General features: G+C 70.6%; 57 protein-coding genes. 33 read left to right on the top strand and 24 right to left on the bottom strand.

Annotation, left to right across the window (positions count from 1 at the left end; genetic code table 11):
• The first annotated feature begins 19 nt into the window (after nt 1-19).
• Both AB0D18_RS20655 and AB0D18_RS20650 read left to right on the top strand, forming a co-directional pair.
• Nucleotides 20-307, top strand: coding sequence for an HNH endonuclease signature motif containing protein (locus tag AB0D18_RS20655; protein WP_362420300.1), 288 nt, complete (start codon nt 20-22; stop codon nt 305-307).
• A 251-nt stretch (nt 308-558) separates the two neighbouring features.
• Nucleotides 559-1137 (top strand): recombinase family protein, encoded by a 579-nt coding sequence (locus AB0D18_RS20650; RefSeq protein ID WP_362420297.1) that lies wholly within the window; start codon nt 559-561, stop codon nt 1135-1137.
• Between the two features lie 353 nt (nt 1138-1490).
• Here AB0D18_RS20650 and AB0D18_RS20645 read toward each other — a convergent pair whose 3' ends face one another.
• Together AB0D18_RS20645 and AB0D18_RS20640 are read right to left on the bottom strand one after the other, a co-directional pair.
• Complete coding sequence (locus AB0D18_RS20645; protein WP_362420294.1) at nt 1491-1703, bottom strand: DUF397 domain-containing protein; 213 nt, start codon at nt 1701-1703, stop codon at nt 1491-1493.
• Nucleotides 1700-2533: a helix-turn-helix transcriptional regulator gene (locus tag AB0D18_RS20640; RefSeq protein ID WP_362420291.1), complete on the bottom strand. Its 834-nt coding sequence runs from the start codon at nt 2531-2533 to the stop codon at nt 1700-1702. The genes AB0D18_RS20645 and AB0D18_RS20640 overlap by 4 nt, the downstream gene beginning before the upstream one ends.
• Nucleotides 2534-3562: 1029 nt before the next feature.
• On the opposite strand from AB0D18_RS20640, the gene AB0D18_RS20635 reads away from it, so the two are divergent.
• Entirely contained in the window at nt 3563-3805 is a 243-nt protein-coding gene (locus AB0D18_RS20635; protein ID WP_362420288.1) for a hypothetical protein, read from the top strand.
• Between the two features lie 129 nt (nt 3806-3934).
• Nucleotides 3935-4600: a response regulator transcription factor gene (locus tag AB0D18_RS20630; RefSeq protein WP_362420284.1), complete on the top strand. Its 666-nt coding sequence runs from the start codon at nt 3935-3937 to the stop codon at nt 4598-4600.
• Between the two features lie 39 nt (nt 4601-4639).
• On the opposite strand, the gene AB0D18_RS20625 is transcribed toward AB0D18_RS20630, so the two are convergent.
• Nucleotides 4640-5758, bottom strand: a complete 1119-nt coding sequence (locus AB0D18_RS20625; RefSeq protein WP_362420281.1) for a DUF5937 family protein — start codon at nt 5756-5758, stop codon at nt 4640-4642.
• A gap of 132 nt (nt 5759-5890) precedes the next feature.
• Here AB0D18_RS20625 and AB0D18_RS20620 point away from each other — a divergent pair, with 132 nt between their 5' ends.
• Complete coding sequence (locus AB0D18_RS20620; protein ID WP_362420278.1) at nt 5891-6229, top strand: hypothetical protein; 339 nt, start codon at nt 5891-5893, stop codon at nt 6227-6229.
• Here the strand turns inward: AB0D18_RS20620 and AB0D18_RS20615 are convergent.
• Nucleotides 6226-7434, bottom strand: coding sequence for a beta-eliminating lyase-related protein (locus tag AB0D18_RS20615; protein WP_362420275.1), 1209 nt, complete (start codon nt 7432-7434; stop codon nt 6226-6228). The genes AB0D18_RS20620 and AB0D18_RS20615 overlap by 4 nt on opposite strands.
• A gap of 157 nt (nt 7435-7591) precedes the next feature.
• Here AB0D18_RS20615 and AB0D18_RS20610 point away from each other — a divergent pair, with 157 nt between their 5' ends.
• From AB0D18_RS20610 to AB0D18_RS20560, 11 genes are all read left to right on the top strand, one after another.
• Nucleotides 7592-8503 (top strand): DUF2520 domain-containing protein, encoded by a 912-nt coding sequence (locus tag AB0D18_RS20610; protein WP_362420272.1) that lies wholly within the window; start codon nt 7592-7594, stop codon nt 8501-8503.
• Nucleotides 8500-9486 (top strand): pantoate--beta-alanine ligase, encoded by a 987-nt coding sequence (panC, locus tag AB0D18_RS20605; RefSeq protein WP_362420269.1) that lies wholly within the window; start codon nt 8500-8502, stop codon nt 9484-9486. Before AB0D18_RS20610 ends, panC begins: the two co-directional genes overlap by 4 nt.
• Nucleotides 9483-11183, top strand: a complete 1701-nt coding sequence (locus AB0D18_RS20600; RefSeq protein WP_362420266.1) for an L-aspartate oxidase — start codon at nt 9483-9485, stop codon at nt 11181-11183. The genes panC and AB0D18_RS20600 overlap by 4 nt, the downstream gene beginning before the upstream one ends.
• A complete protein-coding gene (gene nadC / locus AB0D18_RS20595; RefSeq protein WP_362420263.1) occupies nt 11180-12241 on the top strand; it encodes a carboxylating nicotinate-nucleotide diphosphorylase in 1062 nt (353 codons plus the stop codon). The genes AB0D18_RS20600 and nadC overlap by 4 nt, the downstream gene beginning before the upstream one ends.
• 3 nt (nt 12242-12244) lie before the next feature.
• Nucleotides 12245-13045 carry a type III pantothenate kinase gene (locus AB0D18_RS20590; RefSeq protein WP_362420260.1) on the top strand — a complete coding sequence of 267 codons (801 nt, stop codon included), beginning with the start codon at nt 12245-12247 and terminating at the stop codon, nt 13043-13045.
• 95 nt (nt 13046-13140) lie between these two features.
• The gene (locus tag AB0D18_RS20585) at nt 13141-14679 is read left to right on the top strand and encodes a hypothetical protein (protein ID WP_362420257.1); all 1539 of its coding nucleotides are present in this window, start codon (nt 13141-13143) and stop codon (nt 14677-14679) included.
• Nucleotides 14680-14805: 126 nt separating this feature from the next.
• Entirely contained in the window at nt 14806-15405 is a 600-nt protein-coding gene (locus AB0D18_RS20580) for a hypothetical protein (protein WP_362420698.1), read from the top strand.
• A gap of 14 nt (nt 15406-15419) precedes the next feature.
• Nucleotides 15420-15584: a hypothetical protein gene (locus AB0D18_RS20575; protein ID WP_362420255.1), complete on the top strand. Its 165-nt coding sequence runs from the start codon at nt 15420-15422 to the stop codon at nt 15582-15584.
• Nucleotides 15585-15700: 116 nt separating this feature from the next.
• A complete protein-coding gene (locus tag AB0D18_RS20570) occupies nt 15701-16090 on the top strand; it encodes a BlaI/MecI/CopY family transcriptional regulator (RefSeq protein ID WP_362420252.1) in 390 nt (129 codons plus the stop codon).
• Nucleotides 16091-16099: 9 nt separating this feature from the next.
• Complete coding sequence (locus tag AB0D18_RS20565) at nt 16100-16630, top strand: amino-acid N-acetyltransferase (protein WP_362420249.1); 531 nt, start codon at nt 16100-16102, stop codon at nt 16628-16630.
• A gap of 158 nt (nt 16631-16788) precedes the next feature.
• Nucleotides 16789-17121 carry an Lsr2 family protein gene (locus tag AB0D18_RS20560; protein WP_362420246.1) on the top strand — a complete coding sequence of 111 codons (333 nt, stop codon included), beginning with the start codon at nt 16789-16791 and terminating at the stop codon, nt 17119-17121.
• Here AB0D18_RS20560 and AB0D18_RS20555 read toward each other — a convergent pair.
• The gene (locus AB0D18_RS20555; RefSeq protein WP_362420243.1) at nt 17100-17696 is read right to left on the bottom strand and encodes an SCO3374 family protein; all 597 of its coding nucleotides are present in this window, start codon (nt 17694-17696) and stop codon (nt 17100-17102) included. The two genes, AB0D18_RS20560 and AB0D18_RS20555, sit on opposite strands and share 22 nt — an antisense overlap.
• A 430-nt stretch (nt 17697-18126) precedes the next feature.
• Between AB0D18_RS20555 and AB0D18_RS20550 the strand changes: the two genes are divergently transcribed.
• Entirely contained in the window at nt 18127-20652 is a 2526-nt protein-coding gene (locus AB0D18_RS20550) for an ATP-dependent Clp protease ATP-binding subunit (protein WP_362420240.1), read from the top strand.
• 83 nt (nt 20653-20735) lie between these two features.
• Here the strand turns inward: AB0D18_RS20550 and AB0D18_RS20545 are convergent, their stop codons facing one another.
• From AB0D18_RS20545 to AB0D18_RS20525, 5 genes are all read right to left on the bottom strand, one after another.
• Nucleotides 20736-21962, bottom strand: a complete 1227-nt coding sequence (locus AB0D18_RS20545) for an NACHT domain-containing protein (protein ID WP_362420237.1) — start codon at nt 21960-21962, stop codon at nt 20736-20738.
• Nucleotides 21959-22303 carry a hypothetical protein gene (locus AB0D18_RS20540; RefSeq protein ID WP_362420234.1) on the bottom strand — a complete coding sequence of 115 codons (345 nt, stop codon included), beginning with the start codon at nt 22301-22303 and terminating at the stop codon, nt 21959-21961. The genes AB0D18_RS20545 and AB0D18_RS20540 overlap by 4 nt, the downstream gene beginning before the upstream one ends.
• Before the next feature lie 12 nt (nt 22304-22315).
• A complete protein-coding gene (locus AB0D18_RS20535) occupies nt 22316-22660 on the bottom strand; it encodes a trypco2 family protein (RefSeq protein WP_362420231.1) in 345 nt (114 codons plus the stop codon).
• Nucleotides 22661-22743: 83 nt separating this feature from the next.
• Entirely contained in the window at nt 22744-22989 is a 246-nt protein-coding gene (locus AB0D18_RS20530) for a hypothetical protein (RefSeq protein ID WP_362420228.1), read from the bottom strand.
• The gene (locus tag AB0D18_RS20525; protein ID WP_362420225.1) at nt 22986-23417 is read right to left on the bottom strand and encodes a hypothetical protein; all 432 of its coding nucleotides are present in this window, start codon (nt 23415-23417) and stop codon (nt 22986-22988) included. Before AB0D18_RS20525 ends, AB0D18_RS20530 begins: the two co-directional genes overlap by 4 nt.
• Before the next feature lie 501 nt (nt 23418-23918).
• Between AB0D18_RS20525 and AB0D18_RS20520 the strand changes: the two genes are divergently transcribed.
• Nucleotides 23919-24539, top strand: a complete 621-nt coding sequence (locus AB0D18_RS20520) for a M23 family metallopeptidase (RefSeq protein WP_362420222.1) — start codon at nt 23919-23921, stop codon at nt 24537-24539.
• A gap of 22 nt (nt 24540-24561) precedes the next feature.
• On the opposite strand, the gene AB0D18_RS20515 is transcribed toward AB0D18_RS20520, so the two are convergent.
• Nucleotides 24562-25146 carry a helix-turn-helix domain-containing protein gene (locus tag AB0D18_RS20515; RefSeq protein ID WP_362420219.1) on the bottom strand — a complete coding sequence of 195 codons (585 nt, stop codon included), beginning with the start codon at nt 25144-25146 and terminating at the stop codon, nt 24562-24564.
• A gap of 125 nt (nt 25147-25271) precedes the next feature.
• Here AB0D18_RS20515 and AB0D18_RS20510 point away from each other — a divergent pair, with 125 nt between their 5' ends.
• Entirely contained in the window at nt 25272-26834 is a 1563-nt protein-coding gene (locus tag AB0D18_RS20510; RefSeq protein ID WP_362420216.1) for an MDR family MFS transporter, read from the top strand.
• A gap of 168 nt (nt 26835-27002) precedes the next feature.
• Here the strand turns inward: AB0D18_RS20510 and cseC are convergent, their stop codons facing one another.
• From cseC to AB0D18_RS20480, 6 genes are all read right to left on the bottom strand, one after another.
• Nucleotides 27003-28307, bottom strand: coding sequence for a two-component system sensor histidine kinase CseC (gene cseC / locus AB0D18_RS20505; protein WP_362420213.1), 1305 nt, complete (start codon nt 28305-28307; stop codon nt 27003-27005).
• A 97-nt stretch (nt 28308-28404) separates the two neighbouring features.
• On the bottom strand, nt 28405-29106 hold the full coding sequence (gene cseB, locus AB0D18_RS20500) for a two-component system response regulator CseB (protein WP_362420211.1): 702 nt from the start codon (nt 29104-29106) through the stop codon (nt 28405-28407).
• A 22-nt stretch (nt 29107-29128) separates the two neighbouring features.
• Complete coding sequence (locus tag AB0D18_RS20495; RefSeq protein ID WP_362420208.1) at nt 29129-29974, bottom strand: hypothetical protein; 846 nt, start codon at nt 29972-29974, stop codon at nt 29129-29131.
• A complete protein-coding gene (locus AB0D18_RS20490) occupies nt 29962-30528 on the bottom strand; it encodes a SigE family RNA polymerase sigma factor (RefSeq protein ID WP_362420206.1) in 567 nt (188 codons plus the stop codon). The genes AB0D18_RS20495 and AB0D18_RS20490 overlap by 13 nt, the downstream gene beginning before the upstream one ends.
• Before the next feature lie 157 nt (nt 30529-30685).
• Nucleotides 30686-31666 carry an A/G-specific adenine glycosylase gene (locus tag AB0D18_RS20485; protein WP_362420203.1) on the bottom strand — a complete coding sequence of 327 codons (981 nt, stop codon included), beginning with the start codon at nt 31664-31666 and terminating at the stop codon, nt 30686-30688.
• A 117-nt stretch (nt 31667-31783) separates the two neighbouring features.
• Nucleotides 31784-32422 carry a phosphatase PAP2 family protein gene (locus tag AB0D18_RS20480; protein ID WP_362420201.1) on the bottom strand — a complete coding sequence of 213 codons (639 nt, stop codon included), beginning with the start codon at nt 32420-32422 and terminating at the stop codon, nt 31784-31786.
• Between the two features lie 194 nt (nt 32423-32616).
• Between AB0D18_RS20480 and AB0D18_RS20475 the strand changes: the two genes are divergently transcribed.
• Nucleotides 32617-33471 carry a hypothetical protein gene (locus AB0D18_RS20475; RefSeq protein ID WP_362420695.1) on the top strand — a complete coding sequence of 285 codons (855 nt, stop codon included), beginning with the start codon at nt 32617-32619 and terminating at the stop codon, nt 33469-33471.
• A 212-nt stretch (nt 33472-33683) separates the two neighbouring features.
• Here the strand turns inward: AB0D18_RS20475 and disA are convergent, their stop codons facing one another.
• Together disA and radA are read right to left on the bottom strand one after the other, a co-directional pair.
• Nucleotides 33684-34820, bottom strand: a complete 1137-nt coding sequence (disA, locus tag AB0D18_RS20470) for a DNA integrity scanning diadenylate cyclase DisA (protein WP_362420198.1) — start codon at nt 34818-34820, stop codon at nt 33684-33686.
• A gap of 98 nt (nt 34821-34918) precedes the next feature.
• Nucleotides 34919-36328, bottom strand: coding sequence for a DNA repair protein RadA (radA, locus tag AB0D18_RS20465; protein ID WP_362420195.1), 1410 nt, complete (start codon nt 36326-36328; stop codon nt 34919-34921).
• Between the two features lie 93 nt (nt 36329-36421).
• On the opposite strand from radA, the gene AB0D18_RS20460 reads away from it, so the two are divergent.
• Both AB0D18_RS20460 and AB0D18_RS20455 read left to right on the top strand, forming a co-directional pair.
• Complete coding sequence (locus AB0D18_RS20460) at nt 36422-36793, top strand: DUF1304 domain-containing protein (RefSeq protein WP_362420192.1); 372 nt, start codon at nt 36422-36424, stop codon at nt 36791-36793.
• Nucleotides 36794-36933: 140 nt separating this feature from the next.
• The gene (locus AB0D18_RS20455; protein ID WP_362420189.1) at nt 36934-38709 is read left to right on the top strand and encodes a hypothetical protein; all 1776 of its coding nucleotides are present in this window, start codon (nt 36934-36936) and stop codon (nt 38707-38709) included.
• Nucleotides 38710-38905: 196 nt separating this feature from the next.
• On the opposite strand, the gene AB0D18_RS20450 is transcribed toward AB0D18_RS20455, so the two are convergent.
• Nucleotides 38906-39730 carry a hypothetical protein gene (locus AB0D18_RS20450; protein WP_362420187.1) on the bottom strand — a complete coding sequence of 275 codons (825 nt, stop codon included), beginning with the start codon at nt 39728-39730 and terminating at the stop codon, nt 38906-38908.
• A gap of 54 nt (nt 39731-39784) precedes the next feature.
• On the opposite strand from AB0D18_RS20450, the gene AB0D18_RS20445 reads away from it, so the two are divergent.
• From AB0D18_RS20445 to ilvD, 4 genes are all read left to right on the top strand, one after another.
• On the top strand, nt 39785-40717 hold the full coding sequence (locus AB0D18_RS20445) for a Ppx/GppA phosphatase family protein (protein WP_362420184.1): 933 nt from the start codon (nt 39785-39787) through the stop codon (nt 40715-40717).
• A 107-nt stretch (nt 40718-40824) separates the two neighbouring features.
• Entirely contained in the window at nt 40825-41682 is an 858-nt protein-coding gene (locus AB0D18_RS20440) for a sugar phosphate isomerase/epimerase (RefSeq protein ID WP_362420692.1), read from the top strand.
• The gene (locus AB0D18_RS20435) at nt 41679-42305 is read left to right on the top strand and encodes a TetR family transcriptional regulator (protein ID WP_362420181.1); all 627 of its coding nucleotides are present in this window, start codon (nt 41679-41681) and stop codon (nt 42303-42305) included. Before AB0D18_RS20440 ends, AB0D18_RS20435 begins: the two co-directional genes overlap by 4 nt.
• 229 nt (nt 42306-42534) lie before the next feature.
• Nucleotides 42535-44385, top strand: coding sequence for a dihydroxy-acid dehydratase (gene ilvD, locus AB0D18_RS20430; protein WP_362420178.1), 1851 nt, complete (start codon nt 42535-42537; stop codon nt 44383-44385).
• A 151-nt stretch (nt 44386-44536) separates the two neighbouring features.
• On the opposite strand, the gene AB0D18_RS20425 is transcribed toward ilvD, so the two are convergent.
• The gene (locus AB0D18_RS20425) at nt 44537-44980 is read right to left on the bottom strand and encodes a DUF1772 domain-containing protein (RefSeq protein WP_362420175.1); all 444 of its coding nucleotides are present in this window, start codon (nt 44978-44980) and stop codon (nt 44537-44539) included.
• A gap of 91 nt (nt 44981-45071) precedes the next feature.
• On the opposite strand from AB0D18_RS20425, the gene AB0D18_RS20420 reads away from it, so the two are divergent.
• Nucleotides 45072-45728, top strand: coding sequence for a TetR/AcrR family transcriptional regulator (locus AB0D18_RS20420; RefSeq protein WP_362420172.1), 657 nt, complete (start codon nt 45072-45074; stop codon nt 45726-45728).
• A gap of 10 nt (nt 45729-45738) precedes the next feature.
• Here AB0D18_RS20420 and AB0D18_RS20415 read toward each other — a convergent pair whose 3' ends face one another.
• On the bottom strand, nt 45739-48105 hold the full coding sequence (locus tag AB0D18_RS20415) for a PQQ-binding-like beta-propeller repeat protein (protein WP_362420169.1): 2367 nt from the start codon (nt 48103-48105) through the stop codon (nt 45739-45741).
• A gap of 446 nt (nt 48106-48551) precedes the next feature.
• On the opposite strand from AB0D18_RS20415, the gene AB0D18_RS20410 reads away from it, so the two are divergent.
• Nucleotides 48552-49091: a hypothetical protein gene (locus AB0D18_RS20410; protein WP_362420166.1), complete on the top strand. Its 540-nt coding sequence runs from the start codon at nt 48552-48554 to the stop codon at nt 49089-49091.
• 38 nt (nt 49092-49129) lie between these two features.
• Entirely contained in the window at nt 49130-50122 is a 993-nt protein-coding gene (locus tag AB0D18_RS20405; protein WP_362420163.1) for a class I SAM-dependent methyltransferase, read from the top strand.
• A 95-nt stretch (nt 50123-50217) separates the two neighbouring features.
• On the opposite strand, the gene AB0D18_RS20400 is transcribed toward AB0D18_RS20405, so the two are convergent.
• Nucleotides 50218-50469 (bottom strand): hypothetical protein, encoded by a 252-nt coding sequence (locus AB0D18_RS20400; protein WP_362420160.1) that lies wholly within the window; start codon nt 50467-50469, stop codon nt 50218-50220.
• Nucleotides 50470-50586: 117 nt separating this feature from the next.
• Between AB0D18_RS20400 and AB0D18_RS20395 the strand changes: the two genes are divergently transcribed.
• From AB0D18_RS20395 to proC, 4 genes are all read left to right on the top strand, one after another.
• Complete coding sequence (locus AB0D18_RS20395) at nt 50587-51186, top strand: TetR/AcrR family transcriptional regulator (protein WP_362420157.1); 600 nt, start codon at nt 50587-50589, stop codon at nt 51184-51186.
• 518 nt (nt 51187-51704) lie between these two features.
• Nucleotides 51705-52520, top strand: a complete 816-nt coding sequence (locus AB0D18_RS20390; RefSeq protein WP_362420154.1) for an ABC transporter ATP-binding protein — start codon at nt 51705-51707, stop codon at nt 52518-52520.
• Nucleotides 52521-52558: 38 nt separating this feature from the next.
• The gene (locus AB0D18_RS20385) at nt 52559-53344 is read left to right on the top strand and encodes an ABC transporter permease (protein WP_362420151.1); all 786 of its coding nucleotides are present in this window, start codon (nt 52559-52561) and stop codon (nt 53342-53344) included.
• 96 nt (nt 53345-53440) lie between these two features.
• Complete coding sequence (proC, locus tag AB0D18_RS20380) at nt 53441-54334, top strand: pyrroline-5-carboxylate reductase (protein ID WP_362420148.1); 894 nt, start codon at nt 53441-53443, stop codon at nt 54332-54334.
• 103 nt (nt 54335-54437) lie between these two features.
• Here proC and trpS read toward each other — a convergent pair whose 3' ends face one another.
• Nucleotides 54438-55442 carry a tryptophan--tRNA ligase gene (gene trpS / locus AB0D18_RS20375; RefSeq protein ID WP_362420145.1) on the bottom strand — a complete coding sequence of 335 codons (1005 nt, stop codon included), beginning with the start codon at nt 55440-55442 and terminating at the stop codon, nt 54438-54440.
• Nucleotides 55443-56012: the final 570 nt, after the last annotated feature.

Genomic DNA, 56012 nt, shown 5'->3' with positions numbered 1-56012 from the left:
TCGGCGTTGTGGTACGCCCGTGATCCTCAAGTTCCGTGATGGGGTGTGCCGTTCGTGTCAGCAGAAGCAGCGGACGGCAGCGCGCCGGGTGACACTTCAGCGCAAGGTGCGTGCTGCTCACGGGGATGCGGGGTGTTTCCACTGTTCGGCTCTGCTGCCCGAGGGTGGGGTGGTTGATCATCTGCGACCGATATCGCGGGGCGGGCTGTCGACGGTGGCGAACATGCGCGTGGTGTGTGTGCTCTGCAACAGCTCGAAGAAGGATCAGTTGCTGGACGAGTGGAAGCCGCTGCTCCTCCCCGCGTGACCCCACCCCAGGGGGTGACCCCCGGCGCACCCAAATCCTGCACGGCAGGGAGGGAAAACCTTCGCGTGGCTACTGGGGCCGTTTGTGCGGGGAGTTGCTGAGCGTGACGGGCGGTCGGGTGTCTATCAAACGATGGTTTATGAGACGTCGCCGCCGACTGCTCCAGACCCCTGAAACCTTGTAGCAAAACCCGTCTCAGAACCTATCCGGAACCCCTGGTGTTCTGAGATGAGTTCTGAGACGATCCATGCATGACGACGAACACGGGAACCCTGGTCGGTTACAAGCGAGTGAGTACCAACGCGCAGGATGCGCAGCTTCAGACTGACGCGCTGTCAGAGGCGGGTTGCTCCCGGGTCTTTGAGGACAAGGCGTCCGGCAAGAACGCCGAGCGTGCGGGGCTGATAGCAGCGCTGGATTACATGCGCGAGGGAGACACCTTGTGCGTGTGGAAGCTGGACCGGCTGGGGCGCTCCACCAAGGATGTGCTGACGATCGCTGAGGATCTGCACGCCCGGGGGATCAGCCTGCGCATCCTGACGGGCACGCTGGCGGGCAGCTACTCGCCCAAGGGGGAAGGCAAGTTCTTCTTCACGATGATGGTGGCGTTCGCCGAGCTGGAGCGGGACATGATCGTGGAGCGCACACGGGCCGGTCTGGACGCTGCCAAGGCTCAGGGGCGTACCGGTGGGCGTCCGGCCGTGATGGACGCTGACAAGCTCGCTGCGGCCCGTTCGCGTCGGGCCAAGGGTGAGAGCGTCACGGCGATTGCTCGGGCGCTGAAGGTGTCTCGGGCGACGCTGTACCGGGCGCTTGCCGACACGGAGTGATCCGACCGAATCGGAGAGGCCGTCTGCCCGTTGGGGTGGGCGGTCTTTCTGCTGTCCGGGGTGCGGGGCGTTGCGAAAGTTCGGTGGACGTGACCTCTGTCGATCCCGGCTCTAGCTCGGGGTGCGCGCGCTAGGTGTGACGCTGTTTCCCGCCCCCCATTCGGCGCTGAACTGCGGTGATGCCTTTAACGGGGCTGATTTATGGCCCTGTTAAGGGGTGGGGAGGGGGTCCTTAGTGGCGCGTTGTGCCACCGGAGGGGTATAGCAAGCCGGATTCCGTACGGGTTTCGGGGGTGCCGAAAACCCCGCCATGGGCGTTGTGGCGGGGCTGGAGCGGCGTGGTGGGTTCGTGGTCAGGCGTCGCCCCGCGCGAGCGTGACAAGCCCGCTGAAGGCTTCGGGGGTGAGCATGAGCGTCGGGCCCTGGGGGCGCTTGCTGTCTCGTACGGGGACGACACCGTGACGGGCCGCGTGTTCCGGGGACCATTCAAGGCACTGCCCGCCGTCGCCCCCGCTGTACGTGCTCTTGACCCACTGGATATCCGTCCGGGCGGGGGCATTGCTCATCGGTCGTGTTCCTCCGTGATCTTGCGAATCATGGCCAGCGATTCACCCTCTGACAGGGCCGCCATGCGTAGATGATCGAACGTGGCGCGCGCGGTAGCAACAACCTTCGGGGCGTCTTCTACCTGGCCACCCTGGGTGGGCGTCTCCGTATAGACCGAACAGCCGTTCCCTGGCGTCTCAACTAGCGTAAACGGCAAGTGAGATGGTGCGGCACCTTCCTTGAACGGGAAGACTTGCAGGGTGACGTTTGGTAGCTCTGCCTGCCGCGCGAGGAACCGGAGTTGGTCCGCCATGACGTCCCGTCCGCCGACCAGGGCGCGCAAGACGCCTTCGTGGATGATCACCCATAGAAGTGGGGGTTCCTCGCGTGCCAGGACCTCACGGCGCAGCATGCGGGTTTCCACGCTGGCTTTGATCTCTGACGCGTCCCATCGTGGATGCGCTGCACGGAAGACGGCTTCGGCGTACTCGGGTGTCTGCAACAGACCCATCAAGAACGTGCACGAGTAGTCCGTGACGGCGTTAGCCGCTCGCTCCAGCTCGATGTACGGGACGAACCAAGTCGGGTGCCCACGTTTCGACAGGCGGTCCCGTAGGCGCGCGTACACGCCCGGGGTCCCTGCCGCCCGGTCCAGTGCGAACGCGAACGCCTCAGAGGCGAGAACGCTCCCGCTCTCTACCTTGCTGATGTACGGCTGTTGGTAGTTGACCCTCGGTGCGAACTCCTCTTGGGAAAGTCCCATGGACTTGCGTAGTTCCTCCACCTCAAGCCCGAAGAACTCCGCTGGGGTTGAAGGGTCGCGCGTTGTGGTGCCGATGTCGTCGGCCATGTGGTCAACACCCCCGTATTCCAAGCCGGTTGGAATGGATTTTGGTCTTCCGAGCGTACGGCGCAGCGTCCAGCCTGGTCACAGACACCGACCGATTGCCGGACGCGATGTGAAGGGTGCGCACGATGACTGACCAGCCCCGCCGGTTCGTCTCCTCCGTGAATGCTGTCCCGGACGTCCCGGGGATAGTCGCGATGGAGTGGTGCCGCAGCGAGACGGACGAAGCGGTACCCGACTTCCCGATGGTGTCGGCACTGGCGTGGCCCCCGTGTAGGTGCGGAAGCCCCCGTTGCCCGGACTACAAGCCCCCGGCGGAACCCCTCTCGCTGTCGGCCCGCGTGGCTGAGGTCAACAAGCGCCGAGGGTTGTGATGCCGTCCGCGCGCTGGGAATCCAGCCCGTTCGCGTCGACCCCCAAGCGGCCGGTCCCGGGCTGCAAGCGGTGCGCGCAGATCGTCGATGGCCTGAGGGCTGCGCACGACGAGCACACGCCCGCCGGGTACGCCCGGGAAGACGACTTGCACGTGAAGTTGACCAGTCACTTGCTCACGGACCACTGACCCGCGAAGGAAGATCCAATGCGCTACTACGCCCACCGATTAGCACGCACGATCACTGACCCCGGGTTCGTCTTGGTGGTGGTCATCGCTGCCTCATGCGGGTTCGTCGTCGGCGCTGCGACGCTCGGGCCCCTCTGACTTCCGCCCCTGTCGAGATGCTGCGGAATCTCTCGGCAGGGGCGGGCAAGACTCCCGCCCGTTGATGTTCAGGGGTGCCCGGAAGCACTCCCGGAAAGACGCCCGGCGGGCGGGTATGGCTCCGTCCCGATCGTGTTCCTGAGGTGGGATTCACGCGGTCGGGGCGGGGCGTCATGAACGATTCGCGAGCATCGAGAGAGGAAGCGACGATATGCAATGTCCCAGTTGTGGCGCGGGCGCTATACAGGGCCCCGACGGCTCTTGGACGTGTGGGAATCAGTGCGGTTGGTCTTCCGGGGTCGCTCCGGCCCCTGCCGGGTACGCTCCGGGGCATGGACAGATGGTCACCGGAACTGGACCCGGAACCCGAACCTGAGGCCGTAGTGATACCGGAGATCACGGAGGCGGAATGCCGGAAGTGCGGTACGCGCGTGGCCGGGCTCGATGGTCGGTACGCGTGTGGCGTCTGCGGATGGACCAATGAGTGGACGGAAGGGCATCGACCGTTGCCCCGCGCTGAAGACGACCCGGACTACCCCGGCTCTGATGCGCCCGGAAACCGGCTGACCCAGTAGTCACGATGGTGCCCGCTGCAAGGGCCCGTACTGCCCCGTTCGTGGACTCCGCGAGCGGGGTTTCCGGCTGCGTACCCTGGCCGTATGACTGCCTCTGAGACCCCCGCCCCGGTACCATCCGTAAGAGTCATGCTCGTCGACGACCAGATGCTGCTGCGCACCGGTTTCCGGATGGTCCTGGCCGCCCAGCCGGACATGGAGGTCGTCGCCGAGGCGGGCGACGGGCAGGAGGCGATCGACATCCTGCGCACCACCGCGGTCGACGTCGTGCTGATGGACGTACGCATGCCGCGGCTGGACGGTGTGGAGGCGACCCGGCGGATCTGCGCACAGCAGGACCCGCCGCGGGTGCTCATCCTGACCACCTTCGACCTCGACGAGTACGCCTTCTCCGGGCTCCAGGCGGGCGCCAGCGGCTTCATGCTGAAGGATGTGCCGCCGGCCGAGCTGCTGGCCGCGATCCGCTCCGTGCACAGCGGGGACGCGGTCGTCGCCCCGTCCACCACCCGCCGCCTGCTCGACCGCTTCTCGCCGATGCTGCCGAGCACCGGCAAGGAGCCGGGGCACAAGGCGGTCGAGAAGCTCACCGACCGCGAGCGCGAGGTCATGCTGCTGGTCGCACAGGGCCTGTCGAACGGTGAGATCGCCGCCCGTCTCGTCCTCTCCGAGGCCACCGTCAAGACCCACGTCGGCCGCATCCTGACCAAGCTCGGCCTGCGCGACCGCGTGCAGGTCGTCGTCCTCGCGTACGAGACGGGTCTGGTACGGGCCGGGGGCTCACCGGGCGGGATGTAGAAGCCGCCGGGCGGGACGCAGAGCGCCGCAGGGGCGCGCTCAGCGCAGCACACCCTCCAGGAAGTCGCTGCCCAGCCGGGCCACCACGGTCGTGTCCAGCTGGTGCAGTACGTACCGGCCGCGGCGGCGGGTGGTGATCAGGCCGGCCTTCTTCAGCACACCCAGGTGCCGGGACACCTCGGGAGCGGTGATGGCGAGGGTGTCGGCCAGCTCGCCCGTCGTGTACGGGGTACGCGCCAGGAACCGGCACAGCCGCATCCGCATCGGGTGGGCCAGCGCCTCCAGCCGCTGCTGCAGCAGTTGCACGGAAGCGGGCGAGGGCAGCTCGGGGGCGCCCACCGGGTAGTGGATCACCGGCCGCCAGCCCGGGGCGTGCAGCACCAGCAGGTGCGGCCAGCCGAAGGTGGACGGCACGGCGGTCAGGCCCGCGCCGACCTCCGGGTCCACCGCGGTGGTGTGGCCCTCGGCGAGCTTGTCCGCCCGTATTCGCTGGGACTTCTCGTCCAGGGTGAGCGCGGGGGACACCGCGTGCAGCGCCTCGGCCAGGCCCCGGCGCTGCAGCAGGTCGTGCTTGTGGCGGGCGTCCGAGGCGAGCTGGACCCGGACCCGGTTCCAGGTGTCCGCGAAGAACGCTTCGTTGCAGTCCTCGAAGAGCCGCCGCAGCCAGAGCCGGACCGAGCCGGGGTCACTGAGCAGCCGGTGGGTGAAGTCGAGCTGCTTGGGGCCGCGGGCCGCCGCCAGGTCCAGCGCACGGGTCCGCAGCGCGTCGTCCACCAGCGGCGAGGGGCCGTCCACCGCGTACATGCTGGAGCAGGTGAACTCCAGGGCCGCCGACACGAACTGCTCGTCGGTGAGCCGGTCCAGCAGGTCCAGGTCCTCGTCGAGCGTCGCGCCGGGCCTGCCGGGTCCGTCCTTGACGCCCGCGAACGGCAGGAACACGTCGGAGAACGTCGTCCGCCACAGGAAGTCCGCCTCGGTCAGCCGGTCCGCGAGGTCGGGCTTGAGGCCGGAAGAGGTCGCGGTCGCCCAGCCGTGCAGCCCGGGGTGGTGACCGGGCTCGGACAGGGCGTGCAGCGCCATGCCCAGCTCGCCCAGGGGCGTGATCGCGAAGTCGATCCGCTCGGGCGGCAGGCCGGTGATGTCCACAGAGACGCTCATGGCCCCATGGTGCCTGCTCACACTGACAATCGAGCCGCCGATTGACGGGGGCCGTCAATCGGCGGGGGCTGGATTGACGACGTCCGTCAATCGGTTGGCGGCCCCCGGTCGTTGGGCCGCAGCGTGAGGGCCATGAACGCAACCCAGCAGCACATGTTCGACGCCTACCGCGCCGCCCAGCACGGCACCCCCACCCCGCCGGCCCCCGGCCGCCACGACTGGGAGACCGTGCGCGAACTCCGCGACACGGTCCGCGAGGACCTCCGCTTCCGTGCCGTGGTCGGGGAACGGCCCGGCCGGACCTACCTGCGGGCCGCCGCCGCCCGGCTGATCGCCCGGCTGCGCCCGTCCCGTACGGCCGGTGTCCGTACCGCCGCGGCTCCGGCCCGTACCGCCACCTCGGCTGTAGGGACCACCTCCGCCCCGGCCGTACGGACCACCTCCGCGCCCCGTACCGCAGGTTGCAGCTAGGGCAGCCGGCCAGTGAACTCGGCCACCGCGGCGATCACGTCCTCCGCAGTCCACTCCAGCCCCTCGGCCGCCACCGTCACCTCGGTGACCGAGATGCCGGGGGTGTCACCGGGGAACCACCGGTGGAACAGGGCCACGCCCGTCTCCTCCGCCTGCCGTACCGCCGCCTCCGTCAGAACGTCGGCGGCGTACGGCAGCCACACCTGGAACTGATGCGTGTGCGGGACCTCCGGGTTCACCCGGAACCACGGCACCCCCGCCGCCTCAAGACCCTTGCCCAGCGCCTGCGCGACGACCTTCGCGTGCGCCACGTAGTTCGGCAGCCGGGGCAGTTCCCGCTCAAGACCGAGCAGCGCGCTCAGCACCGCCGGATACTGCTGGAAGAGCTGGCCCCCATAGCGGTGGCGCCACGCCTTCGCCTCGTCGATCAGCGTCTGCGGGCCCGCCAGCGCCGCCCCCGACATCCCGCCCAGCGACTTGTAGTACGACACGTACACGCTGTCCGCGAGCGCCGCGATCTCCTCAAGAGGACGCCCGAAGTGCGGGGTGCACTCCCACAACCGCGCCCCGTCGAAATGGACGACCGCGTCCCGCTCCCGGGCGGCCGCCACGACCTCCGTCAGCTCGTCCCACGCCGGCAGTACGAAACCGGGCTCGCGCAGCGGCAGTTCCAGCATCAGCGTCCCGAAGGGCTCGTCGAAGTCGCGCACCTCGTCGGCGGTGGGAAGGCGGGGCTCGTCCGTCGGGTGCACGGTGCGCAGCCCGCTCACCTCATAGAGGGCGTTGCGCTCGTGCAGTTCCGGGTGGGCGCGGGGGTGCAGGGCGACCGTGCGGTTGCCGGTGCGGCCCGCCCAGCAGCGCAGCGCGATCTGCTGCGCCATGGTGCCGGTGGGGAAGAACGCGGCGGCCTCCGTGCCGAGGGCGCGGGCGGTGCGCCGCTCCAGCTCCTCCACGACGCCGTCGCCGTACAGGTCGGTCCAGCCGTCCAGGTCGTACACGGTGCCCGCGTCGGCGGCGAGGGCGGCCAGCCGGTCGCCGATCCGCTGCTCGGCGGCGATGCGGGAGAGCACCCGGCGGGCCCCGCTCCAGGCGGCCAGCCTGCGCTGTCTCACGTCGGTGCCAGTGCCAGTGCCAGTACCGGTGCCGGTGCCGGTGCTGCCGCTGTCGGTGCCCGTGCTGCCGTCGTTGATGTCGCTGTCGGTCATCCGGTGATGATCGCGTACGGAGCGGAGGGAGTCACCGGGTTTCCCCACAGCCTGTGGACAGCGGGCCCGCGCCCCAGGAAGCCCCGGAAGCGCTGGCGTAGCATGACGAGCAATCGTCCGGTACCCCCTGCGGACTGGAACGGAAGGCCGTTTCCGCGTGAACTCATCCCAGCAGTCCGACCCCTCCGACCGCCCCGCCCGCCTCACCGTCGGTGTCGTCGGAGCGGGCCGCGTCGGCGCCGCCCTGGCAGCCGCCCTGCGCAGGGCCGGGCACCGCCCGGTCGCCGCCTCCGGCGTCTCCGACGCCTCCGTACGCCGTGCCGCGACCCTGCTGCCGGATGTCCCGCTGGTCACCCCCGCCGAGGTGCTGGCCCGCGCCGACCTCGTCCTGCTGACCGTCCCGGACGACGCCCTCCCAGGGCTCGTCGAGGGCCTCGCCGAGACCGGTGCGATCCGGCCGGGACAGCTCATCGTGCACACCTCAGGACGGTACGGGACGGGCGTCCTCGCCCCCGCCCTGCGCGCCGGGGCGCTCCCGCTGGCCCTGCACCCCGTGATGACCTTCACCGGCACCGCCGTGGACGTCGAGCGCCTGGCCGGCTGCTCCTTCGGGATCACCGCCCCCGAGGAGCTGCGGCTGGCCGCCGAGGCCCTGGTCATCGAGATGGGCGGCGAGCCCGAGTGGATCGAGGAGGAGGCCCGCCCGCTGTACCATGCGGCCCTGGCCCTCGGCGCGAACCACCTGGTCACCCTGGTCGCCCAGTCGATGGAGCTGCTCCGCACCGCGGGCGTCGAGGCCCCCGACCGGATGCTCGGCCCGCTCCTGGGCGCCGCCCTCGACAATGCCCTGCGCTCCGGCGACGGCGCCCTCACGGGACCTGTCGCACGCGGCGACGCGGGCACCGTCGCCGCCCATGTCTCGGAGCTGCGCAAGCACGCCCCGCAGACCGTCGCCGGATACCTCGCCATGGCCCGTACGACCGCCGACCGCGCCCTCGCGCACGGCCTGCTCAAGCCCGAACTCGCCGAAGACCTGCTGGACGTACTGGCAGAGGGGGACCTGCGATGAGCGTGCTGCTGCTGCGTACGGCTGCGGAACTCGACGCGTTCCCGCGCACAGGTCCGTGCGCCGTCGTCATGACGATGGGCGCGCTGCACGAGGGGCACGCCACCTTGATCCGTACCGCACGGGAACGCGCGGGCGCGGACGGCACGGTGCTCGTCACCGTCTTCGTCAACCCCCTCCAGTTCGGGGCGAACGAAGACCTCGACCGTTACCCCCGCACCCTCAAAGAGGACCTCCGCACCGCCGAGGAGGCGGGAGCGGACGCGGTGTTCGCCCCCGCCGTCGAGGAGGTGTACCCCGGCGGCTCGCCCCGGGTCCGCCTCTCCGCGGGGCCCATGGGCGAAAGCTTCGAAGGGGCCACCCGGCCCGGCCACTTCGACGGCATGCTCACCGTCGTCGCCAAGCTCCTCCACCTCGCCGGCCCCGACCTGGCCCTCTTCGGTCAGAAGGACGCCCAGCAGCTCGCCCTGATCCGGCGCATGGTGCTGGACCTCAACTTCCCCGTGGAGATCGTCGGCGTCCCGACCGTCCGCGAGGACGACGGCCTGGCCCTCTCCAGCCGCAACCGGTTCCTCTCCGCGGAAGAGCGCAGCGCCGCCCTCGCGCTCTCCGCCGCCCTGTTCGCGGGCGCGGCCGAGACGTCCCCCGCAGCGGTCAGGGAAGCCGCGCACCGCGTCCTCAAAGAGGCGCCCGGACTCGACCTCGACTACCTGGCGCTCGTGGACCCCGCCGACTTCACCGAGGTCGGGGACGGCCACCGGGGCGAGGCGGTCCTCGCGGTCGCCGCCAAGGCCGGCGCGACCCGCCTCATCGACAACCTCCCGCTGACCTTCGGCGACGTGCAGCAGCCTCCGCACATCGAAGAGGCACCGCAGCACCCGCACACCGAAGAGGCACCGCAGCCTCCGCACATCGAAGAGGCACCGCAGCACCCGCACACCGAAGACGTAGCGCAGCACCCGCACACCCCAGGAGCAGCCCAGTGACCGGCATACGCCTGACCGCCCCCGCCCCCGGCTGGTCGATCGACGCCGACGTCGTCGTGGTCGGCTCCGGCGTCGCCGGCCTCACCACGGCCCTGCGCTGCACCGCCGCCGGGCTGCGCACCGTCGTCGTCACCAAGGCGCGCCTGGACGACGGTTCGACCCGCTGGGCGCAGGGCGGCATCGCCGCCGCACTCGGCGAGGGCGACACCCCCGAGCAGCACCTCGAAGACACCCTCGTCGCGGGCGCGGGTCTGTGCGACGAGGACGCCGTACGCACCCTGGTCACCGAAGGCCCGGACGCCGTACGGCGGTTGATCGCCACCGGCGCCCACTTCGACACCGACCCCGACAGCGGCGCCATCGAGCTCACCCGCGAGGGCGGCCACCACCGCCGCCGCATCGCGCACGCGGGCGGCGACGCGACCGGCGCCGAGATCTCCCGCGCCCTCGTCGAAGCCGTCCGCGAGAGGGCCGTCCGTACGGTCGAGAACGCACTCGTCCTCGACCTCCTCATAGATGCGGAGGGACGCACCGCGGGCGTCACCCTGCACGTCATGGGCGAGGGCCAGCACGACGGCGTCGGCGCGGTCAACGCCCCCGCCGTCGTCCTCGCGACCGGCGGCATGGGCCAGGTCTTCGCCGCCACCACCAACCCCGCCGTCTCCACCGGCGACGGCGTCGCCCTCGCACTGCGCGCGGGCGCGGAGGTCTCGGACCTCGAATTCGTCCAGTTCCACCCGACAGTGCTGTTCCTGGGCGAGGGCTCGGAGGGCCAGCAGCCGCTGGTCTCCGAAGCGGTACGGGGCGAGGGCGCGCACCTCGTCGACGGTGACGGCGTCCGCTTCATGCTCGGGCAGCACGAGCTCGCCGAGCTGGCCCCCCGCGACATCGTCGCCAAGGCGATCATGCGCCGCATGCAGGAGCAGGGCGCCGCCCACATGTACCTGGACGCCCGGCACTTCGGCGCGCAGATGTGGGAGAACCGCTTCCCGACGATCCTGGCCTCCTGTCGCAGCCACGGCATCGACCCGGTGACCGAGCCCATCCCGGTCGCGCCCGCCGCGCACTACGCCTCCGGCGGCATCCGCACCGACCTGCACGGCCGCACCACCGTGCCCGGCCTGTACGCGTGCGGCGAGGCCGCCTGCACGGGCGTGCACGGCGCGAACCGGCTCGCCTCCAACTCCCTCCTGGAGGGCCTGGTCTTCGCCGAGCGGATCGCCGAGGAGATCGTCTCGGCGGACCGGCCCGCCCCGGCCGCGCCCACCGAGCCCACGACCGTCCTCCCGCTCATCGCCCCGGACGCCCGCCACGGCATCCAGCAGACGATGTCGCAGGGCGCCGGAGTCCTCCGCTCGGCCCGGAGCCTCCAGGACGCCGCGGACGAGCTGGAGGCCGTACAGCTCGACGCACGCGAGGCCTGGGCCGGTCCGGCCAAGTCGGCCGAGCCGGGCGTCGACTCCTGGGAGACCACGAACCTCCTCTGCGTCTCTCGCGTGCTGGTCGCCGCCGCCCAGGAGCGCGAGGAGACCCGCGGCTGCCACTGGCGCGAGGACCACCCCGACCGCGACGACGCGCAGTGGCAGCGCCACCTCGTCGTCCGGCTGACCCCGGACCACCGCCTCGTGGTGCGCCGCACCGCGACGGCCGCCTTCCCGCCCGTACCACCCCACCCTTCGAAGGAGCAGCACCAGTGAGCACCCCCGAGAACCCCCAGCTCCTCCCGCAGGCCGGCGGATGCGGCGACGCCTGCGGCTGTTCCGGCGGAGCAGCACCTCAAGAGGGTGCGGCGGACGGCACGTACGACCTCACCGACTGCGGTCTGGACCCCGACCTCGCCCAGCTCCTCCTCGACTGCGGCCTGGACCCCATTGAGGTCGAGGACATCGCCAACGTCGCCCTCGCCGAGGACCTCGCGCACGGCGTCGACGTGACGACCGTCGCGACCGTCCCCGAAGAGGCCGTCGCCACCGGTGACTTCACCGCCCGCGAGGCCGGTACGGTCGCGGGCCTGCGCATCGCCGAGACGGTCCTGTCCATCGTCTGCACCGAGGAGTTCGAGGTCGAGCGGCACGTCGAGGACGGCGACCGCGTGGAGGCGGGCCAGAAGCTCCTGACCGTCACCACCCGCACCCGCGACCTCCTCACCGGCGAGCGCAGCGCACTGAACCTCCTGTGCCGCCTCTCCGGCATCGCCACCACCACGCGCGCGTGGGCGGACGCCCTGGCCGGTACGAAGGCCCAGGTCCGCGACACCCGCAAGACGACCCCCGGCCTGCGCTCTCTTGAGAAGTTCGCGGTCCGCTGCGGCGGCGGCGTCAACCACCGCATGTCGCTCTCCGACGCGGCGCTCGTCAAGGACAACCACGTGGTCGCCGCCGGGGGAGTGGCCCAGGCCTTCAAGCTCGTACGGGACGCCTTCCCCGAGGTCCCCATCGAGGTCGAGGTCGACACGCTCGCCCAGATCACCGAGGTCCTGGACGCGGGCGCCGACCTGATCCTCCTCGACAACTTCACCCCGGAGCAGACCGCCGAGGCGGTGGCCCTGGTCGCCGGCCGCGCCGCCCTCGAATCGTCCGGCCGCCTCACCTTCGACACGGCCCGCGCGTACGCCGACACGGGCGTCGACTACCTCGCCGTCGGCGCGCTCACCCACTCCGCCCCGATCCTCGACATCGGCCTCGACCTGCGCGAAGCCGACGCCGAGGTCGAGGTCGACGGCGACGGCGACGGCGCCCCGGACGAGGCGAAGTAAGCCATGCTCCTCACCATCGACGTCGGCAACACCCACACGGTCCTCGGACTCTTCGACGGCGAGGAGATCGTCGAGCACTGGCGGATCTCCACCGACGCCCGCCGCACCGCCGACGAACTCGCCGTCCTCCTCCAGGGGTTGATGGGCATGCACCCCATGCTCGGCAACGAACTGGGCGACGGCATCGAGGGCATCGCCATCTGCGCCACCGTCCCCTCCGTCCTGCACGAGCTGCGCGAGGTCACCCGCCGCTACTACGGCGACGTCCCCGCCGTCCTGGTCGAGCCCGGCGTCAAGACCGGCGTCCCGATCCTCATGGACAACCCCAAGGAGGTCGGCGCGGACCGCATCGTCAACGCGGTCGCCGCCGTCGAGCTGTACGGCGGCCCCGCGGTGGTCGTCGACTTCGGCACGGCCACCACCTTCGACGCGGTCTCCGCGAAGGGCGAGTACGTGGGCGGCGTCATCGCCCCCGGCATCGAGATCTCCGTCGACGCCCTCGGCGTCAAGGGCGCCCAGCTCCGCAAGATCGAACTGGCCCGCCCGCGCAGCGTCATCGGCAAGAACACCGTCGAGGCCATGCAGTCCGGCATCGTGTACGGCTTCGCGGGCCAGGTCGACGGAGTCGTCGCCCGCATGGCCCGCGAGCTCTCCCCGGAGGACCCGGAGGAAGTCACCGTCATCGCGACGGGCGGCCTCGCCCCGATCATCCTCGGCGAGGCCTCGGTCATCGACGAGCACGAACCGTGGCTGACCCTGATCGGCCTGCGCCTGGTGTACGAGCGCAACATCGCCCGGATGTGACCGGGTCCGGGACGTGGGGCGGTACGGGGACGGACATACGGAGTCGCGGAGTGGCCGAAGGACCGGGAACGGGGACGGGAACGAGAGGGCCGCGCGTGCGGTGGAACCGCACCGTGCCGCTGCTCTCGGGCGCCTTCCTGGCCCTCTGCACCGTCCTCGCCCTCGTCCTCGTTCCGGGCGCCGGGGGACAGCCGGACGGGTTCGTCCTCGACCGGCCCCCGCAGGCCCTGTTCGTCACGTCCGGGGCGCCGGAGGAATATCACGACCTGCCGCCCTACGAGGTGACTGTCAGGACCAGCGGCGACGTCTCCGACGAGGACGTGCGGGCCGTCTTCGACATGACGCCGCTCAAGGGCGACCGGATCGGCGCGCTGCCCCCGAACTGCTCCCACCAGAACTGGGTGATCACCTGCACCCTGCCCCCCGGCACCGGCAACGCACGCGAAGTGCGCAGCCTGGTGCCCTTCCACGTCGCGTCCAGCGGCGAGGCGTCCAAGGGCGTCGACCCGGGTGAACGGGTGCAGATCAAGGCCGAGTTCAGCGCCCCGGGCGCGGAAACGCTGCGCTCCTCGACCACGGTCGTCTTCGCCAGCTTCGTGGGCGAGGTCTCCCTCCGCGAGCCCGCCGGGGAGATCGCCCCCGGCACCGAGGCCCCGCTGGGCCTGAGCTTCGGCAACGAGCACACCGGCGGCAGCTTCGACTATCCGCAGGGCGTCACCCTGCACCTCAAGGCGGAACCGGTGGACCCCGGCGAACCCCGGCCCGCCCTGACCTTCCCGGCCCGCCACAGCAACTGCCGCTACAACACGACCGAAGCGCCGACCGAGATCCTCTGCGACTTCCCCGGCCCGATGCCCCCGGACACGGGGTACGAACTGGTCTCACCGGTCGCGGTGGCGGTGGCACCAGGCAGCAGGGGCGGGCGGATCGTCGCCGACATCATCCCCACCGGTCACGAATTCGCCCCCTCGCCACTCCCGGCCGACGCCCCGCGCGGCACCGGCGACCCGCTGAAGGTGAAGCCGGCCGAGGCACCGGCAGCGTCCCGGGGACGCTGGGCCAAATCGGTGCTGATGACCACCCCGCTGGCCCAGGAGGGTTTCGACCTGGCACCCAGCCCGCTCACCATCACGGGAGAGGTGGGCGAAATGGTGGAGCTGGTGATACCGCTGTCGTACGGGAGCGGCGACACACCGGCCCTGCCCTCGGAGAGGCCCGGCCAGGTGATTGCCGACTGGCCCCAGAATCTGACGATCCCCGAGGGCTTCAGCTACGTGCCCTACCGCCCCGAGGACGGGCAGACCGACTCGTCGTACTGCCCCCGACCGGTCGGCCGGGTCAGCAGCTGCCCCGGCAGTGCCGAGGTCTACGGAACGATCGTCCGCCTGCGCATCGACAAGAAGGTCGAGGGCGCCACTTCCCGGCTCGAACTGACCGACGTGCCCGAGGGCGACCGGGTCGCGGCGAACAACAGCAGACCGGTCGAGGTCGTCGTGCACGGCCAGGTGACCCCCCAGCCCCCGCCGGGCCTCCTCGCCCGCCCGGTCTCCTGGGCGATCGGCGGCGCCGCCCTGCTGGGCGTGGCCGGCCTCCTGTGGCGGCGCTCCCGCCGCCGTACGGATCCCGCGGTCTGACACCCACGCCCCCACCCCACCGCGGCCGGTGACGGGCAACGCGCCACCGAGCACCCGATAAGCGAATTTTGTCCGCTAAGCACTTAAAGTCACCACATGCCCACGCCATACGGTTCCCGCGGCGGCATGGCGTTCAGCGCAGACGAACTGCGTGTGCTCCGACGCGCCCTCGCCCTCGCCCTGCACCCCGCCCCCCTCCCCGCCGACGAGGTGCGGGACTGCCTCCTGCTGGCCGAGTCGGTGGACGAAGCGATCTGCGAGGCGGGACGGCTGCGCGCCTTCCTCCTCGCCGACCTCGCCCGCTACCGGGCCGCACTCCCCGGCTCCGCCACCGGCTACCTGGAGCTGCTCCAGGACGCCCTCGCGGCGGGCTACCGCCCCCAGCCCGACGACCTCTCCTCCCTGCGCTCCCTGCGCCATCTCCCGCTCGCCGCGGCCCTCCTGGCCCGCTGCCAGGGCATCGCGGAACGCTCGGTCCGGGCCAGACTCGCCCGTACGACCTCCACGTCGTCCGGTGTCGCACTGCCCGCCGCACCGGCCCCGCGCACCCGGCTGACCGCCCTCCCGGGCGGCCGTGCCGACATCAAGCCGGCCCGTCCGGCCACCCCCGGGAAGCCGGCCCCCGCCGACACCCCGGTCAGGGACCGCCCGGTGCCCACCCCTTCCGAGGCCTTCCCGCCACGCAAGCGGCCCGCGCCCCCGGGGGAGCGACGCGAGGCGAGCTAGCTACTCTTGGAGGCATGGACTATGTCTCCGCGCTCGTGCCCCCGGTGGTGATGGCCGCCTTCTTCATCGGTCTCGTCGTGACGATCGTCAAGTCGCAGGGCGGTTCCAACAAGAACAAGGAAGACGCCGCCGCGGAAGCCGCGGAGGCTGCCGAGGCCGGCGCAGCGGTGCAGCGCTGAAGCAGTGACGAGGAGGGGCGTGCGGCCCCGGAGCGAACCGGGCCGCACGCCCCTCTTTCTCGCGCCCCCGCTCAAATAGCAAGGAAATTCTGGATATCTCCCACTATGGTGGCGCTGTGCCACGCCGATTGGGAGAGCTGGAAGACGCCGTCATGACGCGCGTGTGGCAGTGGAACCGTCCCGTCACCGTCCGGGAAGTCCTCGAAGATCTTCAGAAGGACCGGTCCATCGCCTACACCACCGTCATGACCGTAATGGACAATCTCCATCAGAAGGGCTGGGTACGCAGGGAAGTGGACGGCCGGGCCTATCGATATACCTCGGTCTCCACGCGGGCCGCCTACTCGGCCGCACTGATGAACGAAGCCTGGTCGACCAGTGACAACCCCGCCGCTGCCCTTGTCGCGTTCTTCGGCATGATGTCCGCCGAGCAGCGCGAAGCGCTTCAGGACGCGATGCGCGTCGTACAACTCCCCGGTGAGAGCGAGAGCGGACCCGGGCGATAGCGTCCGGGCATGGCCCCAGATCGTATTGCGTCGGCAAAAGCCATCACCGTCCGGCGGGCACGTACCAGTGATGTGCCATCCGTCCGCGCCCTTGTGGACGCCTACGCCCGGCAGAGCATCCTCCTCGACAAAGCGAACGTGACGCTTTACGAGGACATCCAGGAGTTCTGGGTCGCGGAACGCGACGAGGACGCCAGGGTGATCGGCTGCGGCGCGCTGCACGTCATGTGGGAAGACCTCGCCGAAGTACGCACTCTCGCCGTCGATCCCGGCTTCAAGGGCTCCGGAGTGGGACACCAAGTACTGGACAAACTCCTGCAGACCGCCCGCTGGATCGGAGTACGCCGGGTATTCTGCCTGACCTTCGAAGTCGAGTTCTTCGTGAAGCACGGCTTCGTGGAGATCGGGGAGGCCCCGGTCGACGGAGATGTCTACAGCGAGCTGCTGCGCTCCAATGACGAAGGCGTGGCGGAGTTCCTCGGTCTCGAACGAGTGAAGCCCAACACCTTGGGCAACAGCCGGATGCTTCTGCACCTCTGAACAGGTCTCTCAAGCTCCCTGTGAAGCCCGTAACCCTATGTCCGAAACGCGCACGTTTCCCGTGTTCTCGGGGTACTGAACATCGGACAGGGGTTTGTGTTTTCCCAAGAAAAGCGGTTTCCTTTCCGCGTACTGCATTTTCGATGAAAGGAAATCCGGTGGCACAGAAGGTTCAGGTCCTTCTTGTTGACGACCTCGACGGCGTCGAGGCGAACGAGACGGTGACGTTCGCTCTGGACGGCAAGACCTATGAGATCGACCTCACCACCGCGAACGCGGAGAAGCTCCGCGGGCTGCTCGACCCGTACACGAAGAACGGCCGTCGTACGGGTGGCCGCGCTGCGGGTCGTGGGAAGGCGCGCACCGTTTCCGGTGGCAGCCAGAACACGGCCGAGATCCGCAAGTGGGCCAAGGAGAACGACTACGACGTGAACGACCGCGGCCGCGTCCCCGGCCACGTGCGTGAGGCCTACGAGAAGGCCAACGGCTGAGTCTGCCGTTCTTTTGGCAGTCCTGTATTCACGTGGGACAAACGGGCCCGGTGGCATTCAGTCGCCGCTGCGGCCACAAGGCGTACGAGATCGGGGGCGGCTCCGCGGTCCCCGATGCCGGCGAATACCGGAAGCGAATGTTCCCACTCGCCTCCCGGTACCGGGGGCCGCAGCCACAGTGCGGCCCCGCCCGCTGCGGACGGCGCCGTTCCGGGCGGGGCGGGAGCGGCGATCAGGCCGCCCGTTCCGATCGCCCGCAGATCCAGGGCGACGGAGCCCCACTCCAGCCACTCCAGGAGTGACGGCACCTCGTCGGCGCTCCCCGCGGCGACGAACAGCCGCATCCGCTGCCCCAGCAGCGCGACGGGCCCGGTGGGCCCGACCCGGCGCAGTACGGCGTGGCCGGCGGCGGCCGGCAGCTCCAGTACGTCGAACCGCAGGCCGGTGCGCAGCAGAACCGGTTCCCCGGGAGCGGTGACCGTCGCCCAGCCGAGCTCGTCCTCGTACCAGGGGGCCCACGGCGCGGCGGTGCGGGCGGACAGCGCCGGCCGGGGGTGGGGAACGGTGGGAACCATGCCCGGAGCAACTCCCGAAACGACAGGTGGTTACGCTGTGTCGGTGGACGGATGCGCTCCGTGGGGGAAATGGGGGCGTACGAGCGCATCCGGCGGCGCAAGGATGTTCGCCCGTAGCTGAGGGAACCGGCGTGCGCCGCATGGAGTGTCAGTGCTTGCGGGTAAGACAGTCCTAGTGGGGAGGGGCGACACGCACGCAAAGCGGTCCCACGTTCGCCATCGGCGTAGTGGCGAAAGGGGTAACTGCTTGGCCTGCGGGAACATCGTCTCGCACCATCGAGTTGACGTAGTTGTCGGCTGTTCAGGCCGGGAGGCAAGAACGGGTGTCGGCAGTTGGAATGAGCTGTCCCGCCCCGCGGGACTAGCATGCGGAAGGACAGGGAGGGGACCGACCCCTTAACTGCCCGACCGCTCTGAGGAGCGAATAACGATGTTCGAGAGGTTCACCGACCGCGCGCGGCGGGTTGTCGTCCTGGCTCAGGAAGAAGCCCGGATGCTCAACCACAACTACATCGGCACCGAGCACATCCTCCTGGGTTTGATCCACGAGGGTGAGGGTGTCGCCGCTAAGGCCCTGGAGAGCCTCGGCATTTCGCTTGAGGCGGTTCGCCAGCAGGTCGAGGAGATCATCGGTCAGGGGCAGCAGGCTCCGTCCGGTCACATTCCCTTCACCCCGCGTGCGAAGAAGGTCCTGGAGCTTTCGCTCCGCGAGGCCCTCCAGCTCGGCCACAACTACATCGGCACCGAGCACATCCTGCTCGGCCTCATTCGCGAGGGCGAGGGCGTCGCCGCCCAGGTCCTGGTGAAGCTGGGCGCCGATCTGAACCGGGTGCGGCAGCAGGTCATCCAGCTGCTCTCCGGCTACCAGGGCAAGGAGACCGCCGCCGCCGGCGGACCTGCCGAGGGCACGCCCTCGACGTCCCTGGTGCTCGACCAGTTCGGCCGGAACCTCACCCAGGCCGCTCGTGAGTCCAAGCTCGACCCGGTCATCGGGCGCGAGAAGGAGATCGAGCGGGTCATGCAGGTGCTGTCCCGCCGTACGAAGAACAACCCGGTCCTCATCGGCGAGCCCGGCGTCGGCAAGACCGCCGTCGTCGAGGGACTGGCGCAGGCCATCGTCAAGGGCGAGGTGCCCGAGACCCTCAAGGACAAGCACCTCTACACCCTCGACCTGGGCGCGCTCGTCGCCGGTTCCCGCTACCGCGGTGACTTCGAGGAGCGGCTGAAGAAGGTCCTCAAGGAGATCCGCACCCGCGGCGACATCATCCTGTTCATCGACGAGCTGCACACGCTCGTCGGCGCGGGTGCCGCAGAGGGCGCGATCGACGCGGCTTCGATCCTGAAGCCGATGCTGGCCCGCGGTGAGCTCCAGACCATCGGTGCCACCACGCTCGACGAGTACCGCAAGCACCTGGAGAAGGACGCCGCTCTCGAGCGCCGCTTCCAGCCGATCCAGGTGGCGGAGCCCTCGCTCCCGCACACCATCGAGATCCTCAAGGGCCTGCGCGACCGCTACGAGGCCCACCACCGCGTCTCCATCACGGACGAGGCCCTCGTCCAGGCGGCGACGCTGGCGGACCGGTACATCTCGGACCGCTTCCTCCCGGACAAGGCGATCGACCTGATCGACGAGGCCGGATCGCGAATGCGCATCCGCCGGATGACCGCGCCGCCGGACCTCCGCGAGTTCGACGAGAAGATCGCCAATGTCCGCAGGGACAAGGAGTCGGCGATCGACTCGCAGGACTTCGAGAAGGCCGCCTCCCTGCGTGACAAGGAGAAGCAGCTCCTCGCCGCGAAGGCCAAGCGGGAGAAGGAGTGGAAGGCCGGCGACATGGACGTCGTCGCCGAGGTCGACGGCGAGCTCATCGCCGAGGTCCTGGCGACCGCGACCGGCATCCCGGTCTTCAAGCTGACCGAGGAGGAGTCCTCGCGACTGCTCCGCATGGAGGACGAGCTGCACAAGCGCGTCATCGGTCAGAAGGACGCCATCAAGGCCCTCTCGCAGGCGATCCGCCGTACGCGGGCCGGTCTGAAGGACCCGAAGCGTCCCGGTGGCTCGTTCATCTTCGCCGGTCCTTCCGGTGTCGGTAAGACCGAGCTGTCCAAGACGCTCGCCGAGTTCCTCTTCGGCGACGAGGACGCACTGATCTCCCTCGACATGTCGGAGTTCAGCGAGAAGCACACGGTCTCGCGTCTCTTCGGTTCGCCCCCCGGTTACGTGGGCTACGAAGAGGGCGGCCAGCTGACGGAGAAGGTGCGCCGCAAGCCGTTCTCGGTCGTCCTCTTCGACGAGGTCGAGAAGGCCCACCCGGACATCTTCAACTCCCTGCTGCAGATCCTGGAGGACGGTCGTCTGACCGACTCCCAGGGCCGCGTCGTGGACTTCAAGAACACGGTCATCATCATGACGACCAACCTGGGTACGAGGGACATCTCGAAGGGCTTCAACCTGGGCTTCGCCGCCCAGGGCGACGTCAAGACGAACTACGAGCGGATGAAGACGAAGGTCAACGAAGAGCTCAAGCAGCACTTCAGGCCCGAGTTCCTCAACCGTGTCGACGACACGGTCGTCTTCCACCAGCTGACCGAGGAAGACATCATCCAGATCGTCGACCTCATGATCGCCAAGGTGGACGAGCGTCTCAAGGACCGCGACATGGGCATCGAGCTGAGCTCGGAAGCCAAGTCGCTGCTCGCCAAGAAGGGCTACGACCCCGTGATGGGCGCCCGGCCGCTGCGCCGGACGATCCAGCGCTCGATCGAGGACATCCTCTCCGAGAAGATCCTCTTCGGTGAGCTGCGCCCCGGTCACATCGTGGTCGTCGGCACCGAGGGCGAGGGTGACGCGAAGGAGTTCACCTTCCGCGGCGAGGAGAAGGCAGCCCTGCCGGACGCCCCGCCGATCGAGTCCGCTGCCGGTGGCAACGGGCCGAACATGACGAAGGACGCGTAACGCGCGACGCTCGGCGCTTGCGCTGAGGTGAGCGTGTGAAGGGGCTGGCCCCGGGAACCGTACGGTTCCCGGGGCCAGCCCCTTTATTGCTGCTGCTCGCGTACGAACGCGGACAGCCGGCGCACCGTGCCGAGTCCCTCGGCGGACTCCTCGTCGGCACACTCGATGAGCCGGGCCGCGTACGCACAGGCTTCGGGGCCGCCGATCTGGGGGAGCAGCCGTGCCGTGAAGAAGGCATGGGTCGCACTCAGCTCCTCGGGCGGGGGCAGCAACGGGAGCACGGACGGGCCCACCCGGGCGAGCTGGGCGGCGTGGTCGTTGCCTGCGGGCGGGACGACCATGGCGAGCTGGTTGCGGACGTGGCGGGCCAGGGTTTCGTCGAGGAACGTGGCGTGCTGGGCGCACAGGGCGGTCAGGACGGGGCGGGTGCCCACTTCCAGGAGGCCGGTGAGCAGCCGGTGGATTTCCCGGCGGTTGCAGTGGCCGGCCGCGAGGAGGATGACGTCCTCCCACTGCGGGTTCTCCGCGCGCAACAGGAGTTCCTCAAGATGATCTCCCTCGACGAATTCCCGTGCGGCCAGGAAATCCTGGAATGTGCGGTGGGTGAATTGGAAGAAGTCGTCGGTACGTTCCTGGAGGAGACCGGTCCGGTTGACCAGGTGCGTGAGGATCGCGTCGGAGGAGCCCTGGGTGCGGACGCGTTCCATTCCGGCGAGGGCCGGCTGGAGCTGACGTACGGCCTGGAGACGGGTGAATTCCGTTTGTCCGCCGCGGACCTGCCAGATCGCTATCCGCTGCAGGAGTTGGGTGTGTTCCTCGATGGTCATGTCGATGCCCTCGGGCGAGCCGATCTTGCGGCGTTTGTCGCGGTTGCCGAGGAGCATGTTCAGGGCTGATTGGTAGAGGGCCCAGCGCGTTTCCGGCAGGAATCCCTGGCGGACCCGGTGGACCGCGCAGATCACCGCACAGAGCAGCGGAGTGCGGGCGAGGTCGGCGAGGGCCGGATTCCGGCGGAACTGGCGGGCGAGATCGCGCTCCAGGCCGCACAGGTCCTCCTGGGCGGCGGAGGCACTGAGGCGGGCGGCCTGGTGCCAGGCGGCGACAAAGGACTGGATGTCGTCGTTCCGCATGGGGAGAAGGCGTAATTCTTCGAAGCCTTCGGAGCCGAGCCAGCCCGGGTCGACGGCGAGCGGGCGGGACGTGACGATGCAGCGGTTGTCCGGGTAGCGGGCGAGGAGCTCCGAGAGCCAGGCGTGGGCGTCCTCGCGGTCGTCCTGGGAGACCTCGTCGAGGCCGTCGACCAGGATCAACGCACGGCCCCGCCTTCAGTACGCGCCGGGCCCAGCCGTCCGACGATCTCGCAGCCTGGGAGCGGACTGGGGGTGTCGGGGCTGCCCGGCCGGGCGTCGTGGTGCCAGGCGCGCTGCTCGGAGCCGTCCCGGGTCAGCAGGGCGGCGTCGAGCGCACGGCTGCGCCAGACCACGCTGTAGCGCCGGGTGCCTCGATGATTCGGGTGGGCGACCTCCACCGGGGCCCGGAGGTTGTCCCCGATGACGTGCGAGCAGGTCAGGACGGCCCTGCCGAGGAGCACACCGCTGCCCTGCCGTGCACCGAGGACCGCGACGGCCGCGCAGGCGTGGTCGATGCTCATGGCGGTGACCTCTCACTCCACCTCGCCGAAGTCGCCCAGGTCGGCCGGAGCGTCATTGCCCACGTCCACCGAGCCCCCCGTCGACCGCATCTTCGGCTTCAGCGTCAGCGACACCTTGTGCGTACGCCCCGTGGAGCGCGCCGCGTCCGCGCCCGCCTCCACCACCCACGCCTTGACCTTCGTCCCGCCCTTGATCTCCTTGCGGAGTTCCACCGTGAACTCCATCTGGATGTCGCCGACGGCGAACGTGATCTCCTTGCCCGCCGAGCGCGCGGCGGCCCGCAGCAGCTGGTTGCGGACCGACTCGACCGCGTCCGCCAGCTCGATGCCGTCGAATTCGTGCGAGGCGTTGGCCATGGAGGTCCCCCTGGGCTGAGTGGCGTGAACTGCTCACTCCTACAACGGGGTTGGGAGGTGTTCCGGTTCCCGTGGCGGGTGATTCACGCGTGCACGATCCGTACCACCGTCACCACCAGCACCGCCGCGCTCACGTAGTAGACGACCACCGCCCCGCCCGCGACCCCCTGGCGCCGGTCCTTCTCGCCCTTCACGTCTCTCGTGCCCTGGCCGTACGGGTCCTTGGCGAGCGCGCGCATCGAGTACTCGAAGCGTTGGCGGAGGTCGGGGTGCATCGCGTGCCGGGCCGTTTCCGCGGCCGGGGCGTACTGGATGCGCAGACGCGTCATGAGGCTTCCGGACGGGGTCGGGGCTCGTCGGACGAGGCGGCCACACAGTCCGAGAAGTCGCCGGTCGCGAGGCGGGCGAACACGGCCTCGTCCTCCTCGGCGGCATTCGTCGGGGCCAGCGCCCAGCGGGCCAGTACTAAGGGGAGGTCGAGCGCCGGAGTGCGGGCGATCTCTGCGTCCAGGTCGGCGGCCTGGGCGGCGGTGAGGGCGGCGCGGATGGTGGGGAGCGTGGCGGGGAGGTCGATCCGCCGGCCGCTGACGACCGTGTGCCAGATGATCTCGGTGCTGGTGCTGGTGCTGGTGCTGCTGCCTGTGCTGGTGTTGCCGGTGGTGGTGCTGCTCTCGCCCCTGCGGTCCTCACCCATCCAGTGCCCCTCCGGTCCGGCCAGCACGGTTCTCCGCCACCACGGTACGCCGACGCCCCTCATGCGATGGAGACTTGCGCACGAGGAGCGAACGGGTGAGGGAAACGCCGACTCGTCGTCCGTATGAGTGGGTGCGAGGTGCCCGATTGACGCCGTATCGGCCCGTACGGAGCCCGAGTACGGAAGTGGAGCGGCGTGCGCCCGTGACAAGGCGCACAGGGGTTTCCCCGCCTACTAGGAGGAATAGTGGCCCGGCCCGGACCGCCGGCGGGATCTTGGGGGAGGGGTGTGCGGGCGCCCCGGACAAGAGCTCGGGACCGCCGCGGAGCAGGGGCTCATGTCCGAATCGGGACGTTCTGGCTAGGACGTAAACCTGCTCCGTCCAAGATTTTTCGCAGTGCGCAGGAGGGCCCCGCACGGCGTCAAATAGCGGAATTGCGCCGATCCCGCTACGAGGCTGCGTAGTAATGAGGTGGTTTGGGGCTCCGGACCCGGGCGGGTTACCAATGTGGAGCAAGCCCGGCGAACCCGCCGGGTTCAGTCACTTCCGGAGGTATTGCCCGTATGTCGAAGCGCGCCACATCCCACCGGATCCGTACCGCTCTCGTCGCCACCACGGTCGGTGCGGCGTGCGTGGCCGGAGCCGGCAGCGCCTTCGCCGCAGGGACTTCGGTACCCGCGAAGGCCGCAGCTCCGGCGAAGGCCGCCGCTCCCGCGAAGGCCGCCGCTGCGGCGAAGGCCGAGAAGAAGAAGGCCGCCAAGGCGAAGGCGTGGGCCAAGCCGGTCCAGCGCTACGCCCTCTCCGCCACGTACGGCAAGGGCGGCGGCATGTGGGCCCACAAGCACTCCGGCCAGGACTTCGCGGTGCCGATCGGTACCACCGTCAAGGCCGCCGCGGCCGGCACCGTCGTCAAGGCGGGCCCGAACGGCGGCGGCGATGGCCCCGCGTACGGCAACGCGATCGTCGTGAAGCACGCCAACAACACGTACTCGCAGTACGCCCACCTGTCCCGGATCAAGGTCCACGTCGGCCAGCACGTCGCGGCCGGGAAGTCGATAGCCCTGTCCGGCAACACCGGAAACTCCTCCGGCCCGCACCTGCACTTCGAGATCCGTACGAGCCCGAACTACGGCTCCTCGATCAACCCGGTCGCCTACCTGCGCTCGGTCGGCGTGAGCGTCTGACCCCGGTGCCCGGATCGCGAAGTCAGGCCGAATCGGCCTGCGTGATCAGCTCGATGGCGACTTCGAGGACGGCCTTCTGCTTGTCCTCGAAGTCGCCTTCGACGTCTTTCAGCGCGAACAGCCCCGCGTGCATGGTGAACAGCGCGCTCATGCACCTGACCTGGTTGATCAGCGGCCCGTCGGGCGTCCGCATCAGGGCCATCATCCGGAACATCCGCTCCTTGAAGCTGTTGCCGATGCTCAGGTCGCGTACCGTCGCCTGGTTCTCCTGCATGAAGCGGAAGAGGGGGCCCGCGTTGTTCAGCGCGGCGCTGTAGCGGGTCAGCAGCTCCTTCTTGGTGTCCAGCGTGCGTGGCTGGTTCTCGCCCCACTCGATCAGCTCGTCCATCGGACGGGTCAGGTCCTCGAAGAGGCTGATCAGGATGTCTTCCTTGGTCTTGAAGTGGTAGTACAGCGCCGCCTTGGTCACATCGAGTTGCTCGGCGATCTCCCGCAGCGAGGTCTTCTCGTACCCGTGCTCCGCGAACAGCTCCAGCGCCACGTCCTGAATGCGCTGACGCGTATCACCCCGGCGCGGTCGGCTCGTTCCGCTGGCGCTGCTGCTCATCGACGCACTCCCAAGGCTTGTTCAAGTCACCGGAACTTACTTGACGCCCGGCAAGTTAGGGGTCTAACTTCCTGAAGTGTAGCCAACTTGCCGGGCGGCAAGTAAGTACCAAAGGGGAGCGGGACATGACGACCACGGGGCAACTGGCACCAGAGACACCCACGGCGGAGAAGGAAGGGAAACAGCCGCGCAGTGTGCGCGTGGTTCTCCTTGCACTCATGATCGCCATGCTGCTCGCGATGCTGGACAACATGATCATCGGCACCGCGATGCCGACCATCGTCGGCGAGCTCGGCGGTCTGGAGCACCTCTCCTGGGTGGTCACCGCCTATACGCTCGCCACCGCCGCCTCCACCCCCATCTGGGGCAAGCTCGGCGACATCTACGGCCGCAAGGGCATCTTCCTCACCTCGATCGTCATCTTCGTCCTCGGCTCCGTACTCAGCGGAATGGCCCAGGACATGGGCCAGCTGATCGGCTTCCGGGCCATCCAGGGACTGGGTGCCGGCGGTCTGATGGTCGGCGTGATGGCGATCGTCGGAGACTTGATTCCGCCGCGTGAGCGCGGCAAGTACCAGGGCATGATGGCCGGCGTGATGGCGCTCGCCATGATCGGCGGCCCGCTGGTCGGCGGCGCCCTCACCGACGGCCTCGGCTGGCGCTGGTCCTTCTACATCAACGTGCCGCTCGGCGCGGTCGCCCTCGCGATGGTCGCCACCGTGCTGCACCTCCCCAAGAAGGAGCGCAGCAAGGCGAAGATCGACTACCTGGGCGCCGGTCTGCTGACCATCGGCATCACCGCGATCGTGCTGGTCACGACCTGGGGCGGCAGTGAGTACGCCTGGGGTTCGGGGCAGATCCTGGGCCTCGCGGCCGTCGGGGTCCTCGCGATCGTGAGCTTCCTGTTCGTGGAGACGAAGGCGGCGGAGCCGATCATTCCGCTGCACATCTTCCGCAACCGGAACTTCACCCTCATGTCGGTGCTCGGCTTCATCGTCGGCTTTGTGATGTTCGGTGCGGTCCTCTACCTGCCGCTGTTCCAGCAGTCCGTACAGGGCGCGTCGGCCACCAACTCCGGGCTGCTCCTGCTGCCCATGCTGCTGTCGATGATGGTCGTCTCGCTGGTCGTCGGCCGGCTCACCACCAGCACCGGCAAGTACAAGATCTTCCCGATCATCGGCGGCGGGCTGATCACGGCCGGCCTCTTCCTCCTCGCCCAGATGGACACCGACACCAACCGCCTCACCTCCGGGATCTACATGGCGGTCCTCGGTGCGGGCATGGGCTTCCTGATGCAGATCACGATGCTGGTCGCGCAGAACAGCGTCGAGCCCAAGGACATGGGCGTCGCCTCCTCGTCCACCACCCTCTTCCGTACGCTCGGCAGCTCCTTCGGCGTCTCGGTGATGGGCGCGCTGTTCACCGCCCGGGTCACGGACTCGATGGTCGCCCAGGGCGCCTCGGCCGGCGGACTGCCGAAGGGTGCGGCGCTGGACGCGGCGAGCCTGGCCAAGCTGCCGGAGAAGATGCGCGAGATGTATCAGTTCGCCGTCTCGTCCGGCACGCACGGGGCGTTCCTGCTGGGTGCGGGCATCGCGCTGGTCGCGTTCGTGGCGGCGTTCTTCGTCAAGGAAGTCATGCTCAAGGGCGCGGGCCCGCAGAAGACCGCGGAGTCCGCCAGGGCCTAGGCCGCGGTAGCGGCTTCGGTTCGAGGGTTACGGGGGAGGGGCCCGCGGCAGCACGCCGCGGGCCCCTTCCCCGTAACCGAAAGCACTGGGCTCGAAGCGCTGAGCCGGAAGCACCGGGCCCGAAGCGCTGAGCCGGATGCCGGAAGCACCGGGCCCGAAGTCCTGCCGCTACCTCCGGCGCGGTGGCAGATCCGCCAGGTTGACGATCGGGAAGCTCCCCGTCGCCGTCGGCGCGTGCTCCGGAAGCCACAGGACGGCGATCGCCCCGCCGTCCACCTGCGCGTTGCGGAACGTCAGCCTCGCCCCGAGCACCTTGGCCTGACCTGCGGCGATGGTCAGTCCAAGGCCGTGCCCCTGGCCTGCCCTGTCGCTGGATCCGGTACGGAACCGGCTCGGCCCCTCGCGCAGCAGATCCGCAGGGAAGCCCTTGCCGTGGTCGCGCACCCGCACGACCCGGCCCTCGACGGACACCTCGAACGGGGGCTTCCCGTGCTTGGCGGCGTTGCCGAGGAGGTTGCCGATGATGCGTTCCAGCCGGCGCGGGTCGGTGTTCACATGGCTCTCGTGCACGACCGTGACGACCGCGTCGGGGTACAGCGAGGTGACCCGGCGCGAGACGAACTCGCCGAGCGCGATCTCCTGCATCTCCGCCCGCTCGGCCGCACTGTCGAGACGCGCCACCTCCAGTACGTCCTCGACCAGTGTCCGCAGCGCCTGCGCCCGGTCCCGTACGAGCTCGGTGGGGCGTCCCGGCGGCAGCAGTTCGGCGGCGGTGAGCAGCCCGGTGACCGGGGTGCGCAGCTCGTGCGCGATGTCGGCGGTCACCCGGCGCTCGGCCTCGACGCGCTCCTGGAGGGCGTCGGTCAGGGCGTCCACGGCATGGGCCAGGTCGTCGGTCTCGTCCCGTACGACACCGCCGATCGCGTCCAGCACCCGTACCTGCGTATTGCCGTGCGCCACGTCGGTGGCGGCGGACGCGGCCTTGCGCAGACGGCGCGAGATGGAGCCGCCGATGAGGATGCCGAGCACGGAACCGCCGAGGACCACGGCGACCGAGGCGATCACCAGGGACCGGTCGAGGTCCTCCACGACACGGGCGTTGTTGGGGAAGCGGGTGTGCAGGGAGAGGATGTCGTGGCCCGGATAGGGGACCGCGGCCCACACCTCGGGCACCCCGTACGGGTCCTCCTGGACGTGGGTGGCGCGCCGGCCGTGCGCCAGCTTGGCGCGCAGCTCGGCGGGCAGCTCCGGGTCGTTGAGCTTGGAGCCGACCTTCGGGTCGCGGGACGACTCGAACAGCCGCTGCGCGAACTGGAGCCGCTCCAGCTGCAGGTCACGGGCGTTGTCGAGCATCGAGACCCGGGCGGAATTGTGCACGACGAGGCTGAGCGCGACGGCGATGAGCGCGCTGACGGCGGCGATGGCGCAACTGATCTTCCAGCGGATGCCGGTGCGCAGGGAGAAGCGCCTCATGCGGAGTGCCTCATACGGGGTACCTCATGCGGGATGGCTCGTACGGAGTGCCTCATGCGGAGTGCCTCATACGGAGTGGCTCGTCATCGGACCGGACTCACGCCTTCAACTTGTAGCCGAAGCCGCGGACCGTCTCGATCCGGTCCTGGCCGATCTTCGTACGCAGCCGCTGCACGTGGACGTCCACGACACGGGTGTCGCCGCCCCAGCCGTAGTCCCAGACCCGCTCCAGCAGCTTGTCGCGGGAGAGCACCGTGCCCGGCGCGGAGGAGAACTCCAGGAGCAGCCGCATCTCGGTCGGCGTCAGCCCCACCGGCTCGCCGTTCCTGCGGACCTCCATGCCCTCCGTGTCGACCTCCAGCTCGCCGAAGGTCAGCAGCCCACCGCCCTCGCCGTCCTGCACCGGCTCCGGGGCTCCGCCGCCCGACGCGTGGCCGAAGCGGCGCAGCACCGCACGGATGCGCGCGACCAGCACCGAACCGTCGAAGGGCTTCGTCACGTAGTCGTCGGCACCGGCCTCCAGGCCGAGCACCACGTCGATCGAGTCGGCCCGCGCCGACAGCATGATCACCGGCACGGTCGACTCGTCACGGATGCGGCGGCACAGACTGACCCCGTCCATCCCCGGCAGCATCACGTCCAGCAGCGCGATGTCCGGCTGCTGCGCGCGGAACGCCTCAAGGCCCGACAGACCGTCCGGCATCGCGGTGACGGTGAACCCGTCCCGCTCCAGCGCCAGCTGGGTCGCCTCGCGGATCACGTCGTCGTCCTCGACGAACAGGACGTGGGTATCGGCCATGGGCTGCTCTCTGCTCTCTCGGTCAGTTCTGTGACGGCGGTGCGGTGCGCGGTGCGGCGGGAGCGCTGGAGGGAGTGGCGGTGGACGTGGGCGAGGCATCCCGGGCGGCCTCGCCCGCGGCCTTCCGCTTCGCGTCCTGCTCCGCGAGCTGCTCCTTGCTGCTCCGGCCGTCGTCGCCGTAGCCGATGTCCTTGCTGTAGCTGTTCTCCACCCTGTCGTGCTCGGTGAACTTGTGCCCGGCCCAGCGGTACGTCACGACCACCTCGCCGGACGGGAACACCAGCGGGTCGCCCTTCTTGTACTCCGGACGGGTCACCACCAGGTCGCCCCGGTCGATCTCCGCGTACACGGCCGGTTCCTCCGCCACGAACACGTTCGTGTAGCGCCCATTCTCCTCGCGGAACACATAGGAGCCGATCCCGACCGCGTCCCCGCAGGTCATCACGTTGACGACGACGTCGTCCGCGGTGTTGGCGGTGACCCTGCCGTAGGAGGCGTCGACCGGGTAGATGTCCTTCGCGCACGGCTTGAGGTCGCGCTTCACGGACTCGCTGACCTTGGGGTCGTTCTTGAGGAGCTCGACGGGATCCACCCGCCGGGGCGCCGCCGAGGGCATCTCCCCCTTGGCGGTCGGCGTCGGGTTGACCTTCGCCGCGACCGGGTCCGAACGGGCCGGCCCCTCGTCCCGGGTGCCCGTGCCGCCCGCGCTGCAGGAGACCGCGAACAGGCCGACGGCGGCGAGCCCGGCCATCGCCGTTCCGCTCACCGCCAGTACGCCCCGGTGGGACCGTTCCCTGCCGCGGCTGCCGTCCTTCGTGCCGCTGAGGCTGCCGCTTTCGCTGCTGATACCGCCGCCTAGGCCGCGCACCGCTCCTGCCCCCGTTCGCCCCGCACTCCGCCGTCGCCGCGCTCCAGAGCCCTGGCATCCAGGTCGCGGTTCTCCAGCTCCTGGCGGAGCCGGGCGAGCGCCCGGTGCAGGGTGCTCTTGACCGTACCGGCAGACATGCCCAGTGCGGCAGCGGTTTCCTCGGTGCTCATCTGCTCCCAGTGCCGCAATACGACCACGCTGCGCTGCTTCGGCGCCAGCACTCCGAGGATGTCCATCAGCAGGGCGCGGTCCGCGCGCTGCTCCGTGCCGTCCTCGACGCGGGCGTCGGGCAGCTGCTCGGTGGGCACCTCGTCCAGCTTGCGGGCCCGCCACCACTCCGTACGCGTGTTGATCATGACACGCCGGAGGTAGGCGTCCGCGAGGGACTTGTCCTCTATGCCGTCCCAGCGGCCGTACGTACGGGCCAGTGCGGTCTGGAGCAGGTCCTGTGCGTCCACCGGGTCCGGAACGAGACGGCGGGCACTGCGCAGCAGGGCCTCCTGCCGCGTGCGTACGTACTCCTCGAATCCGAGCACCTCGCCGCCGTGCGCCATTCGAACCGCCTCCGTCCCGTGTCCAGCCGGGGTTCCCGACTGTTTGCCCCTGTGGATCCGAAGTTACGGAGGCGTTGTCACGGGGTTGTGCGGGTGAGCACTCGGAGGACGCACGGCTGTCCATCGGTTGTGTAACGACGAGTTGCCCGGAAGAGGTTTAACTCTGCGGAAGCCGGTAGACGCCGCCCGTCAGCGGCTCCACCAAACCGTCCGAGACCAGCCCGTCCAGGGCACGTGCCCGCTGCACGGGTTCGTGCCACACCGCGTCAAGATCCTTCTGCGGTACGGGAGTCACGGCCTCGCGCAGCACGGCGAGGAGCCGCCCGCGCACCTGCCGGTCCGTCCCCGCGTACGTCTGCGTACGCCGTGCCGGACCCTCGTGCGGAGGCTTCCCGGCCTGCAGCCAGGCGCACTGCGCGGCGATCGGGCAGCGCCCGCACTCCGGGTTCTTCGCGGTGCACACCAGCGCGCCGAGCTCCATCGAGGAGGCGGCCCAGCGGGCGGCCGTCGCCGTGTCCTCGGGAAGCAGTGCGCGGGCGAGCTTGCGCTCGGCGGCGGTGGTCGCGTTCGGCGGGTACTCGGCGCCGGTCACCGCGCGCGCGATCACCCGCCGCACGTTCGTGTCGAGGACGGCGTGCCGTTGTCCGTACGCGAAGGAGGCGACGGCGGCGGCCGTGTACTCGCCGATGCCGGGCAGCGACAGGAGCTGGCTGTGCTCGGACGGTACGTCGCCGCCGTGCCGTTCCGTTATGGCGGTGGCCGCGCCGTGCAGGCGCAGGGCCCGGCGCGGGTAGCCGAGCCGGCCCCAGGCGCGGACGGCCTCGCCGGACGGCTCGGCGGCCAGGTCGGCGGGGCGCGGCCAGCGGGCCACCCACTGCTCGTACACCGGAAGGACCCGGCTGACGGGCGTCTGCTGGAGCATGAACTCGCTGACCATCACACCCCACGGGCCCGCTTCGGGGCGCCGCCAGGGAAGGTCACGGGCATTGCCCTCGAACCAGATGTTGACGTCGGGGTGCAGGACGGGCAGCGCGGCAGCGGGCTCGGACGTGGTGGCAGACGACGTGGTGGCGGACGGCGTGGTGGCGGACGTGGTGGCGGACGTGGTCTGGGGCTTGAACTCAGTGGTCGCAGTCATAGCACCTCCGATCCTGGCACGAAACGGTGTGCGGACAGCCGTACGACAAGCTCATGTCAGGCTCCGAGAAAGCTGATGTGAGGCTCCGAGAAGGCTGATGTCAGGCTCCGAGAAGGCTCATGTGAGGCTCCGCGCACGGCGGCCGCCGCGCTGTCCGCCGCCGGGGCCCGCGAACCAGAGCAGCAGGCCGACGCTGCTCGCCCGCATCGACATGATCAGTCCCTGCGCGAGTCGTGCGCCTCCCCACACCAGCAGCCCCGCGCCGATCCCGCCGACCAGCAGGCCGGCCAGGACGTCGTGCGGGTAGTGGACGCCGACGAAGACCCGGGAGAACGCCATCAGCACGGCCATCGGCGCGACGAACACCGCGAGCCGCGGCCAGGCCAGAACAAGACCGACGGCCGCGGCGCCCGCGATGGCGGAGTGGTTGCTGGGGAACGACCAGTCACCGACGGCCGGGCACTCGACCAGCGGCCGGGCGGCCCTGGCGACGGCCCGGCACGGCCGGTCCTCGTGGATGAACGACTTGAAGAGCTCACTCGCCACGTACATCACCCCCGTCGCCAGCGGCGCGAGCACGGCGACCGCGACGGACGCCGCACTGTCGCCGCGGGCCCGCCACCAGACGACGACGAACAGGGCGGCGAAGACCAGCAGCCCCAGCTCCGTCCATATCTCGGCGAGGTACTGGAACCAGCCGGGAGTGGAGTGCGCGAAGTTGAGGATGGCGCGGTAGAGCGCGCTGCTGCTGTCCATGCCCCCAGACGTTACGGAATGGACGGGTGGCGTTCACAATCGTCGATCGTCAACTCCTGTGGGTGACCGCCCACGACGAAAGTGGGGGCCGGTTCTCCTCATCCGGAATGATGATCGGCAAAAGATGCCGCGACAGCGGCGGGTGGGGCAGGAGTTGGGGTCCCTTCTCTCGTAGAGTTCGGGCCGTGGGATCTATGCGTAATCCAGTCGGGCCGCTCCCCTCCTCCATTTACTGGCGACGGAGGGCCGTCGGGCTGTCCTTGCTGGCACTGATGGTGGTGCTGGTGCTCTGGGTCGTGCTCTCCGGCGGGGGAGACGACGACAGGACGGGCAAGGGGAAGGGCGGACCCTCACCCGCCGCCTCGATCACCCCGGGCCCCTCCGGGACCGGCCCCGTGGTCCCGGGCGAGCCGGGCGGCCGCGAGACGACGGGCGGCAACGGCGGTACGGACGGGGGCGATGCGGACGGCAGCGCTTCGGAGGGCTCCTCGGACGGCTCCTCGGACGGCTCCTCGTCCGGAGCGGCGGACTCCGGCGGGGCTACGGGCGGCGGCGACGCGGCGTCGGGCGGCGCGGGTGGCGCCGGCGGTGCCGGTGCGGGTGGCGCAGGGGGTGCGGGGGGTGCGGGGCAGCAGGTTCCGGCGAACTCGCCGCTTCCCAACTGCGTGCCGGGATCTCTGGAGTTGACGATCCGTGCGGTGCCGGTCCGGGTGCCCGTCGACAAGAACCCGAAGTTCGAACTGACCGCGAAGAACACCTCGGCCACGGCCTGCAAGATGGACTTCGGCCCGGACGCGGCGACCGTGACCATCAAGAACGCCGAGAGCGAGAAGGTCTGGTCCTCGAAGGACTGCCCCAAGGGCGCGAAGTCGCTGCTGCTGCAGATCCCGGCGAAGACGACGGTGACGCACGCGGTCGAGTGGGACCGGACCCGCAGCGACGCGACGAAGTGCGAGGCGCCGACGGGGGGGCAGGTGGGGCCGGGCACGTACGTGGTGGAACTGACCGGAGCGAAGATCCCGGCGTCGATCTCCCTGGAGAAGGACTGACCGGTGGGCATTGTGCGGGTGCGGCGGGCCTGGTGGTCGTCGTGCGGGTGCGTCGTGGCTGATCGCGCAGTTCCCCGCGCCCCTAAGTCAGCCTCCTTGGGCAGCGGGGCCGCCCCCCGGGGGCGGGACGGGTGGGCAAGGGGGCGGCCCCCACGCGGAGCCCCGCCCTCAGGCCGCACGCGCTCGCGACCGCCCCGACCGCCCGCGCCCAGCTACACGTACCGCTCCAGGATGGACGACTCCGCCAGTCGCGAGAGTCCCTCCCGCACGGAGCGGGCCCTCGCCTCGCCGACCCCGTCGACCGTCTGCAGGTCGTCCACGCTTGCCGCCAGCAGCTTCTGCAGGCCGCCGAAGTGCTCGACCAGCCGCTCGATGATCGCCCCGGGGAGTCGCGGGACCTTGGCGAGGAGCCGGTAACCCCGCGGCGAGACCGCCGAGTCGAGGGTCTCGGGCGAGCCGCTGTAGCCCAGCGCCCGCGCCACGGTGGGCAGTTCGAGCAGCTCGCTGTGGCTGAGCGCGTCCAGCTCCGTCAGCGCCTCGGCCACCGTCCGCGACCGCTTCGCCGTCGGCTCCGGCACGTAGTCCCGTACGACCAGCTCACGCTCCGGCTCGACGCCGGCGATCAACTCGTCGAGCTGGAGGGAGAGGAGCCGCCCGTCGGTGCCCAACTCGACCACGTACTCCGCGATTTCGGTCGCGATCCGCCGCACCATCTCCAGCCGCTGCGCGACCGCCGTGACGTCGCGGACCGTCACCAGGTCCTCGATCTCCAGCGCGGAGAGAGTCCCGGCGACCTCGTCGAGGCGGAGCTTGTACCGCTCCAGGGTGGCGAGCGCCTGGTTCGCCCGCGACAGGATCGCGGCCGACTCTTCCAGGACCCGGCGCTCTCCGTTCACGTACAGCGCGATCAGCCGCATCGACTGGGACACCGACACCACCGGGAAGTGGCACTGCTTGGAGACGCGGTCCGCCGTGCGGTGCCGGGTGCCGGTCTCCTCGGTGTGGATCGACGCGTCGGGGACCAGCTGGACGCCGGCCCGCAGGATCTTCGTCATGTCCTTGTCGAGGATGAGCGCACCGTCGAGCTTGCAGAGCTCGCGCAGGCGCGTCGCGGTGAATTCGACGTCCAGGACGAAGCCGCCCGTACACATCGACTCGACGGTCTTGTCCATGCCGAGGACGATCAGCCCGCCGGTATTGCCGCGCAGGATCCGCTCCAGGCCGTCGCGCAGCGCCATGCCGGGGGCGACGGCGCTCAGCGAGGCGCGGATCTGGGCCTCGTTGCCGGAGCCGGCGCTGGAGCCTCCGCCGGACTTTCCGGGTGATGAGGCCCGGTCGTTGGCTGCCACTGCACTCCTCCGGTCACGGGTCACGGTCGGTCCGCCCCTGCCCGGGACGGTCAACTTCGCCTCGCGGGCGCGGTGGACGGGCGAGACCAGGGCAAAGTCTACCGGCGCTCCTCCTCGCTCCGGGGGGCCTGTGCGCGAGACCGGCGCGGAAGGACGCTCAGGGCGGCCCCCATGTCGGCCACCTCGGTCACCTTCATCCCGGCAGGGACACGGCCCGGGTCGCCCGGGACCAGTGCGTGGGTGAAGCCGAGCCGGTGTGCTTCGGCCAGTCTTCGTTGTACGCCCGTGACCCTGCGGATCTCTCCGGCGAGCCCGACTTCGCCGATCGCGACCAGATTCTTGGGCAGCGGGGTGTCGCTGGCGGCCGAGGCGAGGGCCAGCGCGACGGCCAGATCGGAGGCCGGCTCGGAGAGTTTCACGCCGCCGACCGTCGCGCAGTAGATGTCGCGCTTGCCGAGTGCGCTGATCTTGCCGCGCTGTTCGAGCACCGCCAGCATCATCGAGACGCGGGAGGTCTCCAGGCCGGAGGTGGTGCGGCGGGGGGAGGGGATCTGGGAGTCGACGGTGAGCGCCTGGACCTCGGCGACCAGTGGGCGACGGCCCTCCAGGGTGACGGTCAGACAGGTGCCGGGGACGGCCACGTCGCGGCGGGTGAGGAAGAGGCCGGAGGGGTCGGTGAGTCCGGTGATGCCCTCGTCGTGCAGCTCGAAGCAGCCGACCTCGTCCGTCGCCCCGTACCGGTTCTTCACGCCGCGGACCAGGCGCAGACGGGCGTGCCGGTCGCCCTCGAAGGAGAGGACGACGTCCACGAGGTGTTCGAGCAGGCGCGGGCCCGCGATGTTGCCGTCCTTGGTGACGTGGCCGACCAGGAGGGTCGACATGCCGCGCTCCTTGGACGCCCGGATGAGCGCCGCCGTCACCTCCCTGATCTGGGCCATGCCGCCCGGGGCGCCGTCCAGTTCGGAAGAGGCGACGGTCTGCACGGAGTCGAGGATCAGCAGGGAGGGCTTGACGGCGTCCAGGTGGCCGAGGACGGCGGAGAGGTCGGTCTCGGCCGCCAGGTAGAGGTGGTCGTTGAGCGCGCGGATGCGGTCGGCGCGCAGCCGGACCTGGCTCGCGGACTCCTCCGCCGTGACGTACAGCGTGCGGTGCTCGTCGGTGGCCGCCTTCGCGGCGACGTCCAGCAGGAGCGTCGACTTGCCGACGCCCGGCTCGCCCGCGATCAGGACCACGGCGCCGGGCACCAGACCGCCGCCCAGCACCCGGTCCAGCTCGGGCACGCCGGTGGAGCGGGCGGTGGCCGTACGGACATCCACCTCGCCGATGGGGAGCGCGGCGCTGGAGACCCGGCCGGCGGCGGTGGTGCGGATCGCGGGCGCGCCGTACTCCTCGACCGTCCCCCAGGCCTGGCATTCGGGGCAGCGGCCGAGCCACTTGACGGCCGTCCAGCCGCATTCGGTGCAGCGGTAGGACGGCCGGTCCTTCGCGGATTTCGTACGGGCAGCCATGTCGTCACCGTACAGACGGGGACTGACAACGCCGTACGGAGCCGTCCCGCACCGCCCGCGCCGAGTGGGCGCGGGGCGCATAGCCTGGGCGCCATGTCGGTAATCACCGCAATTGCCCTGCTCGTACTGGCCGTACTGCACGCGTACATCCTGGTGTTGGAGATGTTCCTGTGGCAGACGCCGAGGGCGCGGGCAGCCTTCGGTACGACCGAGGAATTCGCCGCCGCGACCAAGTCGCTCGCCGCCAACCAGGGCCTCTACAACGGTTTCCTGGCGGCCGGTCTGGCCTGGGGCGCCTTCGCGGCCGAGCCGGTGGCCTTCCCGGTGCGGATCTTCTTCGTGGTGTGCGTGGCCGTGGCGGGGCTGTACGGGGCGGCCACGGCAAGCCGCAAGATCCTCTTCGTGCAGACCGTCCCGGCGCTGATCGTGCTCGCGCTGGTGCTGGCACACGGTCGCGGTGCGTGAGGGCATAGGCCACTGGTATGGGGCAGAAGGTGGCGGAATATGGAATTCCCGCTCTCTTTCGAGGGATCTGTTCACCCGTATGGATTAAAAGGGCTCAAGGAGAGCCGGGGGGCGGGCGCGGCGCCCCTACGGTCGGCCGGATGACGACCAGCAGGCGGGAGCACCCCACGCAGTCCACCGGAAGCGCCGGGTCCACCGGCACCACGGGTGGCGCCGGATCCACCGGTGCGCACGGGACGCGCCGGCGCGCGCCCCGCACGCTCGCCCAGCGGCCTCCGTCGCGGTACGAGCCGTACCTGGACGGGCTGTTCACCTACGCCCTGTCGGTACTGCGCGACCACGACGTGGCGACGGCGGTACTCGGTGACGTGCTCGCGCTCGCCGAGCGCAGCCACGGACGCAGCCCCTCCGGCGAACCGGAACGCAAGGCCTGGCTCTACGCACTCACCCGCTGGTCCTGTCTGCGCAGCCTCGCCGATGAGAAGCGCCGCAGGCAGGGTGCGCATGGCGGCCAGCAGGTCCACCGCCCGCCCTCGGCCGTACCCGAACCGGAACTTCCGGTCGAGGAGAGCGTGGCGCGCAGACGGCACGCCGACCTCACCCTCCTCGCCTGGCCCGAAGCGGCCGGCACCACCCCCGAACAGCGCGAGGCCCTGGAGCTGGCCGTACGCCACAGCCTCTGCGCCCGGCAGGTCGCGGCCGTCCTCGGCCTGGACCAGCCGGCGGCCCGCGAGCTGCTCGCCGCGGCGGCCTGCGAGGTGGAGCGCACCCGGGCGGCGCTGATCGTCGTCGAGACCGGCACCTGCCCGATCGTCACCCGGCTCACCGGCGACGACCAGGTCCTGCTCAGCACCGCTCTGCGCGGCGAACTCGTCCGGCACGTCGACGACTGCCCGGTCTGCCGCCGCGCCGCCGAGCGCGCGGGCGCGGGCGGCCCGTGGCCGGGAACGGGCGCATCGGCCGGTCTGCTCCCGCTGGTGGAGGCGCCGCGCGCGGCGGCGTACATGGCGATGCTGCACGCGCCGCGGGCGCCGAGGAGCGGCACTCCGCGCTTCGACCGCGAGGGGTTCCCGCTGGACCCGAAGGACCGGGCGGCCCGCCGCGAACGCCTCCGTACGAGAGCGCTGACGACGACGGTCGTCGCGACCGTCGTCGCCGCGCCGGTGCTGGCCCTGTGGGCCGCGTACCGGGGAGAGCCCCTGGGGGAGGGGCACCGGGGCGCGACGGTGACGGCGAGCGAGGAGGACGGGATCCCGGGGCGCGACGGGGACGACGGCAACGGCGACGCGTACGAGAACACGGGCAACGCGCACAACAGGCCCGACCCGGGCTCCTCGGCCGGCAGCGGTGCGCGGGGCGGCGGGCAGGACGTCTCGGTCGAGCTCCTCACCCCCGGGCGGGCGCCGGCACCCGGTGCGGGGCGCCTCGCGGTGGCGGTGGAGTCGTCGGGCCACACGACGGTCGTACGGCTGACAGTGTCCGGGGGCGGGCCCGTCGCCTGGTCGATGTGGACCAACGCGTCGTGGCTGCACCTGAGTCGGGCCTCGGGAACTCTCGCGCCGGGGGAGTCGTTCACGGTCTACATCACGCTCGACCGTGACAGGGAACCCGCCGGCCCCTGGACGGCCCGCATCGGGGTCTCGCCGTCCGGGGCAGTGATGACGGTGTCGGGGCGGGGGGCGGTGGTGCCGGTGCCTTCGACGCCGGCTCCACCGGGCGGGACGGGGGATCCGGGGCCGGGTCCGGATCCGGATCCGACGGTGCCGAGTACGCCGCCGCCGTCTCCGCCGACCTCGCCGCCCACTTCGCCGCCGACGGATCCGCCGAGTACGCCGCCGCCGAGCACCCCTCCGCCGACGGATCCGCCGTCGCCGACGTCCGACCCGACAGAACCGGCGCCGTCGGGGACGGCCTGAGGGCGGGGGTCCGCGTGGGGGCCGCCCCCTTGCCCACCCGTCCCGCCCCCGGGGGGCGGCCCCGCTGCCCAAGGGGGCTCGGGGAGGCTTTTAGGGGCGCGGGGCTGAGGGGCAGTCTTTTAGGGGCGCGGGGAACTGCGCGACCAGCCACGACGCACCCGCACAATCCCCCCACCCCGTCCCCGCCCCCAGCGACTCAGCCGCCGCCCGGGTCCGCCGGATGCGGTGCCACCAGCGGCAGCTGCGAGGCCAGCCTCGCCTCGCACAGCTCGGCGAGGCGGGCGTACCCCCCGGCACCCATCAGCTCCGTCAGCTCCGGCCGGTACGACACGTACACCGGATCCCCCGCCCCGTGGGCGGACGTCGCCGACGTGCACCACCAGTGCAGGTCGTGGCCGCCGGGACCCCATCCCCGCCGGTCGTACTCACCGATCGTGACCTGCAGGATCTTCGTGTCGTCCGGCCGCTCGATCCAGTCGTACGTCCGCCGCACCGGCAGCTGCCAGCACACGTCCGGCTTGGTCTCCAGCGGCTCCTTGCCCTCCTTCAGGGCGAGGATGTGCAGCGAGCAGCCCGCTCCGCCCGCGAACCCCGGCCGGTTCTGGAAGATGCACGAGCCCTCCCACCGCCGGGTCTGGCGTTCGCCGTCCTCGTCCTCCTGGGTCCAGCCGCCCTTCGCCGTCCCCACGCCGTGGAACTGCCAGATGTCCGGGGTCAGCCGCGCCACGTGCCCCGCGACCCGCTTCTCGTCGTCCTCGTCGGAGAAGTGCGCCCCGAGCGTGCAGCAGCCGTCGTCGGCGCGGCCGAGCTTGATGCCCTGGCAGCCGCTGCCGAAGATGCACGTCCACTTCGAGGTCAGCCAGGTCAGATCGCACCGGAAGACCTGTTCCTCGTCCTCCGGGTCGGGGAATTCCACCCAGGCACGGGCGAAGTCCAGCCCCTGCTCGTCGTTCAACGCCACCACGTCCGACTTCGACTTCTTCGCGGCTTTTTCCGGCTTCGCCTTTTTCGTCTTTGGCACGGGGCAAGGGTAGGCGCAGGAACGCCCGTGGCGCGCCGCAGTAGCGTTCCGCCCATGAGACTCGGAGTCCTCGACGTCGGTTCGAACACGGTGCACCTGCTGGTGGTGGACGCCCATCGCGGCGCCCGCCCTCTTCCCGCGCACTCCTTCAAGGCGGAACTCCGCCTCGCGGAGCTGCTCGACGAGGACGGTGCGATCGGATCCGTCGGCATAACCCGCCTGGTGGCCACCGTCGGCGAAGCCCTGGAGGCCGCCGAGGACAAGGGCTGCGAGGACGTCATGGCGTTCGCGACCTCCGCGGTCCGCGAGGCCAGTAACGCCGACCACGTACTGGCCCGGGTGCGCGAGGAGACCGGCGCCGACCTCCAGGTCCTGTCCGGCGAGGACGAGGCCCGGCTGACCTTCCTGGCCGCCCGCCGCTGGTTCGGCTGGTCGGCGGGCAAGCTGCTGCTGCTCGACATCGGCGGTGGCTCGCTGGAGATCGCGTACGGGATGGACGAGGATCCGGACACCGCCGTCAGCCTTCCGCTGGGCGCGGGCCGCCTCACCGCGGGCCATCTTCCCGGGGACCCGCCGGACGCCCAGGACGTACGGGCCCTGCGTCGGCACGTACGCACACAAATTGCCCGTACGGTGGGCGAATTCGTCCGCTTCGGACGGCCTGACCATGTGGTCGCGTCCTCCAAGACGTTCCGTCAGCTCGCCCGGATCGCGGGTGCCGCCCGCTCCGCCGACGGTCTCTACGTACAACGTGAGCTGAGTCGCAGTGCGCTCAAGGAGTGGGTGCCGAAACTGGCCGCGATGACCGCCGAGCAGCGCACCCAGCTGCCCGGCGTCTCCGCCGACCGCGCGCCCCAACTCCTGGCGGGAGCCCTGGTCGCGGAGGGTGCGATGGACCTCTTCGAGGTGGAGACGCTGGAGATCTGCCCGTGGGCGCTGCGCGAGGGCGTCATTCTGCGGCGGCTGGATCGCCTCCCCTCGTCGTGAGCCCCCGTGGCCTCCCGTGGCCTCCCCGCGGCCTCCCCGTGGCCGGACGAGGCCCCTCGGCTCTTCCCGCGCCGGAGGGGGACCGTACGCTGTCCTTCGTGGCAGAAGTGGCGAAACCAGCGGTACCGGCCGTGCGCATCCCCGATGCGAAGGTCGCGCTGTCCACCGCCTCCGTTTACCCGGAGTCGACGGCGACGGCCTTCGAGATCGCCGCACGCCTCGGCTACGACGGCGTCGAGGTCATGGTGTGGACGGACCCCGTCAGCCAGGACATCGAGGCGCTGCGCAGACTCTCCGACTACCACGGCGTCCCGATCCTCGCGGTGCACGCGCCGTGTCTGCTGATCACCCAGCGGGTGTGGTCGACGGACCCGTGGGTCAAGCTCCAGCGCGCCCAGGCCGCCGCCGAGAAGCTGGGTGCGTCGACGGTCGTCGTCCACCCGCCCTTCAGGTGGCAGCGCAATTACGCACGCGACTTCGTGACCGGGATCTGGCGGATGGCCGAGGAGACCGACGTCCGCTTCGCCGTCGAGAACATGTACCCGTGGCGCTACAAGGACCGCGAGATGCTGGCGTACGCCCCCGAGTGGGACGTCACCAAGGACGACTACCGGCACTTCACCGTCGACCTCTCGCACACCGCGACCGCCCGCACCGACGCCATGGCCATGATCGACCGCATGGGCGAGCGGCTCGGCCACGTCCACCTCGCGGACGGCAGGGGTTCGGCGAAGGACGAGCACCTGGTGCCGGGCCGCGGCACCCAGCCCTGCGCGCAGCTCCTGGAGCGCCTGGCCGCCACCGGCTTCGACGGACACGTGGTCGTCGAGGTCAACACCCGCCGGGCCATGTCGTCCGCCGAACGCGAGGCCGACCTCGCCGAGGCCCTCGCCTTCACCCGCCTGCACCTGGCGTCGGCGTCCTCGTCCTCGGCGAACGGGCCGGTGCGGGTGCCGGGCGCATGAGCTCCCCGGTGGAGCCGGACGCTCCGCGCCGCCGCGGGCGCCCGCCCCGTACCGCGGCGGGCGAATCGGCCCCGGCCGCCCGCGACCGGATCCTGGCCGCCGCCCGCACCGAATTCGCCGAGCGCGGCTACGACAAGACCTCGGTACGTTCCATCGCCAGGGCCGCCGGCGTCGACTCGGCCCTCGTCCACCACTACTTCGGTACGAAGGACGAGGTCTTCGCCGCAGCCGTCGAGGTGTCCTTCGAACCGGCCCTGGCCCTGGAGGCCCTGACCGGCCAGGGCGTCGACGGCATCGGCGAGCGCATCGCCCGCTACTTCTTCAGCGTGTGGGAGAACCCGGCGACCCGGGGCCCGCTCCTCGCGGTCGTACGGTCCGCGCTGACGCACGAGGCGGCGGCGAAGGTGCTGCGCGGCTTCGTACTGCGCCGCCTCCTGGAGCGGATCGCGGCGGACCTGGACGTACCGGAACCGACGTTCCGGGCGGAGCTGGCGCTCTCGCACATGATCGGGATCGCGATCGTGCGGTACGCGCTGGAGGTCGAGCCGCTGGCGTCGGCGGAGGTGGACGACATCGTGGCGATGGTCGCCCCGACCCTCCAGCGGTACCTGACCGAAGGCTGAACGGGCACCGACCGGAGCCGACGGACACCGACCGAAGCCGACGGGCACCCGTGGCCGAAGGCTGCACGAACACGGTGACCGAAAGCTGAACGGGCACCGGCCGGGCACAGTGACCGAAAGCTGAACAGTCATTCCGCCATCCGGACAAGCTGTCCAAATCCTGGAGCCGAGGCGTACGCTCGGTGGCAGTTCGTACCGTACGTATCCGTACTCCTGGGAAGTGAACCCGATGCCCGAGCTGAGGTCCCGCACCGTCACCCACGGCCGCAACATGGCAGGCGCCCGCGCGCTCATGCGCGCCTCCGGTGTAGCGAGCGAGGACATCGGCAAGCCGATCATCGCGGTCGCCAACTCCTTCACCGAGTTCGTCCCCGGCCACACCCACCTCGCCCCGGTCGGCCGGATCGTCTCCGAGGCGATCCTGGCGGCGGGCGCCGTCCCCCGTGAGTTCAACACCATCGCGGTCGACGACGGCATCGCGATGGGCCACGGCGGAATGCTGTACTCCCTCCCGTCCCGCGACCTGATCGCGGACTCGGTCGAGTACATGGTGGAGGCCCACTGCGCCGACGCCCTGATCTGCATCTCCAACTGCGACAAGATCACCCCCGGCATGCTGATGGCGGCGCTCCGCCTCAACATCCCCACGATCTTCGTCTCCGGCGGCCCGATGGAGTCCGGCCGGGCCACCCTCGTCGACGGCACCGTCCGCACGCTCGACCTGGTCGACGCGATGTCCGACGCGGTCAACGACAAGATCTCCGACGAGGACATGCTCCGCATCGAGGAGAACGCCTGTCCCACCTGCGGCTCCTGTTCGGGCATGTTCACCGCCAACTCGATGAACTGCCTCGCCGAGGCCATCGGACTCGCCCTCCCCGGCAACGGCTCGACCCTCGCCACGCACACCGCCCGCCGCGCCCTGTACGAGAACGCGGGCCGCACGATCGTCGAGATCACCAAGCGCCACTACGAGCAGGACGACGCGACCGTCCTGCCCCGCGCCATCGCCTCGCGCGCCGCGTTCGAGAACGCCATGGCCCTCGACATCGCCATGGGCGGCTCCACCAACACGATCCTGCACCTGCTGGCCGCCGCCCAGGAGGCCGAACTCGACTTCGGGCTCCGGGAGATGGACGAGATCTCGCGCCGCGTCCCCTGCCTGGCCAAGGTCGCTCCGAACGTCGGCAAGAACCGCACGTACTACATGGAGGACGTCCACCGCGCGGGCGGCATCCCCGCCATCCTCGGCGAGCTCTACCGCGGCGGACTCCTCAACGAGGACGTCCACTCCGTCCACTCCCCGTCCCTCGCCGACTGGATCAAGTCCTGGGACGTGCGCGGCGGTTCACCGTCCGCCGAGGCGACCGAGCTGTGGCACGCGGGCCCCGGCTGCGTCCGCTCCGCCACCGCCTTCTCGCAGTCCGAGCGCTGGGACACCCTCGACACCGACGCCGAGGAGGGCTGCATCCGCTCCGTCGAGCACGCCTACTCCAAGGACGGCGGCCTCGCCGTCCTCAGGGGCAACCTCGCCCCCGACGGCTGCGTCGTGAAGACCGCCGGTGTCGACGAGTCGATCTGGACCTTCGAGGGCCCGGCCGTGGTCTGCGAGTCGCAGGAGCAGGCCGTCGAGAAGATCCTCCTCAAGGAGGTCAAGGCGGGCGACGTCGTCGTCATCCGTTACGAGGGCCCCAAGGGCGGCCCCGGCATGCAGGAGATGCTCTACCCGACCTCGTACCTGAAGGGCACCGGCCTCGGCAAGCAGTGTGCGCTGATCACCGACGGCCGCTTCTCCGGCGGCACCTCGGGCCTCTCGATCGGCCACGCCTCGCCGGAAGCGGCGTCCGGCGGCACGATCGCGCTCGTCGAGGACGGCGACCGCATCCGCATCGACATCCCGAACCGTACGATCGAACTCCTGGTCTCCGGCGAGGAGCTGGCGGAACGCAGTGAGGCGCTCGGCGGCGTGTACGCCCCGAAGAACCGCGAGCGCAAGGTCTCGCAGGCCCTGCGCGCGTACGCCGCGATGGCGACCAGTGCGGACAAGGGTGCGGTGCGGGACGTGTCGAAGCTCGGCTAGTACGGGGCAGGCCCGGCGGGGCGGTCTCGCACCAGGCCGGGCGCGGTTGCCGGGGACGAGGAGTACTCGTCCCGCGGCAACCGCGCCCGGCCTGTGCATGTGCCGGGCCTGTGCATGTGCCCGGCCTGCTCAATTTCGAGGCGCCGCGGGGTCAGAGGGCGATGACCAGCAGGGCGAAGGCGGCGACGATGACGGCGACGCGGACGTAGTGGTAACGCTCCCAGCGGTTCGCCTGCTGCTTCCAGTCGGCGGGCCGGTTCTCAGGGGTCCACGTCTTGCTCCGGTTGTTGATCGGGACGAGCAGCAGGATCGACATGATCACGCTGACCATCAGCAGCGCGCCGGCGGTGACGACGAGGCCGGTGCCGTGGTCGTGCCATCCGGTGACCGCCCAGACCGCGACCAGGATGAGCGAGCTGATGTACCAGACCGGCATCACGGCGCCGAGCATCCGGCCTCCGTGGGCGCGGCCGAGCTGGCCGCTGTCGCCGGGGAGTGCGTCGAGTATCCGGTTGATGACGAAGGCGACGGAGAACTCCACGCCCACCATCACGCCGACGGACACGGTGGTGAACACCTCAAGTGCATTGAGCATGACGGCCACTCCTGATTTCTAGCGCTGCTAGCTGATGACGCAACGCTAGTACTACTACCGCTCGATTGTCTAGCGGTGCTAGGGTCGAATCATGTCGGTACAGGAACGCAAGCAGCGCGAACGGCTGGAGCGCGAGCGCCTCATCGTGGCGACAGCCCGTGAACTCGCCGAGCAGCAGGGCTGGGACGCGGTCACCACCCGCCGGCTCGCCGAGCGCATCGAATACAGCCAGCCCGTCCTCTACAGCCACTTCCGCGGCAAGCGCGAGATCATCGGCGCCGTCGCGCTCGAAGGCGCTGCCGAGTTGGCCGCGGTGCTACGGGCCGCGACCTCGGCCACGTCTTCCGTGACCACGTCCACCTCGGCCGCGCCCTCCGCCGTGTCCTCGGCCGCGCCTTCTGCCGCGCCCTCCGCCTCGGACGGCCCTCGCGCCCGGGTCGCCGCCCTCGCCCGCGCCTACCTCGACTTCGCCGCACGCAACCCGGCGGTCTACGACGCCCTGTTCGCGCTCGACGGCGGCCTGGCCTTCGCGAACGAAGACACCCCCCAACCCCTGAAGGACGCCTTCGCCGCCCTGCTGGAAAGCCTCGGCGAGGTCGCGGGGGACGGCGTCCACCCGGGAGTGTTCACCGAGATGTTCTGGGCGGCGCTGCACGGGCTGGCCACCCTGACCCGAGCGGGACGGCTGCCGCCGGAGTACGCCGAGTCGAGGGTGGAGCTGCTGGTGGACCGGCTCCCCGTGTTCTGACCCACCGTCGTCAGGGCCGAGGCGGGTTGCCGCCCCCGCCCCCTCTCGGAGGAGGAGGCGGGGGCGGCGGCGCTCCACCTCCGCCTTCCCGGCCGTCTTCCCTGCGTCCCTCCCCGCCACCCGCCCGCAGTGCCGGATCCGCCGGGTCGAAGGAGAAGACCTCGCCGCTCGTGCCGGTGACGATCAGCGAGCCGCCCGCGAGCAGGACCGTTGTGTCGTGGTACGCGGCGGGCGGCGTGCTCCGCTGCGCCGAGCGCCACATCTCCCTGCCCGTACGGGAGTTGAGTGCGACCACCTTCCCGCTGAGGCTCGGCAGGAACAGGGTCGCGCCCTTGCGGTCGGTCTCCGGCACGCCCAGCCCCCGCACCCCGGCCTCCTTCCGCCAGCGAAGACCGCCGGTCCTGGCGTCGTACGCGGAGACCGTCCCCCAGTGGTGCACGAAGTAGACGGTGCCGTGGAGCAGGACCGGGCGCCCCTTCGGCGTGCCCGCCAGGGCGAGGGTGCGCGGGGCGCGGGCGCCGGTGGGGTCGACGAGGAGGAGCGAGGAGTGGCTGCCCTCGTGGTTGGCGTGCTCGGCGGCGTCGCCGAACCGCGCCCACTTGGCGAAGACCAGCAACCCCTTGTCGATCCCCAGGAGTTCGTGGTCGCGGCCCTTGGTCACCAGGGCGGCCGGCCTGCCGTCGGCGGTCGCGTACCGGACGTAACTCCGGGGCGCGGCACCGTCGTCGGGGCGCGTGCAGGCCCCGTACAGCTGCCCTTCGCGTACGAACGGGGAGCAGGCCTGCCCGGCCGGGTTCTTCGCGGTCCAGCGGGTGACGCCGGTGACGGCGTCGCGGGCGACGACGGTGCGCAGGCCGGCGTCGGGGGCGACGACGAGCCCGCCGAGGACGGCGGGCGGTTCGTAACCGCCGGCGGGCCGGTGCCAGAGGCGGTGGCCGTCCCGGGTGTCGAGGGCGGTGAGTCGCCGGGCCGAGTCCGACACGGTCTCGACGACGAAGACCACCGTGCCCTTGGCGGCGGCCTCGGACGGGGAGGAGTCGTTGATCTCCTGGGTGCCGGGGGCCGTCGGCGGCTCCGGTGCGCGCCAGACGGTGGAACCGGTGGCGGCATCCAGCCGTACGGCCCTGAGGTTGGACCCGCCACAGTGCACGGCGGGGCCGGACACGGTGCAGCGAACCCCCTCGAAGGGCCCCCACGCACCTGCGGCGGTGGGCAGCGCGGTCTGCCAGGAACGCCGCGCGGCCGACGGCTTCGCACTGCCCTCACTGCCCTTGTCGGTCGTCCCGCCGGGGGAGTGCAGCAGAAGTACGAGCCCACCGACGCCGAGCGCGAGCAGGAACGCGGCGGCGGAGCCGAGGCGGACGCGACGGGAGAGGGAGGTGCGGGCGGTGGGGGGAGCGGGAGTGCAGAGCGGAGGTGTGGGCCGGCCGCCGACGGAACCCCCACGCCGAACGACGACGGTGTCGGTATCGCCGTCGATATCCCTGTCGCCGTCAGTACCCGCACCCGCATCGGCATCCGCATCGGTATCGGTATCGGCATCCAGCCCTACCCCCACCCCCGGGACGGTCGCGGGCGTCCACCGCCGTAACAGCGTGGCCAGTTCGTCCGTGTCCGGCCGGTCCTGCGGTTCCTTGACCAGGCAGTACTCCAGGATCCCGCGCAGCGGTTCGCGCACGCCGTCGAGCACGGGCTGCTCGTGCACCACCTGATACGCCGTCAGGTACGGGCTGTCCGCGTCGAACGGGCCGCGCCCCACGGCCGCGTACACGAGCAGCGTGGCGAGCGAGAAGACGTCGGATGCGGGACCGATGGTGCGGGGGCTGTTGAGCTGCTCGGGCGACATGAACGGCGGGGTGCCCATCACGTGCCCGGTGATGGTCAGCGCACGGTTGCCGACGGCGCGCGAGACGCCGAAGTCGATGACACGGGGCCCGTCGTGGGCCATGAGTACGTTGGCGGGCTTGAGGTCGCGATGTACGACGCCGACGCGATGAATGTCCCGCAAGGCCTCGACGAGCCCGAGCGCCAGCAGCCTCAACTCCGCCTCCGCCAGCGGCCCCTGGCTCTCCAGCCGCTCGGCGAGGGTCGGCCCGGGAACGTACTGGGTCGCCATCCACGGCCGTACGGCATCGGGATCGGCATCCAGGACGGCGGCGGTGAAAGCCCCGCTCACTCTCCGCGCGGCGGCGATCTCCTGCCGGAAACGGGTCCGGAAGTCCGGATCGGCGGAGTACTGCTCGTGGATCACCTTGACGGCGACCTCGCGACCGGAGGGAGACCTGCCGAGGAAAACGGCGCCCATGCCACCGGTACCGAGCCGGCCGAGGAGCCGGTAGTCCCCGATGAACTGGGGATCGTCCGCCGCGAGCGACACGGCTCAGCTCCCTTCGACTCCCTCACCGGGAGAAGTGCGTGGTCACCTCACCCTAGAACGCACGAGCGCCCCCGAACCCCCAAAACCGGAATGCCCCACCCCCAACCCCTGCCCAAACCCTGCCCACTTCCACCCCCACCCGATCACCACCCGATCCCCCAACGAGTAACCCCCCCCGGGAACGAGTAACCCCACGGGCCCCTCCGCCCTGGGCCGTCGCTGGGCCGTCGCTGGGCCGTCGCTGGGCCGTCGCTGGGCCGACGCGCCCGCCCCTCCCGGCTGCTGCGTCCGCGTGCCTCCTCCGTCCCCGGGCTGGCGCCTCCACGCCCTCCTGCACCCGCTGTGGGCACGCGCTCCCTCGCCGCACCCGCACCCGCCCTCACCCACGGCCCCGCCCCCGGACCTGCAACCGCCCCCTCCCCCCACCCCCGGGGATAATCGACCCCGTGAGCGAGAACCCCCAGAACTCCGACGCCGACGCCCCCACCACCCCTGCCACCCCCACCACCCCCACCGGCCCCCAGCCCGAGCCCCTCCGCTTCTTCGGCACGACCTGGCTGCACCACGACAACGGCTACGCCCTGCGCCGCGCCGGCGTATCGGTCGGTTCGATCGCGGCCGCGGTCGCCGGCTGCTTCCTCCTCCGCTTCGCCTACCAGGGCCTTCAGATCGCAGACGTCGGCGGCATCGTCGGCATGCTCGTCGTGGTGATGTTCGCGATCTGCAGCGCCATCGCGTTCCGCAAGACCTGGGAGGGCTTCTCCGCCCGCCCCGCGGACCCGGCCCGCGAGCAGTCCCTCCGCAGCCTGAAGACCATCGGCTTCGTCGGCTCGCTCCTGGCGTACTTCTTCCGCTCCCTGACCGAGGCCCCCGGCGAGAAGCTGCACCGCACGGAGTACGAGACGGCCCTCAAGCAGTACGAACGCCGCCGAGGCTCCCGTACGGGCAACCCGTCCGCCCGCAAGAAGAAGCCCAAGCGCAAGTAACCCTCCCCAAAGGTCACCCCGAAGGCCAGGATGGCCCCATGGCCACCCCACCCCACCCTCCCGAACCCCGATCAGCACCCAAAGCCGGATCAGCCCCCGAAGCCGAAGCCGAAGCCGGCACCGGAACCCCCGCCCCCGCCGCCTCCCCCTCCAGCTCCTCCAGCCCCTCCACCCCCTACTTCGCCTCCCCCACCCTCGCCCCCGCCCACTTCACCTCCCGCGCCCACTCCTTCAACGCCGCAGCCGCCAGCTACGCCGCCCACCGCCCCTCGTACCCGCCCGCCCTCCTGGACGCCGTCGAGGAACTGGCCGGCCGCCCTCTCTCCGGTGCCCGCGTGGCCGACATCGGCGCCGGCACCGGCATCGGAACCGCCGTGCTCGTCGCCCACGGCGCCCGCCCGATCGCCGTCGAACCGGGCGACGGCATGGCCGCCGAGTTCCGCCGTACGCTCCCCGACGTCCCGCTCGTCCGGGGCGACGGCAACCATCTCCCCCTCGCCACCGCCTCCGCCGACTTCATTACGTACGCCCAGGCCTGGCACTGGACCGACGCCGCGCTCTCCGCCCCGGAAGCGATGCGCGTCCTGCGCCCCGGCGGTGCGCTCGCCCTCTGGTGGAACGTCATGGACGACACCGTCCAGTGGGTCGCCGACCAGGACACCCGCCTCCGCACCTTCTTCGCCGACACCCCGAGCGCGGACCCCGAGCCGAGCACCCCCACTCAGCCGTCCACCGAAGCCGAGCCGGGCACCCCCACCCCCATGAGCGCCCACGGCAACATGAAGAACCGCATCAGCCACAACACCGGCGGCCTGAACTTCCTGTCCCGCAAGGTCCCCTGGAGCCGCCGCATCTCCATCGAAGAGCACCTGGCGAACCTCGGCACCCACTCGGCGTTCCTGATCCACGACCCGGAATCCACCGATCGCTTCTTCGCGAAGGAGCGCGCCGAACTCCTCAACGCCTTCCCGGACGGCTGGCTCGAAGAGCCGTACGTGGTCGAACTCCACGTGGCCCGCGCCCCCCACTGAGCAGCCGCCTCAGAGGCACGGGGGCAGGAGCAAGTACCTGCCCCTCACCACCCCGCGGACCGAAGCCCCTCACCACACCCGCAGGCCGAAGCCCTTCATCCCCGCCGAGCCCCCCACCTCACCCCCGCCCACACCAGCAGCACTCCTCCCACGGCCCCGACCACCCAGTCCGAAGCCGCCGGAACCCCCGCCTCCCGAAGCAGCGCCGCCACCCCGAAGCTGGTCCCCCAGACGCTCTCCGTCAGGGCCGACCCGAACCCCTGCACAAAGAAGAGCGTGCCGACGATCCACAGCGCCGTCTGCCCACCGGGCTTTCCTGTCCCACTCACCGCTCGTCCCGAAGTCATCCGTACGTACACCTTCCGCATGGTCGACAACGCGCATCGCCGTTCCGATACGCTTGCATCAGTACGACCGTAACAGCGTTCCGATGCAAGTGCATCACATCGCCTAGACTTACCGTCATGCCGAGACAGGTGGACCACGACAGCCGACGCCGCCAGATCGCCCGGGGCGTCTTCGAGCTCATCGCCGAACGCGGCCTGGAAGCCGCGACCCTGCGCGACGTCGCCGCACGGGCGGGCGTCTCCATGGGCGCGGCGCAACGCTGCTTCCGCACCAAGGGGGAGATGCTGCTCTTTGCGCTGGAGTACATGAATCAGCAGGTCACCACCCGGATCCAGGCCGCGATCGCCGACTCGGAGGACCCCGGGTCGACGATCACGATGCTGGAGCAGACGCTCCTCGGCACGATCCCCACGGACGAACAGGGCCGCGCGGAGGCCCGGGTCTGGCTGGCCTTCTCCGCCCAGGCGGCCATCGACCCGAAACTGGCCGCGGTGCAGCGCGAGCAGTACGACGGCCTGGCCGAGCTCCTCACCCTGCTCATCCGCGTCGCGCAGGACGCCGGTGGCCTGCGCGACGACCTCGACGCCAAGTCCGAGGCCGAATCCCTGATCGCCCGCACGGACGGCCTGAACATCCAGCTCCTGCTGTCCCGGACGACCCCCGCCGAGGCTCGATCCGCCCTGCGCCACCACCTGGGCGCCCTGCGCACCTCCTGACCAAGTCCCGACCCCGTATCTCGACCCCGAGCACCCGGCCCCGTACCCGTACCCGTACCCGTACCCCGGCCCCGGCCCCGGGCCTGTGCCCGTACCTCGGCCGCGTGCCCGTGCCTCGGCCCTGGGTCCGTGCTCCGGCCCCGCACCCGCACCCGCACCCGTACCCCGCACCCGTACCTCGGCCCCGGGCCCGTACCCCGGCCCGGGGCCCGCACCCCGCACCCGCACCCCGGCCCCGTACCCCGAGCTCGCCCCAGCTTCGTACCCCCTGCCTGGACATCGTCCACGAGCACGCTCAACCCGGCAGCAGGCCATCCACTGACCTGCAAACCGCCGCCCCCGGGCGGCTCGCCCCCGATCCCAGTGGTCGGCCCGAGCCCGACAGGTGCGCCGGGCGCCGTGCCGGTGTCACGCCCGTACGCCCCCTGAATGTCCCCGGCGGACCCCTTCAGTCCTTGACGCCTCCGCAGCCATGGGCGCATAATTCATCAAGTGATGAATAAGCCCTGGAGTCCTCCATGACCACTCCCCACCCCGCAGCCGCCGGTGCGACCACTCCAGTCACTCCGACCACTCCGATCACTCCGGACGCCTCGCCCCCCGTCCTCCTCGCCCTCTCCGCCCGCGACCTCACCGTCACCCGCGGCCCCCACCCCGTCCTCCACGACCTCACCTTCTCCATCCCGTCGGCTCGGATCACCGGCCTCCTCGGCCCCTCCGGCTGCGGCAAATCCACCCTGCTGCGCGCAGTGGTCGGTACGCAGGCCAAAGTCGCCGGCACTCTCACCGTCCTGGGCCTCCCCGCAGGGCACGCAGCCCTCCGCCCCCGCATCGGTTACGTCACCCAAGCACCGTCCGTCTACGACGACTTGACGGTCCGCCAGAACCTCGCGTACTTCGCCGCGATCCTCACCCCCGGCCGCGCCGCCGCCGACCACCGCCGCGAGTCCGTCACCCGCGCACTCGCCGACGTCGACCTCACCGCCCAGGCCGACGCCCTCACCGGCAACCTCTCCGGCGGCCAGCGCAGCCGCGTCTCACTCGCCGTGGCACTCCTCGGCACCCCGGAACTGCTCGTCCTCGACGAACCGACGGTCGGCCTGGACCCGGTCCTGCGCCGTGACCTCTGGGACCTCTTCCACGCCCTCGCCGCCGAACGCGGCACCACCCTCCTGATCTCCTCCCACGTCATGGACGAGGCCGAACGCTGCGACCGCCTCCTCCTCATGCGCGAGGGCCGGATCCTCGCCGAGGACACCCCGGCCGCCCTCCGCGCCCGTACCCAGACCCCCACGGTCGAGGAAGCCTTCCTCCACCTGGTCAGCCAGACCTGACCGAGCGCATCCCACCCACCCCGAAGGGACCTGGCCCCATGTCCCCCCACCGCACCCTCTCCACCGCAGCCCGCGTACTGCGCCAACTGCGCCACGACCCCCGCGCAACGGCCCTGATGCTCCTGGTCCCGGCAGTGATGATCACGCTCCTCCGCTTCGTCTTCGACACAGCACCCGGCCAGGTAAGCGGAAGCGGAGGCGGAGGGGGCGGGGGAGCAGGCCCCAGTCCCTTCGACGCCGTAGGAGCCTCCCTCCTCGGCATCTTCCCCCTGGTCACGATGTTCCTGGTGACCTCCATCGCCACCCTCCGCGAACGCACCGGCGGAACCCTCGAACGCCTCCTCGCCATGCCCCTCGGCAAAGCGGAACTGATCGGCGGCTACGCGCTCGCCTTCTCGCTGCTCGCCCTGATCCAGGCCGCACTCACCACCGCGCTCGCGGTCTGGCTGCTGGGCCTGGACGTCATGGGCTCCCCCTGGCTGCTCCTCCTGGTGGCTCTCCTGGACGCCCTCCTCGGCACGGCCCTCGGCCTCTTCGTCTCGGCCTTCGCGGCGTCGGAGTTCCAGGCGGTCCAGTTCATGCCGGTGGTGATCTTCCCGCAGCTGCTGCTCTGCGGCCTGTTCACCCCGCGGGCCACCATGCAGCCCGTACTGGAGGCGATCTCCACGGTCCTCCCCATGTCGTACGCGGTGGACGCGATGAACGAGATCCGCACCCACACCGAGATCACGGCCACCTTCGTCCGCAGCACCTCGATCGTCGCCGCGGCCGCCCTCCTGGTTCTCTGCCTGGGCGCCGCCACCCTCCGCCGCCGCACCCCGTGACCCCCTCCCACCCCTCGGACACCCCTCCACTCCCCACCCGCCCCGGTGCAAGGATGGCCAGGTACCTGAGCCCCACCGCCCCGGAGGGTGTCCCGCATGACCCAGCAGCCAGCCGCAACGCACACCACCACACCTGAAACACCGGCACCGGCACCCGCACCGGCCCCCGCACCCGCCCCCACGCCGAAGACCGTCGCCGTCCTCGGCACCGGAAAGATCGGCGAAGCCCTCCTCAGCGGGATGATCCGCGGCGGCCGCCGCCCGGCGGACCTCCTGGTCACCGCCCGCCGCAGCGAACGCGCCGAGGAACTCCGCACCCGCTACGGCGTCGAAGCGGTCTCCAACGCCGAAGCCGCCAAGCGCGCCGACACCCTCATCCTCACCGTGAAGCCCCAGGACATGGGCAAGCTCCTGGACGAGCTCGCCCCGCACGTCCCCGCCGACCGCCTGGTCATCAGCGGCGCAGCCGGCATCCCCACCTCCTTCTTCGAGGAGCGCCTCGCCGCCGGCACCCCCGTCGTCCGCGTCATGACGAACACCCCCGCCCTCGTCGACGAGGCCATGTCCGTCATCTCGGCAGGCAGCCACGCGACCCCCGCCCACCTCGCCCACGCCGAGGAGATCTTCGGCGGCGTCGGCAAGACGCTGCGCGTCCCCGAGTCCCAGCAGGACGCGGCCACCGCCCTCTCCGGTTCGGGCCCGGCGTACTTCTACTTCCTCGTCGAAGCGATGACCGACGCCGGCATCCTGCTGGGCCTGCCCCGCGCCCAGGCCCACGACCTGATCGTGCAGGCCGCCATCGGTGCCGCAGTCATGCTCCGCGACAGCGGCGAGCACCCCGTGAAGCTCCGCGAAGCCGTCACCTCCCCGGCCGGCACCACCATCAGCGCCATCCGCGAGCTGGAGAACCACGGCGTACGGGCGGCCCTCATCGCCGCCCTGGAAGCCGCCCGCGACCGCAGCCGCGAACTGGCCTCCGGCAACGGCTGACCCCCACCGGGACGGCCGCGAACGGCCCAAAGGCCCACGAGGACCCAAGGCCCACAAGGACCCAAAGGCCCACGAGGACACGGAGCCCAGGCCGCCCCGCCCCTCACCCCGCAGGCATCAACCCAATGGCCCGGTACGCCGCATCCACGGTGGGCCGGGCCATCGCCCGTGCCCGCGCAGCCCCCTCCCGCAGCACCCCGTCCAGATACCCGGGATCCGCCGCCAGCTCCGCGTGCCTCTCCCGCACCGGCCGCAACACCTCCACCACCGCGTCCGCGACATCCTTCTTCAACGCCCCGTACGACGCGTACGAGCCCGCCAGCTCCTCGGGCGTCCCCCCGCCCCCACAGGCCGCCAGCACCTCCAGCAGATTCGCCACCCCGGGCTTCTTCTCCCGGTCGTACTCGACGGCCCCGCTCCCGCTGTCGGTCACTGCCCGCATGACCTTCTTCCGCACCACGTCCGCCTCATCGAGCACAAAGACCACACCCCCGGTCCCCACAGTCGTCTTCCCCATCTTCGAAGCCGGATCCTGCAGGTCCATGACCCGCGCGGCCACCGTAGGCCTGGTCGCCCGAGGCACCACGAACGTCTGCCCGTACTTCTGGTTGAACCGCACCGCCAGGTCCCGCGTCAGCTCCACATGCTGCGTCTGGTCGTCCCCCACCGGCACTTCACTCGCCCCGTACGCCAGGATGTCCGCGGCCATCAGCACCGGATACGTCAGCAACGACAGCCGCACACTCTCCCCGGCCGCCTGTGCCTGCACGGTCTTCTCCTTGTACTGGATCATCCGCCGCATCTCCCCGTCGGAAGCCGTGCACTCCAGTACGTACGAAAGCCGCGCATGCTCATCCACATGGCTCTGCACGAACAAGGTGCAACCAGCTGGATCCAGGCCGGCCGCCAGCAGCAGCGTCCCCACCTGCCGGCTGAGCCGCAGCACCCGCGCCGGATCGTGCTCCACGGTCAGCGCATGCAGGTCCACCACGCAGAACAGCGCCTCACCCCGGTGCTGGTCCACCTCTGTCCACTGCCGCACGGCCCCGAGGTAGTTCCCGAGCGTCATGTGCCCGGTCGGCTTGATCCCACTGAAGATCCGCGTCATCTCTCTCGTCCTCCTGGTCGAGGCCGCCACCACCGGCGACCGACCTCCCGGAGGGAGATACACAAACGGCCGCCGAAGCGGCGGCCGTTTGGTGCATACGTGTGCGCGGCCGCCGTCAGGCGGCCCACCAGCAGAGGGTGCACGTACGCGTAGTCATGCGGACCACCGTAGCCCCACAACCCGGGGTTGACACAGGATTTGCCCGTACGTAATGTTCTCCGAGCTGTCCGACTGTGAGTACTGACCCCGGTCGGTCCCCGGACAGTCATTCCGCACCAACCATTCGAGCAGGCGACTCTCCGTCGCATTGTCTTCGCGTGCGCTTTTGCGAAATGTAGGAATCCGCGTTCGAGAGGACGCACCCCGATTGGCATCGGGGCCCAGGAATCCGCTAATGTCTCACTCGTCGGAACGGCCCAACGGCCGCAAAGACAAACCCCGCTGACTGGGAATCAGGCCCGAAAGGATCTGATAGAGTCGGAACCGCCGGAAAGGGAAAACGCGAAAGCGAAGAACCTGGAAAGCACCGAGGAAGTCGGAACGGAAACGGTCTGATAGAGTCGGAAACGC

It is taken from the genome of Streptomyces sp. NPDC048442 (assembly GCF_040651475.1).
Taxonomy (GTDB): Bacteria; Actinomycetota; Actinomycetes; order Streptomycetales; family Streptomycetaceae; genus Streptomyces.
The sequence above is the reverse complement of the archived record's forward strand: the minus strand, read 5'-3'. Positions and strand labels throughout refer to the sequence as shown.

Coding starts and splice junctions, on each gene's coding strand:
- AB0D18_RS20650 (WP_362420297.1), top strand. CDS start 559: ATGACGACGAACACGGGAACCCTGGTCGGTTACAAGCGAGTGAGTACC.
- AB0D18_RS20645 (WP_362420294.1), bottom strand. CDS start 1,703: ATGAGCAATGCCCCCGCCCGGACGGATATCCAGTGGGTCAAGAGCACG.
- AB0D18_RS20640 (WP_362420291.1), bottom strand. CDS start 2,533: ATGGCCGACGACATCGGCACCACAACGCGCGACCCTTCAACCCCAGCG.
- AB0D18_RS20635 (WP_362420288.1), top strand. CDS start 3,563: ATGGACAGATGGTCACCGGAACTGGACCCGGAACCCGAACCTGAGGCC.
- AB0D18_RS20630 (WP_362420284.1), top strand. CDS start 3,935: ATGCTCGTCGACGACCAGATGCTGCTGCGCACCGGTTTCCGGATGGTC.
- AB0D18_RS20625 (WP_362420281.1), bottom strand. CDS start 5,758: ATGAGCGTCTCTGTGGACATCACCGGCCTGCCGCCCGAGCGGATCGAC.
- AB0D18_RS20620 (WP_362420278.1), top strand. CDS start 5,891: ATGAACGCAACCCAGCAGCACATGTTCGACGCCTACCGCGCCGCCCAG.
- AB0D18_RS20615 (WP_362420275.1), bottom strand. CDS start 7,434: ATGACCGACAGCGACATCAACGACGGCAGCACGGGCACCGACAGCGGC.
- panC (WP_362420269.1), top strand. CDS start 8,500: ATGAGCGTGCTGCTGCTGCGTACGGCTGCGGAACTCGACGCGTTCCCG.
- AB0D18_RS20590 (WP_362420260.1), top strand. CDS start 12,245: ATGCTCCTCACCATCGACGTCGGCAACACCCACACGGTCCTCGGACTC.
- AB0D18_RS20580 (WP_362420698.1), top strand. CDS start 14,806: ATGGCGTTCAGCGCAGACGAACTGCGTGTGCTCCGACGCGCCCTCGCC.
- AB0D18_RS20575 (WP_362420255.1), top strand. CDS start 15,420: ATGGACTATGTCTCCGCGCTCGTGCCCCCGGTGGTGATGGCCGCCTTC.
- AB0D18_RS20565 (WP_362420249.1), top strand. CDS start 16,100: ATGGCCCCAGATCGTATTGCGTCGGCAAAAGCCATCACCGTCCGGCGG.
- AB0D18_RS20555 (WP_362420243.1), bottom strand. CDS start 17,696: ATGGTTCCCACCGTTCCCCACCCCCGGCCGGCGCTGTCCGCCCGCACC.
- AB0D18_RS20550 (WP_362420240.1), top strand. CDS start 18,127: ATGTTCGAGAGGTTCACCGACCGCGCGCGGCGGGTTGTCGTCCTGGCT.
- AB0D18_RS20540 (WP_362420234.1), bottom strand. CDS start 22,303: ATGAGCATCGACCACGCCTGCGCGGCCGTCGCGGTCCTCGGTGCACGG.
- AB0D18_RS20535 (WP_362420231.1), bottom strand. CDS start 22,660: ATGGCCAACGCCTCGCACGAATTCGACGGCATCGAGCTGGCGGACGCG.
- AB0D18_RS20530 (WP_362420228.1), bottom strand. CDS start 22,989: ATGACGCGTCTGCGCATCCAGTACGCCCCGGCCGCGGAAACGGCCCGG.
- AB0D18_RS20525 (WP_362420225.1), bottom strand. CDS start 23,417: ATGAGGGGCGTCGGCGTACCGTGGTGGCGGAGAACCGTGCTGGCCGGA.
- AB0D18_RS20520 (WP_362420222.1), top strand. CDS start 23,919: ATGTCGAAGCGCGCCACATCCCACCGGATCCGTACCGCTCTCGTCGCC.
- AB0D18_RS20515 (WP_362420219.1), bottom strand. CDS start 25,146: ATGAGCAGCAGCGCCAGCGGAACGAGCCGACCGCGCCGGGGTGATACG.
- AB0D18_RS20510 (WP_362420216.1), top strand. CDS start 25,272: ATGACGACCACGGGGCAACTGGCACCAGAGACACCCACGGCGGAGAAG.
- cseC (WP_362420213.1), bottom strand. CDS start 28,307: ATGAGGCGCTTCTCCCTGCGCACCGGCATCCGCTGGAAGATCAGTTGC.
- cseB (WP_362420211.1), bottom strand. CDS start 29,106: ATGGCCGATACCCACGTCCTGTTCGTCGAGGACGACGACGTGATCCGC.
- AB0D18_RS20490 (WP_362420206.1), bottom strand. CDS start 30,528: ATGGCGCACGGCGGCGAGGTGCTCGGATTCGAGGAGTACGTACGCACG.
- AB0D18_RS20485 (WP_362420203.1), bottom strand. CDS start 31,666: ATGACTGCGACCACTGAGTTCAAGCCCCAGACCACGTCCGCCACCACG.
- AB0D18_RS20480 (WP_362420201.1), bottom strand. CDS start 32,422: ATGGACAGCAGCAGCGCGCTCTACCGCGCCATCCTCAACTTCGCGCAC.
- AB0D18_RS20475 (WP_362420695.1), top strand. CDS start 32,617: ATGCGTAATCCAGTCGGGCCGCTCCCCTCCTCCATTTACTGGCGACGG.
- radA (WP_362420195.1), bottom strand. CDS start 36,328: ATGGCTGCCCGTACGAAATCCGCGAAGGACCGGCCGTCCTACCGCTGC.
- AB0D18_RS20460 (WP_362420192.1), top strand. CDS start 36,422: ATGTCGGTAATCACCGCAATTGCCCTGCTCGTACTGGCCGTACTGCAC.
- AB0D18_RS20455 (WP_362420189.1), top strand. CDS start 36,934: ATGACGACCAGCAGGCGGGAGCACCCCACGCAGTCCACCGGAAGCGCC.
- AB0D18_RS20445 (WP_362420184.1), top strand. CDS start 39,785: ATGAGACTCGGAGTCCTCGACGTCGGTTCGAACACGGTGCACCTGCTG.
- AB0D18_RS20435 (WP_362420181.1), top strand. CDS start 41,679: ATGAGCTCCCCGGTGGAGCCGGACGCTCCGCGCCGCCGCGGGCGCCCG.
- ilvD (WP_362420178.1), top strand. CDS start 42,535: ATGCCCGAGCTGAGGTCCCGCACCGTCACCCACGGCCGCAACATGGCA.
- AB0D18_RS20425 (WP_362420175.1), bottom strand. CDS start 44,980: ATGCTCAATGCACTTGAGGTGTTCACCACCGTGTCCGTCGGCGTGATG.
- AB0D18_RS20420 (WP_362420172.1), top strand. CDS start 45,072: ATGTCGGTACAGGAACGCAAGCAGCGCGAACGGCTGGAGCGCGAGCGC.
- AB0D18_RS20405 (WP_362420163.1), top strand. CDS start 49,130: ATGGCCACCCCACCCCACCCTCCCGAACCCCGATCAGCACCCAAAGCC.
- AB0D18_RS20400 (WP_362420160.1), bottom strand. CDS start 50,469: ATGACTTCGGGACGAGCGGTGAGTGGGACAGGAAAGCCCGGTGGGCAG.
- AB0D18_RS20395 (WP_362420157.1), top strand. CDS start 50,587: ATGCCGAGACAGGTGGACCACGACAGCCGACGCCGCCAGATCGCCCGG.
- AB0D18_RS20390 (WP_362420154.1), top strand. CDS start 51,705: ATGACCACTCCCCACCCCGCAGCCGCCGGTGCGACCACTCCAGTCACT.
- AB0D18_RS20385 (WP_362420151.1), top strand. CDS start 52,559: ATGTCCCCCCACCGCACCCTCTCCACCGCAGCCCGCGTACTGCGCCAA.
- proC (WP_362420148.1), top strand. CDS start 53,441: ATGACCCAGCAGCCAGCCGCAACGCACACCACCACACCTGAAACACCG.
- trpS (WP_362420145.1), bottom strand. CDS start 55,442: ATGACGCGGATCTTCAGTGGGATCAAGCCGACCGGGCACATGACGCTC.